Consider the following 57,671-nt stretch of genomic DNA (forward strand, 5'->3'; position numbering starts at 1 on the left):
GGCGTTGTCGGCTGATCTGGAACTGTCGGTTGATCCGGCGGTGTTGTCGGCTGGTCCGGTATCGTCGGTTGATCCGGCGGTGTTGTCGGCTGATCCGGAACTGTCGGTTGATCCGGTGGCGTTGTTGGCTGATCCGGAACTGTCGGTTGATCCGGTGGCGTCGTTGGCTGCCCTGGTGTTGTCGGCGGATTAGGGTGAATATCCCATCGATGGGTTTCCCCGCCTGTTATATTGACGGTATCGGCTACAATATTGCCATCAATATTGACGCCAGCTTGAATAGTAGCTTCAGGGGCTAGAATACTACCCATAAACCGACCGCTAACAAAGTTAAAGGTCTGATCTTCAATTCCGAGGTTCCACAAAACATGATTAGGCTCACTATGTGAATTACTATTATTCAAACTACTAGTAGAGCTGCCATACTCCAGCTGAACTTGAGTCGAAATATTTTGAGTCCCATCAGGAATATCAGTTACGTTAATCACAATGGTTGGTCCGTTAGTATCACTACTAATTCCCTTAATGGAAATAGGATTAGCGGCATTAAGGACACTAAACGGAACATTAACATAAATAATATTATCCGTTGGCGTCGCATTGGTCACGTCAACATACCGATTATTTTGATCGGAAAAGTCTTTTTTAACCCCTGCAGAATCAGATTGGCTTGAGAACTGAGTGGAATTTTGAATCAGTTCATCAAAAACTTTTTCAAAATCAATATAGGTACTTCCATCAGCATCTTGGTAAACATCTTCTGGCTTTAAATTTTCAATAAGAACGCCATTAACTAAGACCCGATTATCCTCATCAGTGGTTATTTTGACATCTTTACCAAAGACAACGTGATTAAACGTCGTATTCCTAAAAGCGTTACCTTGTAAATTATCGGCTAATTGCTGAATATAATCTATGTCTCCCTCAGTTAAATTATCCGATTCCTCAAGGGTGCCAAAATCATTGGAGTGATGCAAAACGCCAACTGCCAAATTACCATTTGTATCCGCGTTTAGACTGGCATCATTAGCAAAAATGTGGAACAAAGACGCCAATTTCAAAACGCTATTCGCATTTAAACTATCAACATCAATGCCAAGACTTTTCAAAAAGGTATCATCATCAATTGACGTTACCGTCTGTACGGCTTGACTGTCTTTATCTGTAAGATTACTGACCGCGCCTTTAGCAGTCGCTGTCTCGTCAGTTGCATCATTACTAATTGATTTGCTAGCCGCTTTGAATGTCATCTTCGAAGCTGTGGAAACCGCGGAACTATTAGAAGTATCTGCCACTGAAGCAGTTGCTTTTGTCTCTTTTAAACTACTCTGTTGAGTTTCAGCACTCTTTTGAGCCCCAGCGGAACTAGCCGTAACAGCCGGTTCTGTCGACGGCTTACTTGCTGTAACCGCTTCAGTTTTTTCAGTATCCGTATCGTTACTTGTTGGTTGAGTGCCATCCTGCGTTGACGTATCGTTTACCGAATCACTCGCCGTATTGGCCGTAGCTGTCTGTGCTGCTGGGACAGTATCAGCCGGGGCCGATTGCGCACTAGCATTTATCATGCTCAGTGTAAATCCTGTCATCAGCGTTATTGTGGTAAGTCCGACATTTAGCCAGCATTTCTCGTTGTTGCACTCAAATTGGCGCAGTTGTTTCTTAGTCATACTATTCACTCTAACAGGTGTTTTCATATGCTGAAGGTCCCTTCGTTGTATTAGAAAATGTTTATGTATAACTCGATATACCATTTCTTACTGATTACTTGATAAATCAGTTTTTATTTTAAATTAGTTTATTTGATAAATCAACCTAATTTTGAAATTTAATTTACTTTAATTACTTTATCCTTATCAATTGGGTAATTGTTAACCTATATAACAAAACAGTCACTAGCAAATCTTCGCTAATAACTGTCTCTTATAGTACTATATTGATTTAAAAATTAACCTATTCCAATTTTACAAGATGAGGTTTACCATAAAAGTAACCTTGACGATAAGGTAAGTTTAAATCATCAAGTAACTGATCTTCCTTAGCGGTTTCGGTTCCTTCAACAACCAACCTAATATGGTACTGATTGGCAATCTTTTTCCAGAATCGGAGCTGTTCAACAATTTTAAATTCTAGGTTTGCATTGCGAAAATTCTGCATTGCAAACTTAATTTCATTAGCATATGGGAGCAGGAGCTTAATGTGTTCATAGGTGTTACAACCACTGCCAACATCATCTAAGCTGAGTTGCACCCCACTTGCTGTGTAGCGTTTAGCACTCATGAGCAACTTATCTTCGGGAACAAGTTGGTCGCTTTCTTCTTCAGTAACCTCTATAATCAGTTTAACTGGAAAAATTTCGCGTTGAACGTCAATTAAAGCTTCTTCCATATGTGGATCAATGAATTGACGCCGATTTAGGTTAAACGAAATCGAACCGACTTTTAAACCGATCCGATGGGCAGTCTTCTTGAGTAACCCGATTTGCTCATCTACCGGAATCGCAGCAAAATTTTGTGGTAGTCGCCAATGTTCGTCATCGTACTTACGAATTAACATTTCGTAGCCAACCAGTGAATTGGTAAATTTATTCAATTGTGGCTGGATAAAGTACCTGTACAAGAACATTTCCTCCCCTAACATTAATTTCAAACTTGATTATATCATTTATATGATACTTTTTTATCGATTCGCAAAAATTCTGATTGTATTCACTAATTTGTATACGAAATGAGGGTTTGTACGTATGAAAGTCATTATTATTGGTTGTACACATGCTGGCACGGTCGCAGCAACAGAGATTTTAAAAAATCACCCGGAAACTGATCTCACAATTTACGAACGTACTGATAATTTCTCCTTCCTATCTTGTGGGATTTCTCTCTACCTTGAAGGTAAGGTTAAGAAACTTGAAGATATGTTCTATTCTTCACCTCAAGAACTGCGGGACATGGGCGCTACCGTACACGACAAGCATGATGTTCTTAAAGTCGACGCCAACACACACACGATTCAAGTTGCCAACATGGAAACTGGCGAGGTCTTTAACGATACTTATGACAAATTAATTATGACAACTGGCTCATCCGTTAAAGTACCCCCTCTGTACGGTATCGATAACACTCGGGTATTACTGTGTAAAAACTACCAGCAGGCACAAACAATTTACAAAGCTGCTAAAAAGTACCATAATATCGCCATTATTGGTGCTGGCTATGCGGGTGTTGAATTTGCGGAAGCCCTTTCTGAGACAGGACATCAAGTATCCTTATTTCAAGCCCGTTCGCAGGTATTGAATAATTACGTAGACGGTACCATGTCTAACTGGGCAGTACAACAACTGCAAGATCACCATGTGGCTGTTCACTTGGAAACTGAAGTCAGCGCGTTTACCAGCACTAAAGCTAGTGACCAAATTACAATTGAGACCAATCAAGGCGACTTTAAGACCGATATTGCGTTGGTCAGCACCGGATTCACTCCCAATACGTCTCTCCTATCGAGTCAAGTTGACGTTGAGCGTCACGGTTCGTTTTTAACCAACCGCTATCTGCAAACATCCAATCCAGATATTTACGCTGCGGGTGATTGCTGCATGGTCCGTTTTAATCCAACGGGGACGCCAGCGTATACACCACTCGCCAGTGTTGCTATTCGCCAGGGAATGTTGGTTGCACACAACATCTTCGGTCATACTCACCCTTACATTGGCACCCAGGCCAGTTCCGCATTGAGTCTCTACGACCACGCCCTAGCAACTACCGGCCTGACGCTGACACATGCACTCAAACGTGGTATCGATGCTGACAGCGTTACCTTTGATGGTACGTGGCGTCCAGGCTATATGCCGTCTACTGATCCACTGACCATTGTGCTGGTTTACGATAAAGGAAGCCGCCGCATTTTAGGTGCTCAATTGCTCAGCAAGCACGATATTACGCAATCCGCAAATGCCGTTTCAGTTGCCATCCAAAACAACAATACAATTGATGATCTCGCATTTGTCGATATGCTGTTCCAACCAAATTTTGACTACCCATTTAACTACCTAAACCAAGTTGCACAGTTGGCAATCAACAAAGAAGCCGATGCGGGTCGTACTGAACCTCGTTTTACAGCGCCAGGTTATAGTAAGCCCAGTCAAAAATCATAATCCATTAAAAAATCACGTCCAGGAGATTAAGTCACCTGAACGTGATTTTTCTTTACTTTCAGTAGTAGTTATTTCAACATCAACCCAACACTATAGTGAATAATCATCGTGAGAATGCCCACAATAATATTACGAATAATAGCTGTTTTAACTAAACCATTACCTAGCTTAGCGCTAAGAAACCCGGTAATACCGACCGAAACACAGACCGCTAAAATAGTGACTGGCCATTGAATCGAAACCGGTGATAATGTCATCGCTAACAGTGGAAAAACACCACCCGCTGCTGCAGAAAATAGAGATGAAAACGCGGCGTTCCACGGACTCATATAGTGGTTTAGCGTTAGATCATACTTCACATTAACCACCGTTTCCAACGGTTTTTTAGCCATTAATTCATTGGCAATCTTAGTCGCCGTTTCCTCAGTCACACCACGATCAGTATAGTGATTGATCACCGCCTGAAGTTCGGCTTGGTAGTCCGTCTTCAGTAACCGTTTTTCCGTTCGAACCGTCGATTCTTCAGTATCCTTTTGAGTACTAACTGAAGCATATTCGCCAGACGCCATGGAAAAAGCACAGGCTAGCAAGTCTGACAGACCCGCGATAAAGATAGTGAATTGATTAGGGGTTGCTACGGCAACACTAAACAGCACACCAACCACGGTAAGGATACCATCATTAGAACCAAGCACACCCGCACGTAAGGTGTTTAACTTTTCATCCATCGTTTGGGTGGGCTTTTTCTTTTTTTGTTTAATCAGTACTTCACTCATTTAAAAGTCCTCCCTAGATATGACCAATTAGCGTACCGATTGCGTAGGTAACAATCATCGTCAGCACACCTGAAACAATGTTTCTGACCATCCCATTACCCCTCTTAGCATTGCCCAAAGTGGCCGCACTAAAACCGGTTATAGCTAATGCGATAATGACCGCCAAAAAAGTACCCCAAATTCTGACAGCTGACGGTAACATCGTAATTGCTAAGAGTGGTAAGATAGAACCAATAGGAAACGAAATCATTGAGGCAATCGCTGCTGCATATGGGCTCGTGTATTCACCAACGTCAAAGCCATAACGTTCACGCACGGTTGTCACTAATGAATCCTGACTCATCATTTCATGAGTCGCCTGTTCAGCGAGTTCTGGTGTAATGCCATCATCAACGTACTTTTGCTTGACAAAATCGAACTCGTCGTCGTAATTATCTGCCAATGCTTTCTTCTGATTCATGACTGCTCGCCGCTGCGCATCCTTTTGCGTATTGACTGAGACATATTCGCCCATCGCCATAGACACCGTACCGGCCAGCATTCCTGAAATACCAGAAATAAAGATAGCAAAGTTGCTGGTGGTTGCACCGGCGACACCAATAACGATACCGGCAACTGACACGATACCATCATTAGCACCCATTACGGCTGCACGCATGATATTAATACGTTGCGCAAGAGTTTGCTTCTTTTTCATGTGTATCAACCTTCTTTCCTCTTTAGAATTATTCTTATCTACAACAATCATTCTAAACTCTCTTTAAGCAAAAGTAAAATACTTTTGCGGTTTTTTTACTGTCTTTTTTGTAAAACGGAGGTCTTTTTTATGAACGAACAAGTGGCAAAATACCGACAACTATATGATGCAACGCGTGACGCAATCCTTACCGATCCACTTTCAAAATCACAAATTTCAGCCTTTCAGACACAATTAAACGAATTAAAACCAGTTGCATTGAGCGGCTTAAATCAAAAACTTGCACAAGCTTATCTAGATTTGATCGGTGAAAACCTCACTTACGCTTCGCACCAACTACTCTTTGTCTTAAATTTAAACCATGATCACTCAACTATCCCGTTGCCTATTTCGGTTGACCAACTGCGATCTTGGCAAAAAACTCATGCAGCTGAGTACTCACTTTTTACACGAAACCCCTTTCTATACAACGGCTTATCCGTTGACGAAACAGCTGCATCAGCACTTTTGTAACATTTCCTTAATATTTCATACACGATATTAACAAAAATACCGATCTTTTCTAATCCAGAGAAGACCGGTATTTTCACGTATTATTTCACTAACTTCCCACTTTTATACTAAAAACAGAGGCGCTGTTATCCTCATTTTTTAATTTATTTATTAATTGGCCGTAACATTTACGTTACATGGCGCTTTCATGTTTCAGTTTATTACGTGAATATGACAAAATTTCAAATACATGACCCTTTTCGAATTTAATGTAGTAATTCTGTTACTGAAAAGCAGATTTAGCATGTTATAGTAATACTCGTGGCAAGGATAAATAATTCTTAGCTTATAGTTTCATTAATTTAATCCCTATGCTTAAAAGCATAACATCGAAAGGTTGGTCATACATTTTATGTTACCAAAATCAATAGTTTCACGTAGTTTAGTCATGTTCGGTACTTTAATCGGTCTCGGTTTTGCTACTATCTCTGCTTCCGCTAAAGAATACACTGTTAAATCAGGCGATAGCCTTTGGAGCATCGCTAAGAACAACAACACCACTACTAAGGCGATTGTTGACGCTAACTCACTCAGTTCCGCAAAAGCTGTGATTTTACCAAATCAAAAGTTAACCCTTCCTTCAGCTGTAAAAGCTGATAAGAGTTCACGGATCAAGCCGCTGACGGAAAATACTTCAAACACCAACAGTAAACCAAAACAAACGGCAACTAAAACTGCTACTAGTGGTTGGACAACCATGGTTGCCACCGCTTATGATCCACAAGTTGCAGCTGGTGGCCAAGGGACTTCTATTCCTACTGGTACTGGTGTAGCTGCTGCTTTAGACCGTTATCCTAAGGGAACTCAGCTTGAAATCAAGTTCCAAGACGGTCATACCGAAAACCGGGTGGTTAACGATACGGGTACTTTTACTTACAGCAACCCTAATCAATTAGACATTTCAATGACTAATTCCGAAGCCATGCAATTTGGGCGTCAATCCGTTCAAGTTCGTGTCATCGGCTAAAAAAGAGTGCGAAACAACTCGGTAGATTCCAGAATTTAACGTAAAATAATGCGTATTTTGTCGAACTTTGGCGGAATACGCATTATTTTGTGTTAAATGGCCGGAATCTGAGTTGTGGAACCAATTTAGGCTAGATTACAGTATTGAATAAAAGTAAACTTTTATTCATGTTTCAGTTAGGAAACCAGTGAAAATTTTTGTCAATATAGGCTTAAATCATAGCCCTTCTTGTTGTCCGTTAATCTAACCAACACCGTCTTTAGGGTTCCTGTGATACAATAATCTTAAATGACATCTGGAGGTTATTTTAATGGGAAAATACATCGTACATTCAACTCTAAGGCCAGCGGGTACACAAGTCATGAATCAAACTGGCGGCCACACCTACTTGGCTGATGAGCCATTAGTTGCCAAGGGCACCGACGCTGCACCAAATCCTGTTCAATATTTATTGGGCGCTGTTGGTAGTTGCATGAGTGTGACAGCACGTGACATTGAGAATTCAGAAGACAATTTAACCATTAAAAAGTTCAAAGTTGATGTCAGTGGTGAAACCACCACATATAGCGACGGCAGTTCTAAAGTGACGCACATGACGATTAAAATCACCGCGGAAACCAACTTGTCACCTTCTGACCACCAGTTCTTCTTAAATGAAGTTGTTAGAAAATGCACCGTGCACGAATCATTAATCGGTGCAATTCCAATGGATATTACGTTTCAATAGTAGGTATAACTCAACTCGGTAGATTCCAGAATATAACACTTAAAAACGTCATTCCGACGGTTCGTTCTTGTCGGGATGGCGTTTTTAGGTTTATGAACCAAAGTAAATTTTAGAATGTATTTTGGCTAAAAGATTAATTCAAATACTTACCAATATGACCTCATGACCCAGCCTGTTTTCACTTACTCATTCTTCGGATGCGCTTTAGTATACATCTTGTCAGTCACATATGGATAAGTCCATTTGACCATGATCGACATAGTAATTGGTAACAAAATCACGAGGATAATCAGACCAATAATAACGGTCATAGCAACTTGAATCAGTGTCAATACGTTAGATGGTATTAGTGCCGCAAAGGTGCCACCTAAGATAATCGCGGCTGAGATGACCACCGTTCCAATAATGGCCGATGCGTTCAAAATTCGGCGACGAACATCCGGAATTTTGGCTGCATCGTCACGATATCGCATCATCAGGAAAATACTATAATCCACACCCAGTGCGGTAATCATAATGAAGCTAAAGAACGGTGTATTCCACGTTAGCAGATTTTGAGCCAATAACGCTTTTGATAATAATCGTGTCAGCGTTAACGCGCTCACGTACGTGGTTACTAACGTTGCAATAATCGTTAATGGCTGAATCAATGACCGAGTCACGAATATCAGGGCAATCCCGATTCCAATCAACATGATGACTACTGTCCGGATAAAATCACCGTTAGACAATCTTTGTAGATCAGCGGTCCGTGAAGACTCGCCACCAATAGCTACCTTATCGTTTTTCAAAGCACCGTGTTTCAGACTAGCCTTGGTGTCGCTGGAAATCGTGCGAATCTGATTAGCCGCCTTGGTCGTGCTTGGATCACTATTTAGGATAATGGTAATTTTGGCAATCTTACGGTTACTTGACATAAACGCATCTAGCGACGGCTTAAAGGTTGAACTGCCTAAGGTTGACTTAGGAATGTAGAAATCATTGCCAACGTAAGAACTTTGCAGTCCCTTCAGATAACTGCTGGCAGTGGTCGTACCCTGACTGATTTTTCCAAGTGCGGTATTTGCGGACGCTAGGCCTTGCTGCAGTGCTCTGGTTTTAGCTTGCAACTGACCCACTTGAGTCGCCAACTGTTGTACCCCGGCATTGACCTGAGTGCTACCATTAGCCACGGATTTCGCACCTACATTCAATGCATTACCCTGTTGAGCTAACTGACTAGCACCGCTGTTAAGCTGGTTGACGCCAGTAGCAAATGGTGAAGTCTGACTGTTCAGTTGACCCAAACCATTAGAAAGCTGAGCCGAACCGGTAGCTAATTGACCGGTACCCGCCTGAATCATCGGTAGCTGGCGAGTTTGTGCCTGCATTTGATTCAGTCCTTGAGTTAATTGTTGACTGCCACTGGATAACTGACCGATGCTGCTTGTCAGTGCCGTAGTACTGCCACTAAGTCGACTAGCACCATTGCTTAATTGACCAACGCCTGCTGTATACGCAGCAATGCCTTGATTAAGCTGTTGCGCACCACTCTGCAGCTGACCTGTCCCGCTTATGAGTTGTTTCAACTGAGCAGTATTACTACTGCTATTAGCCGCTGCCAGTTGCTGATCAGCTGATTTTAGTCCGGCTTGAACTTTGGTTAACCCTTGATTAGCTTGGTTAAGCCCAGTAACTAATTGGCCTAACTGGTCTTTCAGGTACAATTGCTTAATTTTAGTACCTCCTGGCTGGGTTACTGAACTGACTTGTTTAACCCCTGGTTCAGCCTTGAGATAGTTCGTTAAATTATCGATTGCGGCCAAATCTTTCTGGTTGTTCAATGAATGACTGCTTTCAATGTAAAAAGTTGACGGACCTGACATGCCAGCAGGAAAATGCTTGTTGATCAGATTATAGCCCGCCTTTGATTCGATGCTGTTAGATAGTTCGTCGGCGCTGTTAAAGTTGAGTTTTTGATTACCAACTAGTAACAGGGGCACAATAACAACTGCCATAATGACCACGGTAATGGCGGTATGATTCAAAGCTGACTTGGACAAAAAGTGCCAAAACGGATTCTTGCCGTGTGCCGTTAAGTCCTTGCTTGGCCAAAACATGGTTTTTCCTAACGTTGCCATGAAGAACATGTTCAACGTCAGCAAAACCGGCAACAATACCAGAACCCCAACGGCCACGCCGACTGCTGAACGGTAGAACGAAAACTTGGCTAGTGCCAGAACTAAGAATCCAATAAAGACGGATGACCCGCTGTACAAAATGGTTCGTCCAGCATGCTTACGGGCAACTGTAGCCGCCTCATCCGCACCTAAACCGTTAGCCAGTTCTTCTTTAAAACGGTTATACAGTAAAATATTATAATCAGTTCCAATCCCAAACAGCACTACAACCATGAAGATTTGGGTGAAATTAGAAAGTGGAAAATTGAATTTATCCGCTAAGTTCATGACGATTCCACTAGAAACCAGGTAGGAAACGCCAACTGTCAGTAATGAAATAAACGGTATGATGATCGATCTGAAAACCAGAATCAGCACTATAAAAATGAAAACCGCCGCGATAATCTCCGTTTTCTTCAAACCAGCTTGTGTGGTAGTTGAAAAGTCATCATTTAGTAAATCGGCCCCGGTGACGTAAGTTCGTAAACCGTGGATTTTCAGATGACTACGTAATTGTTTGGCTTGGGTCGACACTTTCTCATGGTCAGAGACACTGACCATCGCAAGTTGGGTCGTCCCATCTTTGGACGCCAACTGCTTTTTAGCCTGCGCATTATCACTGGCACTGGTCATATCAAGAATCTTCAAATTTGAATCACTCTTGATATTTGAAATGGCCTGATTGATCTGCTGATTATTTTGGGCGTTAAGTTGACCATCTTTCTTATTAAAAACAACGATCAGTGAACGCACACTGCGGTTATTTTCTGATTTACGGTCAATGGTTTTAGCAACTTCGCTTTGGACCGAAGATGGTAATGCAACGGAACTGTGTTTTTTGACAAGTTGCGTCACATTTGGCATAGTCAACGTGGCAACCAGTACTACTACGATCCACACGATCAATGCCAAACCGTGCTTTTTGAAAAACTGCTGCATCAATCTCTCCCCCCTTTTAGACTATTGGCTATACTTAGACACTTGTACAACCTTTACGCATTATGATAAAGTCAGCTTAAAGGGAGTTCAATAAACAAAAATGGACTTTCGCTTAAATTTAGACAGAATAGATAAAATGCAAAGATTAGAGGCTTATCATGAAATACGATTTAACTAAAAAGCGGACTCGTGGCGCTCAGCGCACCCTTCGCGCATTCTCGCAGACCATGTTACGACTGCTAGCCAAGAAACCCTTTGAAGAAATTAACGTCAACGAAATCTGTGAGTTCTGTGATTTTCCGCGAGCGACTTTCTATAATTACTTTGACGATAAATATGACCTTGTGAACTATTGTTGGTACGTGCTGGCCGAAAAAGTTCGCATTGACGAAGCAAAAGAACTTAATCCTAGTGAAATTGTCATCACCTATTTTGACCGCCTCTACGATTTATTCGAAAATAATAGCGAGTTAGTTTCAGGAATTTTGCATCATAATCAGCTTTCAGGCAGTCTGGTTAATAGTTTTACTAACTATCTGCGTAATTTGGCACACCAGATTTTTCTGGAGGTCTTTGGAGACCTTAAATTTGATATTCCAGTTGAGCTAATCGTAGATCAATGCAGCGCAACCATTTTAATTTTGATTGAATGGATTTTTCTGAAGGAAAAACCTACCACCCGTGAACAAGCACATCATTACTTAGCCGTTTTACTAGGCGACGAGAGTACCTTTTCCATGTCTGATTCCAGTCAGTCAAAATCATAGTAACCATTAAATACAAACAAGTCCTCTCCCGATTTTATCGAGAAAGGACTTGTTTGTGTTTCACTATATTACTCTGTTAAAGTGCCATCTTCAAGGTTTCCAAAACTCCGTTATGATTGTTATCCAATTCTGTCACGTGAGCAGCTGCCTGCTGAATCTTATCCGCAGCGTTTTTCATGGCAAAACTATGCGGTGTCATAGTCAGCATGCTCAAGTCATTTTCGTTATCGCCAAAAGTCATTAACTCATCGTCAGCAACTTGGTAATGATCCTGTAAGATCCGAATACCTGACCGTTTATTAGCATTGGCAGATCCCACTAGATCCGTGTTAAAACCTGACGTTTCATTGGTGAGTTTTGCCGGTAAAATTTTAGCCAACTTAGCCGAAGCTGAATCAAAGTTAGTGCCTGGCGCGAAACTAATTGCAAGTTTGGTAAATTGATCCTTCACCTTTTTACCCGCAATCGTAGCCAGATTATCAACGCCAATCACTGGTCGATAGTAATACTTCACGATCTTTAAAATCTCCGGATCCAGGTCGCGATTAACATAGGTGCCGTGCAAACCAGAAACGACTTCTTGAACGATCAGTCCAGGCTTAAATGCCTTCTTTAACAGTTGAATCACGCCATGGACCTGTTCATCACTAATGGCTTCGATGTGCTGAAGCGCGTTGCCACTGTGAACGATAGCACCATTCTGCGAAATGTAGTCCATTTGATCAGCAACTTCAGCAAACTCATGCCGTAACCGTTGATACTGTGACCCGCTAGCAGCAACAAAATGAATATGACGAGCTTTCATTTGTTTGAATACTGACAAAAATAACTGTTTATCATACTTACGCTCGTCGTTTAAAAAAGTGCCATCCATGTCGACTGCTACCATCTTGATCATTTCATTACCCCGCTTTTTAAATTTTCCATACCGATTATCATAACGGAAAATGGTGAAAACTGCATGTTAAATTTTACTTTTTCGGCAAAAATTTTACAGCGACTTCATGTACCAAGTATCACAGGCACTATGTTCCGATTGAGAAAGCGGCTGAGACAACGGTTTGAAGCCGACTTTTTGATACAGCTGATTCGCGGGTTTCATGGCAGCAAAAGTTTCCAAATACAACGCTTGATAATGGGCCTTGGCATAGTCAAAACAAACCGGTAATAATTGACTAGCCGTTCCATGATGCCGGTAGTCTGGATCCACGTAAAGTTTCTGTAACTCAGCAATCCCCTGTTCAGGCGCAATGGGGCCCACACCGCAGCCGCCAACCACTCGGTCTGTATCCGCCACTGCCACGAAGTATTTAGCAGCGGGTGTTTGCTGATACCATTCACTTAAACGATCAACGAAGGGGTCAAAGTAAGCTGTCCCAGGTAAATTCAAATGCAATTGTTCTAACGACGTCCGCAGAATTTTGGCCATTTGAGCATCATCTGCTGGTTTAATTTCTCGAATCTTCATATGTATATCACATCTTCCCTTATGTTTGTTTAGCATTATACCAATTAAGAGAAGATGAGAAAAGTCTAGGCCGTCACTTGCCACCTCTGTTGATCCATGGCCATTTGCCAAAATGCCAGTTCATAGGCACTGCTGCGTACAAATGACGTTTTCATTTTATCTCTGGTAGTCTCATCCGACTGTGCGGCAACTTGATTGGTTAAATCAATCATCTGGTCCACACTATCGGTATAATCATCGCTATCATAAGTTTCAATCCACCGTTGATACAGTTCAACTGGCGATCCCTTGGCAACGAGCTGCTGGCCAATCTGATTATAGAGCCAATAGCACGGCAGCAAACCAGCAATAGCCTGTTGAGGCGTGCCACGATAAAGTTCCGCATACATATGATTGACGTAGTTATAAGCCGTTGGCGCAATGGGCGTGCTGGCAATTTCCGCTGGCGTAATTCCCAGTTGTTCAAAGAAGCCCTCGCGAACGGCAATTTCGCCGTCTTTCAACCCCTGAGCACCCTCTAATAAGAACTGTTTACCATGAGCATCATCAACTTGATCCGCCACTAACTCGTGCAGTTTGCCAAATTCACTCAGATAATACCGATCTTGAATGAGGTAATACCGAAAAACGTCTTTGGGTAAAGTACCGTCCTGTAATTCATGAATAAAGGGATGTTCAAAGCTCTTTTGCCAAAACGGTGCCGCTGCTTGATGAATTTGATCCGTAAACAATATAAGCCCTCCTCAAGCGACGAAAACTGCTGAATCGAAAAAGCCGGCCAGAGAAACCCTGGCCGGCAGTTTTATCGCAAAATACGCGTTAACTTTCCTTCGCGAGGGTTAGCTCACAGGTTCAAAGGGTTCGGTCCGCGGCCGTCTCAGCAATTTGCGCCCCTAGTTAATATACGTTGAGTATAGCATGTTTTACACCTTATTCTGCCAAAAAAGGCCAAAATTCCTTTTTTATTCACTTAACTCATGTTACTATTAATTAAACTTTTCAAATTATTTTTTAATGTCCTTTTAACGATTACTGAGATGCTGAAATTTTCATGAAAACACGGACTATCCTTCCCAGATTTCAGTCCGACTTCCTAAATGTAACTTGCTTTCATCAATTTTCCGGTAGATCAGACCTTCCTAAAGATTAATTCAGCTGTTTCCGTGAATTAATTTTACATTGAAAACTATTTCTAATTTTCGCTTAATGCCCTGTAATTTTCATCATTAGCACATTGATTCAGTTTGATGATTGAAGAAGCCTATTTTGGCGAGCTTTCAAGCAAATCAATTTTGATGAAAATCCTGTTGAAATAGTCCGATATTTTAGCTATACCATTTAGTTTATCATAGTTGACATATCAGACTAGTTACCGTATATTTCATAGGCATAGGAGCGTGATTAATTTGCAAAATAACAACCTAGACCAAAAATCAATCAACGCACTTCGATTCTTAAGTGTTGATATGATAGAAAAGGCCAATTCTGGCCATCCTGGATTACCCCTTGGTGTCGCACCAATGGCGTACACTCTATGGACTAAACATTTAAACATTAACCCAACTGATTCGCACTGGCTCAATCGCGACCGGTTTATTTTATCTGCTGGTCACGGTTCTTCTTTGCTGTACAGTTTATTACACCTTTCAGGTTTCAACTTAACGATTGAAGATTTAAAACAATTCCGTCAACTTAACAGCAAAACGCCCGGTCACCCTGAATATGGCGTGACGGATGGCGTCGAAGCAACCACTGGTCCATTAGGCCAAGGCTTAGGCATGGCTGTGGGAATGGCAATGGCTGAATCTCACCTTGCCGCTCAGTACAATAAACCCGGGTTTAACATTATGGATCACTACACTTACGCGATTGCTGGCGATGGTGACCTCATGGAAGGCATCTCTCACGAATCAGCCAGTCTTGCCGGCCATCTTAAGCTGGGTAAACTGATTGTCTTATATGATGATAACAGCGTTTCGCTAGATGGTCCTACTGACATGGCGTTCACTGACGATACTCCTAAGCGCTTTGAAGCGTACAACTGGCAGGTTCTTCACGTGGCGAATGGTAATGATCCTGCAGAAATCAATGCAGCAATCGAAACCGCTAAGCAAACCGCTGACCAGCCTACCTTGATCGACGTGAAAACCACCATCGGTTTCGGTGCACCAAACGCTGGTACCAACAGCGTGCATGGTAAACCCCTTGGCGACGAAAACATGGCAGCTACTCGTGAAAAACTCGGTTGGGACTACAAACCATTCGACATTCCTGATGACGTGCGCCAGAACTTTGATACGACTGTTAAACAACGCGGCATTGTCAGCGAAGCGCAATGGCAAACACTATTTGATGATTATTCAGGTGAGTATCCTGAACTTGCAGCTCAGTTTTTACAAAGTTTCAAACCAGTTTCATGTGATTTGAAGATTCCCATTAGCCACGTTGGTGAATCAGAATCTGGTCGAAATACCAGCCAGCGAATCATTGGCGAAATTTCTGAACAATTACCTAGTTTCTGGGGGGGCAGTGCCGATTTATTCTCCTCAAACAAAACTAACGTCAAAACGGCTAACGCCTATGAACCGGCTGACCGACTCGGTAAAAACGTTTGGTTCGGTGTGCGTGAATTTGCGGAAGCTGCAGCTGTTAACGGCATGACTTTGCATGGCGGCGTTCATGCTTACGCCAGCACTTTCTTCGTTTTCTCAGATTACATGCGGGCTGCCATTCGGTTGGCTGCCATTCAAAAAATTCCGTCAACGTTTGTATTCACTCATGATTCAATCGCTGTCGGTGAAGATGGCCCCACTCACGAACCAATTGAACAGTTAATGAGTTTCCGGGCAATGCCAAACGTCAACGTGATTCGGCCAGCAGACACCAATGAAGCAATCGCCGCTTGGAAGATTGCACTTGCTGCGTCTGAAACACCAACGATGCTAGTGCTTACTCGACAAAATCTACCGACGTTACCGCGTACGGAAGAACTCGCTGCTCAAGGCGTACAACGTGGCGGTTACGTCCTCTCACCTGCTAAAGGGTCAACACCAGAAGGTATCTTGATTGCTACTGGCTCTGAAGTCCAACTAGCTATAGCGGCTCAAAAACAGCTTCAAGAAGCCGGCCACGACGTTTCAGTTGTCTCGCTGCCATCATTTGAACTATTCGATGCACAGCCAGCTAAATACCGTGAACAAGTGCTGCCAAGTAACGTCACCCGCAGAGTGGCCGTTGAAATGGGCACCTCCTACGGCTGGGAACATTACGTTGGTTTGCAAGGTAAAATCGTCGGTATCAATAACCGTTATGGTGAATCAGGCAACCCAGATGCTATCATGAAACAGTTCGGTTTTACTGCTGATAATGTGGCAGCAACTTATTTAAAAACGGTCAGCAACCAGCCTGCCAATGCTTAATCTTATGAGGAGAAATGAACATGAAGAATCTAACGTTTAAAACAAAGATTTACTCTGATGGTGCAGATTTAGAAGATATGAAAGCCATCAATCAAAACGACTTTGTCACTGGGTTTACAACCAACCCTAGCCTGTTAAAAAAGGCGGGTGTAACGGATTACCTCACCTTCGCTAAAGAAGCAGTCGCGACTTTTCCTGACGAAGCCATTTCATTCGAAGTGTTTAGTAACGACTATGACACCATGCTCAAGGAAGCCAAGATGCTCCATGACCTTGGTCCTCACGTTTACGTGAAAATTCCAATTCGCACGACTGCCGGTGAACCAACTACTGACTTAATCCATGATTTAACGGCTGATGGCGTTAAAGTGAACGTCACTGCTATCGCTACCGCTGACCAAGTTAAGGAAAGTGTCGATGCTATCGTACCAGGAACACCAAGCATCGTGTCAATCTTCGTTGGCCGAGTAGCTGATGCCGGGATTGACCCAATTCCATTTGTTGAAAAAAGTGTTGCATTAACCAAGGATCGTAGTGACGTGGAATTACTCTGGGCAAGTACCCGAGAAGTCTACAGCATTATGCAGGCTGAACAGTTCGGCGTTGATATCATTACCGTACCGCCGACCATTATTGACAAATTAGTTGCTAAAGCTGGGCAAACTGGCGATGACATCACTATGAATACCGTTAAAGGGTTCGCGGCTGATATTGAAGCAACGGGTCTTAAAATCTTAGGATAGTCATCAACATACGATTGCAAACAGCCTATCTATCAGTCGAAATCGACTAATAGATAGGCTGTTTTTCTCTTAACTAGTGGTATCCTAGTGACTGGAGCATTTTCCGACTACAGCACCTACAGGAGGAAACGAAAATGAAATTCATACTTGCACCCGACTCTTTCAAAGGTGGCATGACTGCTAAAGAAGCAGCCGATGCCATGAAGATGGGGCTTAAAAAGATTTTTCCAGAGGCCATTTTTGAAGAAATCCCCATGGCTGATGGCGGTGAAGGTACCGTTCAATCATTGGTTGACGCCACTCACGGCCACTTCATTGAAAAACAAGTGACGGGACCACTAAACTCCCCTGTCCAAGCAAGGTATGGTATCTTGGGTGATCGACAGACAGCTGTGATTGAAATGGCATCTGCTAGTGGTATTCAATTCGTGAATAGCCAGACACACAATCCCCTGATCACCACAACTTATGGTACGGGTGAACTGATCATTGACGCTGCGACTCATGGTATCAAGCAAATCATCTTGGGTATTGGCGGTAGCGCTACTAATGATGGTGGTGCTGGCATGGCACAGGCCTTAGGTGTTCATCTATTAGATCAAAATAATCGTGAACTCGATTTTGGCGGTGGTCAGCTTGACCGCTTAAACCGAATTGATATTTCACAAATCAATCCTGCCGTTAAAGCCACTAAAATCATGATTGCGTCAGACGTCACCAATCCCTTAGTCGGTCCTAATGGGGCATCCGCTGTCTTTGGTCCCCAGAAGGGTGCAACCCCCGAGATGGTCAAAACCTTGGACGCTAACTTGGAACATTACGCCGAGATCATTAAACGTGACTTGCACCTCGACTTAGCTCACCACCCAGGAGCTGGTGCAGCGGGTGGTCTCGGTACTGGGTTGCTGGCCTTCACCGACTCGGAAATGCAAAAGGGAATTGATATTGTTATTGAATATTCACATTTAAAACAACGTGCTCAAAACGCTGACTTTGTCTTTACTGGCGAAGGTGGCATCGATTTTCAAACTAAATTCGGCAAAACACCATACGGCGTCGCTCAAGCTACCAAAACGGTTGCCCCAAACGCACCCGTTATTGTGTTGGCGGGAAACGTCGGTGCCGGCATCGATAGTCTGTATGATAAAAGCGCTATTGATGCCATTTTCCCAATCACACCAGGAGTCATCACTCTGGATAAAGCTATTGCTGAAGGACCTCAAAATTTAGCCATTCTTGCCGAAAACGTTGGCCGGTTGATCAAGAGTCTCCACTGTTAATTAACTGAGATATCATCTGCGGCGCAAGTGTGTTATTCTATATTAATAGTAATTATTATCATTTAGCTTAGGAGGCACCAGCAGACATTATGATGCTAAAACGCTATATCCGACCGTTCGGCACATTGCTGACCCTTGTACTGGTAGCAGTGATGCTAGTCGGCTGCACGTCAAAAGCAACCGCCCCACAACATTCGCACCAAATCCACGTGGTTGCATCGCTTGATTTCTACGGTGAAACTGCGAAAGCCGTCCTTGGTAAAAAAGGAACGGTAACTTCCATCATCGATAAACCCAGCATGGAACCGCACGAATTTGAACCAACGACCAAAACAGCGAAGCAAGTCAGCAAGGCCGATGTCATTATTTATAACGGTCTCGGCTATGATACCTGGATGAACCGGTTATCCGCGGATAATACGGGGACTACAAAGGTGAACGTTGCTCAAGGCATTATGAATAAGCATGATGGTGACAACGAGCATATCTGGTACGACATGAAAACCATGCCTAAATTAGCCAACGAACTGGCTAACCAGTTTGCGAAGCGTCAACCGCAAAATAAGGCTTACTTTAAGCGCAACGCACAGCGTTATATCCGTTCGTTGAAACCACTTGATCAAAAAGTGGCACAGCTTCGGCAGAACAGTCATCAAGCTCGGGTAAACGTTAGCGAACCCGTTTTCGATTACTCATTAACTGAAATGGGCTATCGCCAAAATAACAATCACTACGCGCAGGCCGTTCAAAACGACACTGATCCGTCACCTAAGGATATCCGACAAATGCAAGCTGATATTCGTCACCATAAAATTGCCTTTTTCGTTGTGAATACGCAAGAAATCAGTAAAATGACCACTAATTTACTCGCACTTGCGAAAAATAGCGGCGTCCCAATCGTTCGCGTGACTGAATCACAGCCATCTAACACAACGTATAAAACCTGGATGATGCAACAGTTTAATGACGTTCAACGAGCACAGGAAGCAACACGATAACGATATAAAGAAGCACTATTCCGACACAAACATCGAAATAGTGCTTTTTTATTGTCCAGTGTTTACTTAAGAAACGCCTTCACCATCTTCTGAGTATCTTCATTAGTCAGCGCATTATCTAAAACGTGATCGACTAGTTCGGCACACTTGGTGGTATCCAGTGATTTCATCATGCTGCGGGTTCTGAGGATCGAGCTGGAACTCATAGAATACTCATCAAGCCCCATCCCCATCAATAGTGGTAACGCCACCGCATCACCGGCCATTTCACCGCACATGGCGGCAATTTTACCCTCTTGATGAGCAGCATCAATGACGTGTTTAATCAGTTTTAGTAACCCAGGATTATATGGCTGATAGAGATAAGAAACACATTCGTTCCCTCTGTCTGCCGCGAAGGTATACTGAATCAGGTCGTTGGTTCCAATACTGAAGAAGTCCACTTCCTTAGCAAAGGCTTCCGCAAAAATAGCAGCCGCTGGTACTTCGATCATGATGCCTAGCTTGATGTCATCACCAATCCCTGGATCATCCGCCTGCAGCTTTTGCCTCTCTTCATTAAAAATGGTCTTCGCCTGCCTAAATTCTTCCAGTGTCGCAATCATCGGAAACATGATGCGTAGCTGACCGAACTTAGACGCACGGATCAGCGCACGTAATTGTGTTCGGAATATCTCCTGCCGCTGCAGCGAAATTCGAATCGCCCGGTAGCCTAGAAACGGGTTCATTTCCTCTGGTAAATGTAGATAACTCAACTGTTTATCGCCACCAATGTCCATGGTTCGAATGACGACTGGTTTACCTTTCATCACCTTCACCACCCGCTTATAAGCATCAAACTGCTCATCTTCAGTGGGTAATTGACTATCATCCATGTACAGAAATTCAGAACGAAACAGACCTACTGCATCCGCGCCAACTTTTAAAACGTCCGCCATATCAGTAGGTGTCCCAATGTTTGAAGCAATTTCAAATTTTCTGCCATCCGCTGAAACAGATGGTGCGTCAACTAGCTTAGCCCATTCTTGGCGTTGAAGCTCAAAGTGCTGAGCTTGCTGTTGATAGTCCTGGAGTTCGGTTTCGTTTGGATTGCTAATCGCTTCACCAGTTTCACCATCTAAAATGAGCATTTCACCGTTTTGAATTTTTTTAGTGGCATCAGTAGCCCCAACCACGGCAGGTATTTCCAGCGTTCGTGACATGATAGCCGAGTGACTCGTTCGCCCACCCAAGTCAGTAATGATTCCTTTAACGTACTTTTTATCCATCTGTGAGGTATCAGAAGGCGTCACTTCATGGGCAACCAAAACTACTGGGCAATTAATCCCAGCCAGATCAGGTAGCGCCTTACCTAATAAATGACTCAATATTCGTTTAGTGACATCTCTGACATCGGTTGCCCGTTCCTGCATATACCGATTTTCAGTCATGGCTTCCAAAGTATTGATGAAGTCATCAGTAACCTGTTTCAATGCTTGTTCGGCATTGATTTTTTGGGTTTGAATCAACTGTTCAATTTGTTTGATCATTTCCGGATCAGTCAATAACGCGATGTGCGAATCGAAAATGGTTAGCACTTCTGTATCTAAATGGCCTTCAGCACGGTCTTTAATCGTCTTTAACTCTTCAACTGAGGTATCCAGTGCCTGATGCAAGCGATCAATTTCAGCATCAGGATCAGTGATAGTCACCTTATCAAAACTTAGGTCTGGCATCACTAATAGGTACGCTTTCGCAATCCCAATCCCATCACTCGCTGCAATTCCCTTAATTTTTGTCGACAAATCAGCTACCTCTATTCCTTAAAATTTCGGCTTAGAATCTAATTATATAACACACGGTCTACGATTTAATTTTCATCACCATCAGCGGATTTCTTTGAATGATTCTTAACCGTTACAATATGACTGGCAATCAAAACGCAAATAACAAAAACGATAATCCCAGTCACGATGCCTGCTTGACCAAAGCTTCCCAGATTTCCTAACAAGATGCCAGGAATTAGATAGTCAGTATCAGCAAACGTCGAAGCGGACAGTTTCAGCGTACCTAGAACGGGTAGGATGAACAGCGGTAACCAGCTGATCAGCAGGCTATTCACCGTAGCACCAATAACAGCACCACGCCTACCACCAGTAGAATTACCGTAGATTCCAGCAGCAGCACCGCAGAAGAAGTGCCCCACAACCCCTGGAATAATCACGGTGGTTCCGAGCGCCACCATCACAAACATGGAAAGCGTCCCAACAATAAAACTCACAAAGAAGCCTAATAACACAGCGTTCGGTGCGTAAGGAAAGATAATTGGTACATCCAAGGCAGGCTTGGAATCAGGGACCAGTTTCTGCGCGATTCCCTGAAAGGCAGGTACGATTTCAGCTAAAATCATCCGTACCCCTTGCAGAACAACGACGAAACCAGCTGCGAAGGTTCCTGCTTGAACTAATGCATAAATAATATAATTGGTGCCAGCACTAAGATTTTTCTCAACAAATCCAGGACCAGCAATAATAGCTAATACAATATAAACAATGCCCATCAGTAAGGTGATTGAAACCGTTGAATCACGTAAAAAGCCGAGACTCTTAGGAATATTTAAGTCTTCCGTACTCTTCTTTGGATCACCAAACCACTTACCCATTAACCCGGCCGTGGCGTAGCCGATGTTACCGGTATGCCCCATGGCCACTTCATCGCCGCCAGTAATTCGCCGCATAAATGGTTGTGTTAACGCCGGCGTAATTGTGAGCAGCGTTCCTTCAAAGATGCCGCCTAATACAATCGTCGTTAACCCCGTACCCAAGTGTGCGCTAACCAAAATAACAGCAGTCATGCAAGATACATACAGCATGGCTTGACCCGTTAAGAAGATGTACTTAAAGGCCGTTAATCGCGCCAATAAAACGTTTACAATCATGCCCATTAACATAATCAACGCAGTGGTACTGCCGTATTTTACCAGTGCCATAGCCACCACAGCTTCATTGCTGGGAACCACCCCTTGAACATGCAGGGCAAACTTAAACATTTTGGCAAATGGTAACAGGGAGTTACTTAAGATGCCCGCGCCACCCGTTAAGACTAAGAAACCAGCGAAGGTTTTAATGGTTCCCTGAATCACTTCAGTGGCCTTCTTCTTTTGAAGAAAAAGGCCAAGCATCGCAATCAGCGCGACTAAAATAGCTGGCTGTGAAGCAATACTAACAAATAAATTTAAGATAGCTTTCATCGCATCATGTCCTCCGTTCAGAGACGATTACTCAGCAGTATACGAAATTCCTTCTTTGTCCAGAATGTCGTTAACATGCTGCTTTGTTTCCTGCTTATCGATCAAGGTCTTTAACAGGACGACCCGATCTTTTGGTAAACTGCCGACCGCGCTAGCTAAAGTTGATTCAATGAAGAAATAGTCCGCTGCATCAGGAGTGGCACTACCCACATCAGTATGATTCACCTGAATGTTACTTGTATCCACCTTTTCCGCTTTTAAAATCGCCTGAATATTCATTTGAACCATAAAGCTGGTACCCAACCCACTCTGACACACTGCAAGAATTTTCATGCTTTTTCCTCCTATATAAATAATCGCAATACCGCAAAATTAAGAATCAAGTTTCTGGAGAATCGTTAAAATCTGACCAACTGAAAGAGCTTCTAGCACTTTTTGAACAGCCACTTTGTCAGTTAAAAGTGTCATCAACTGTTGAATCACACCAAGATGGCTTTGACTGTCCGTAGCGGTTAAGACAAACCATAGCTTTACCGGATGTTTCGCATCCACAAAATCAACAGCGGAATTCGTTTTTAAGAGCGATAAACCAACCCCGTGAACGGAACTATCAGGACGCGCATGGGCTAAAACAATCTGGGGACCAATGTTCATATAGGGTCCCTTTTCTTTAACAACACTAATGATTGAATCAACGTAGGCTGGATCAATAATATTCGTATCTACTAAAGGTTGAGCAGCAATAGTGATAGCTTCTTCCCAGCTCAGATTCGATCCGTCTGCAACTTGCAATGTTTGTGCATTCAATAAATCAAGCAATATTACACCTCCTGTCTTTACCGCCAACATGCTTTATGACTTGATTATATCGACTCGGGAATTATTTCACAACTACAATAGTACGAGAGTGTGATGTAACTCGGTAGCTCCCAGAACCTAAAATAGATAAGCGCCGTTCCAATGGGCTTTATCGGGACGGTGCTTATCTATTTTAAAATGACTTAATCATCCGCGTGCCAGTGCAGTTTCATTTGACACTGTACTAACTGACCATTTTGATAACGATAGGGTTCAACATCCGTTTGACCATCATCATGATGATACTTAATATTCCAGTAGTTACCCTTATGATAGACTACTTCCCAGGTACCGCTTAAATCATTATCGTTGGTATCTTCCCCTTCGTATGTCCCGTCATCGTTGAACTCCCATGTGCCGGCGTTACTACGCCAATCACCAATGAGAATATCATCATCAGTATTGTCGTTACGAAGTGAAATATCGTATGAATAATCGGTTGAACCGTTACTGTCATCGTTGCTATCACTGGACTGATCACTGTTATTGGTTTGTGGTGCTGGCGCCTGAGCAGCAGTTGTCTGAGGGGCTTTAGCTTTTAGACTGACCGTGTTATCTAACTGCTTGTAAATATCAATCGCCGGCAAAACCTTTGTCACACTTTGACTGCTGCCTGATACGTTCCCAGCAACTTGCAGATTATACCGGCCTGGAAATAGATCATCGACCGTGTAACCGCCACTAACTGCCTTTGCTGAAACGGAGTCCCCATTATTGGTGACTGTCGCATCTTTAACGTTAGTTTTGACCGTTAAACGAAACGATTTCGCCTGAAGCATATAGCGCGTAAATAGGAAGTGATGCCCATCTTTAACCAGTTCAAACGGCATCTGACTGCTATCCATGGTTTTAACCGCCTGTTTAATGGTATCTCTCGCACTAGAATTACTTTCGTAAAGTGCCTGAAGTGGCTTAACCGCATCATCGTCTACTGCCTGACCGTTATCATCGACTACGGCGTCCGCAATGTCATCGTCATCCGTTGAGGTAACTTCAGTCGCCAACCGCTCTGCTTGATTGCTCTTACTGTAATACCAAGACCCACCGATAAAACAAACGAGCAACAGAACAACGATACCGCCAAGAACCCAAGGCCAGCGTTTTCGCGGTTTGCGTCCCGTTGTTCGTTTCGCTTTAACAGTCGCTCTTGGTTGTGAAACACTTGTTGCTTCAGATTTAACCACCGTTGCTTCTGGCTGTATTTGACCAGTCCGAAAGGCTTTTAAGTTAAACCCGCATTTTCCACAAAATTCATCCGTAGCGGCAACTTCTTCGCCACAGTTTGGACAGTATTTAAGTTCCTCTGCCATTTCCCGCATCCCCTAAGAATTATCTTATCATTCAAGAATTATTTGATACTAATAATGTACCATAGAATTCCCTCTAATGACCGTTCAAAATGGGGTTAGTCCACATTCGGTGAAATTTACGATCACTCTTCCCGATAATGAGTCATTTCCCGAGATATGCTGATTGTAATTCCTGGTCTATGAAGGTATGATAAGTTGGTAACTTTACATATGGATTTTGAAAGGAGTAAAAAATAATCATGACTTCAGATGATATTAAGACCTCATTAACAACTGCCCTCAATGAATACTTTGAACAAGTGACTTTGCCAGAAAACGGCTTGTTTGTCCTTGGCTTTAGTTCTAGCGAGGTAATGGGCTCTTGGATGGGGCAAAACTCCAATCAAGACGTTGGCGATACGGTGATCAATACGTTACTGCCAATCCTAACAGCACACCACCTTAACTTGGCTGTTCAAGGTTGCCAGCACATTAACCGCGCCCTATTGATTGAGCGGGAAGTGGCTGACCGACGCGGCTATGAAATTGTCTCCGTTATTCCTCAGCTTCACGCTGGCGGTGCTGGCCAAGTGGCTGCTTATAAAGCCTTCAAAGACCCCGTTGAAGTAGAACGTATCGTGGCGGATGGCGGTATGGACATTGGTGATACTCAAATCGGGATGCACGTCCGCTGGGTACAAATCCCAGTTAAAACTTCGGTCAAAGAAATTGGCGCGGCACATACAACGTTCTTAACGTCACGGCCAAAACTGATTGGCGGTCCACGGGCGATCTATGGTATGCCGGCGGGGCAACGATAATAATAGAGTGTGAAAACAAGCGTTTAAAGAGTTGCATATAAGGGCTCAAAACGAAAATCCCCTGAACCTTTGGGGATTTTTGTTTTGAGCCCTTATATGCAACTCTTTGCTTGTTTGAGCACGTTTGGGAGAGTGCGTGGCAAAACTCGGTAGATTCCAGAATTTAACACAAAATAATGCGTATTTCGTCGAACTTTGGCGGAATACGCATTATTTTGTGTTAAATGGCCGGAATCTGAGTTGTGGAACCAATTTAGGCTAGATAAAAGCATTGAGCAAAAACAAAATCTGAGTTGTATTTCAGTCAAGAAAACAGATAGACCCCCTACCAATAGAAGCTCACACCGCACTCAATTTAAGCTTGATTTAAGATTTAAATGAGCATAATAATATGTTTAATTACTTTTTATGCACCGGATAACTCACCTGATAGGATTCAATGCCGTGTTCTTCAAACGCAGCTTCTAAAATATGGGCAAACTCGTTAATATCTACCGATTGAGGCAAGTGAATCACCACGTCATTTTTATCTGTCATTATCAGGCACCCCTTCACGTTTATTTATGCCCATTATACGAACATATGTTCACGGTTGCAACCATAAATAACTGGCATTTAATATCCGTCAAAATGTAAATTGTTTTTGCGTGTTTTTTTGTCAAATAGGTGTACAATTATTCGTTGCACATGTTTGTTTTACACACACGAAAGGAGATTCTGCAATGCTAAAAGTTGCCAAGGGTCGTGTCTCCTATCTAGCCGTTCTCGGTGCGATTATATTCATGACCATTCAGGTGATTGCTAACCTGAACCTGCCTAGTTTGACCTCTGACATTGTTAACAACGGGGTCGCGACAGGTAATATCAGCTATATCTGGAAAGTCGGTATGAAGATGGTTGGGTTTTCATTACTCAGTATCGCTGCCGCTATTTGTAACGTTTTTCTAGCTGCTACAACGTCACAAAAGCTTGGGCAAAACCTGAGAAGTGATATCTACCGTAAAGTGATGGGCCTCTCTACTGACGAGTACGATCAAATTGAAACTTCTTCATTAATTACACGAACTACTAACGATGTGGTTCAAATTCAAAACGTCGCCATTATGATGTTAAGAATGATGATTATGGCGCCTATCATGCTGATTGGGGCTAGTTTCTTAGCCTACAGCAAAGACCATACGCTAACCTTAGTGTTTGTTGTCTCATTGCCACTACTGGCAATCTTTATGGGTATCATGCTGCGTTTTGCCATGCCAATGTTTCAAGCCATGCAAACCAAAACCGACCGCATCAACCGAATCTTCCGTGAAGGTTTGACTGGTGTCCGGGTTATTCGGGCGTTCCGTCAAGATCAGTTCGAACAGGACCGCTTTGAAGATGCCAACGTTGATTATACTCAAAACGCCATTAACGTTAACACACTACTGTCACTTGCTCTACCTGTCATGACACTGATCATGAGTGGCACAAACGTCGCCATTATTTTATTTGGTGCCCATTTGATCGGTAATCAGGCAATGCAAGTTGGTAATTTAATTGCCTTCATGACATATGCGATGCAGATTTTAATGAGCTTTATGATGCTTTCAATGGTACTGATCTTTATCCCACGTGCCCAAGCATCTGCTAAGCGTATTCAGCAGGTCTTTGACTTAAAATCTACCATGAAGGTAGCGGACAAGCCAAAGGAATTGCCCGCTGAAGCTGAACATAGTCTGGAATTCGACCACGTTTCTTACCGTTACTTTGGCGCTGAAAAATCTGCTTTGACGGACATTGATTTTAGCGCTAAGAGTGGCCAAACGGTGGCCATCATTGGTGGTACCGGTTCGGGTAAATCGACCTTGATCAACCTGATTCCCCGCTTTTATGACCTTGAAAAGGGTCAGATTAAATTAGACGGTATCGATATTACTCAGCTTGCGCCTGAAAAACTCCGCGATGCTGTTTCTTTAGTACCACAAAAAGCAACCCTATTTACTGGTTCATTAAGAGAAAACATGAAATACGGGAAACCAGACGCTACCGATGACGAAATTTGGCACGCCCTAGACATTGCCCGTGCCCGCGATTTCGTTGAAGAAGATCCTGATGGCCTTGATATGTACGTTGAACAAGGTGGCGGCAACTTCTCCGGTGGTCAACGACAACGGTTGGCAATTGCTCGTGCCTTGGTTAAGCAATCTGCCATCTACGTCTTCGATGACTCCTTCTCCGCATTGGACTTTAAGACTGATGCTGACCTCCGTGCTGAATTGCGCCAAGATAAGCATATTCAACAGAGTATCACCGTCATCGTTGCACAACGAATCGCAACGGTGGCCGACGCCGATTTGATCTTAGTTCTCGATAATGGTCAATTAGTCGGTAAAGGTACCCATGATGAATTGAGAAAGACTAACGAAGTCTATCAAGAAATTATTAAGTCACAGATCAGAGAGGGGGAGGCTGAATAATGGCTGATTCTAAATCGAAACAACCCACCCGTCCCGTCCATGTTGGTGGACCAGGCCGAGGTCGTGGTCATGGCCTAGTTGAAAAGCCAAAGAACTTCTGGGGAACGACTCGTCGACTCTTAAGTTACATGTCTGATCGAATTGTCGGATTGGTTTTGGTCTTGATTTTCGCCATTACCAGTGTCGTCTTTCAAATTCGAACCCCTAAAATTTTGGGTAAAGCGACGACTGAAATTTTTACTGGCGTTATGAAGGGTCAATCCCAGCAAAAAGCTGGCTTTAACTTGACTCACCTCCCAATTAACTACGATAAAATCATTCAGATCATTATCATTGTTGGTCTCATGTATCTAGCTTCTGCTGTTTTCAGTTTTCTGCAGCAATGGATCATGACCCGGATTTCCCAAAAGACAGTCTACAAACTTCGTCGTCGGATGAAGGAAAAAATGCGTGTCGTGCCAATTCACTATTACGACACCCATAGCAACGGCGACATTATGAGTCGTGCGGTTAACGATATGGATAACATCGCTAACACGTTGCAACAAAGTTTGACCCAAGCGGTCACTTCAACTGTTACCTTTATCGGCACTTTATGGATGATGCTCACCATCAGCTGGAAGTTAACGCTGATTGCGCTGATCACGATTCCACTAAGTTTGATCATCGTTGGTATCGTGGCACCGAAGTCACAGCGATTCTTTGCCACCCAACAAAAGAGCTTAGGTCTCATGAACGACCAAGTTGAAGAGAACTACTCTGGTCAGCAGGTTTTGAAGAGCTTCAATAAGGAAAAAGACACCATTGATTCCTTTGAGAAACAAAACAAGGTCTACTATCAATCCGCTTGGAAGGCTCAATTCATTTCTGGTATCATCATGCCTTTGATGATGTTCCTGAATAACATTGGTTACGTTTTTGTTGCCATCATTGGTGGTATTTCAGTTGCTAATGGTAATATCACCCTTGGGAACGTTCAGGCCTTCCTGCAATATACCAACCAATTCTCACAACCAATTTCACAGTTAGCCAACCTAATGAACACGATTCAATCCACCATTGCTTCAGCAGAACGGGTTTTTGATGTTCTGGATCAAGAAGAAATGAAGGATACTTCCACTGACACACCGGTTAAACAAACCGATAATCTATTGGAAATGGACCACGTGAAGTTTGGCTACGATGACAACGAGCTCTTGATGAAAGACTACAATTTAGCCGTCAAGCCAGGACAACAAGTCGCCATCGTTGGGCCAACTGGTGCCGGTAAAACAACCATCATTAACTTGTTGGAGCGCTTCTACGATGTTAAGGGTGGAGCTATTCTATTGAATGGTCAAGATACCCGGAACATGGACCGTGAAGATCTCCGTTCCCACTTTGCTATGGTGCTTCAAGATACCTGGCTCTTCACTGGCAGTATTTTTGATAACATTAAGTACGGCCGTGAAGATGCAACTGAAGAACAAGTGATCAACGCTGCTAAAGCAGCCCACGTGGACGAATTCGTTCGCAGGTTACCAGATGGCTATGACACTGTCCTGAATGAGGATGCGTCCAACATTTCTCAAGGTCAACGTCAATTGGTCACCATTGCCAGAGCCTTTGTTGCTGATCCTGAAATTCTTATCTTGGATGAAGCAACTAGTTCCGTCGATACCAGAACCGAAGTCCAGATTCAGCATGCCATGGGACTCCTGCTTAAGGATCGGACCAGCTTCGTGGTTGCTCACCGGCTGTCAACGATTCAAAATGCCGATAACATCATCGTCATGAACCATGGCTCAATCGTTGAAACAGGTACCCATGAGGCGCTGCTCAAAAAGAACGGCTTCTATGCAAATCTGTATAACAGTCAATTCACTGATGGCATTTCATTTGATTAGGAGGACGCGTTATGAGAAAAATTAGTTTGATTTTATCAGCCGCCCTACTTAGCTTAACGCTGGCAGCGTGTGGCAAACCCTCACTATCGGTCGACCATAAGAGTTATGCTCCTAGCGGGATGACCGCCGTAATTAAGGGCAATAGTAATCAGAAAACAGTTAAGTACCGGATTAACAACGGCTCCACCAAAAACCAGTCAGTATTGAATGGCAGTTACGCCATTACACTGCCTGCTAAACCATACCAGCAAACCGTTAAACTGACTGCTGGTGGTCGCAACGCTTCAACCGTTGTTAAGAAGAGCCCGGCCATCATGAGCTACAGTAAGTTTAAAACGGCTTATAACCAAGCTTTGATGGCCACTGCCCTTTCTAAAAAGGATCAGGCAACGGCTATGCAGCTGCAAAAACAAGGCGCTCAGTTGCAGCAGCAAAGTGCCAAGCTGCAAGCTGAATCAAAAACTGCTCAGGCTAAATTAAAGTCTGGCGACACCTCGGCTCAAGCAACTTTGGCTTCATTAGCTAAGCAGGGTCAACAGCTTCAAGCGCAAGGTGCTAAGTTGAAACAAACTCAGGCATCATTAGCACCAGCATTGGCTAAGGCCAAAAAACAGGTTGCTGACGATACCATTACTGCCAAGGCACGGACTGGGGTCTACAACCTGAAAAAGACTGACAACGCAACCGTTCGCGGAAATGTTGACAATGGTCAACTCATCGGTGCAACGCTGATGGTGCCAACGTCATCGCTCAAATCAAAGGCAGCTGCTAAAACGTTCATGACAGAGCTTGCCGTATTAACGGGCAGTACCGGTGCTAACACTCAAAAGGTATTGAAAGGCTTCGAAAATAAAGCCAATAAGAAAAATAGCAGTCAAACAACGACCAGTACGATTCATTCGAAAGGCATTGATTTTGACTTAGGTTATTCGAAATCGACACTTTATATTTACGTTACTCATCATTAATTGAATAGTGTTATTGAAAGGTGTCATCCTGATTTTATCGTCAGGATGGCGCCTTTTTTAGTAATTTCCTTAGGAATATTTAATAATTACAAATTTGATAATTTATCTATAATAGTTGCTTAATCAACGTTCACCATATTACACGGTTGTCATTATATTTGCTGATATAACAGCAATTATAGAGAGTATCTATTAATAAACTATAATATTCCAAAATGAATAAAACGACTAATTCCCCAAAAAAGTAAATATTTATTTAGTTCTAAGTATTGTCAGATTGTCAAAATTAGAATATCATTAGAATAATTCGCACCACATAGTTGACTCTCCTTTCGTTTTTAAAAGTAGGTGACAGTTTTTGAAAACTCTGAATCACGATCATCATTTAATGTACGATCCTCAATTTGAACACGCTGCCTGTGGGATGGGCTTTATCACTCAAATTGACGGTCACGCAGACCACCAATTAGTTGAAAAAGCCCTCACAATGCTGGAGCGTATGAATCACCGCGGCGGTACCGGTGCTGAACCTGATACTGGTGATGGTGCTGGTATTCTTATGGCAATGCCGGATAAGTTCTTCCGTCAGCAAATGGCTAATGCCAAGCTGACGCTACCTGAAAAAGGCGACTACGCTGTGGCACAGCTGTTCTTGCCCCACGAAGTTCAAAAACGCGATGCTATGTTGTCGGCGGTGACAGCACAAATCGATCAAGCTGGCTTCCCGGTATTATGGACCCGACTTGTTCCCTTTGTTTACGAAAACTGTGGTCCTGGCGCTCAAAAATCTATGCCAGGATTTGTTCAGATCATCATGCAACGACCAGCTGATATCGCCACCGGTCGTCCTTTTGAAGACCAACTTTACACCCTTAGACGACAGTTGGAACACGTTTTCGAACATCAGTCATTAGCCATTTGTTCACTTTCCAGCCAAACCATCGTCTACAAAGGTATGTTGCATGCCTTTCAAGTTGGACGCTTCTATCCAGACCTGCATGACCCTGCCATGGAAAGTGCCATTTGCCTCATTCATTCACGTTTCTCAACCAACACCTTTCCAAGCTGGGCACGTGCTCAACCCTTCCGCTTCTTAGCTCATAACGGGGAAATTAATACCTTAAAGGGCGCCGAAAATTGGATGACCAGCCACGGGATTGATATTTACGACGAAGAGGATTCTGACTCCGCTAAACTAGAAAACTGCATGGAATACCTTTACCGTCAGGGACGCTCGATTCCAAAAGCACTCATGATGATGGTGCCAGAAGCTTGGGGTACCGGTGTTCAGATGCCGAAACAGCAACGCGCATTTGACGAATATAACGCCACTTTCATGGCCCCTTGGGATGGTCCAGCAGCGCTGTGCTTCACCGATGGCATTCAAGTGGGTGCTTTCCTTGATCGTAACGGACTGCGGCCATCGCGTTATACCTTAACCAAGGACCGCGTATTAGTCGTTGCTTCTGAATCCGGTGTGGTGGACGTCAAGCCAACTGATATCGTTAAAAAAGGGATTCTAGGCCCAGCCCAAATGATCTTAGTGGATACCAGCTTAGGTAAAATTTACCAATCAGATGAACTCAAGCAAACTTTTGCTAACGAACATCCCTACCAGCAATGGCTGACTGCTAACCGAATTTCGCTGAAAAACTTACCAGAAGTCAAAACAGAAACAGCCATTTCAGACACTGAATTAAAACGGCTCTGGCTACAGAATGGCTACACTCACGAAGTCATCGAAACCGCGTTGATTCCAATGGCTGAAAATGGTGGTGAACCCGTGGTCGCTATGGGCTTTGATTCACCACTGGCGGTTCTCTCGCATAAATCTGAAAATCTCTTCACCTATTTTAAACAGGCTTTCGCACAGGTGACCAACCCACCGATTGATCCCCTCCGTGAAAAAATCGTCATCAGTACGACCCTCTATCTCGGTCGTGATGCTGATATCACCACTGATACAGCGGCAAACTGTCACAAAGTCCGCATCGAAAGTCCCATTTTAAGCGATCAGGATTACGCCAAAATTGAAGCGCTGGATCTACCAGACCTCAAAGTAGCTAAATTGGGACTATCATATGATCTCACGGATCGGCCTAACCGCTTATTTCATGCCTTGGATGATCTATTCAAACGAGCTGAAAACGCCATTGATCAGGGTGCATCTATTCTGATTCTCTCGGACCGTTCTACTCAGCAACACCAGCTGACCATTCCCGTCTTGCTGGCAGTTTCTGGACTGCACAACTATCTGGTTCAACAGGGTAAAAGTACCGACGCATCCATCGTGGTGGATACGGCAGAAGCCTGCGAACTGCATCATTTTGCCTGTCTCGTTGGCTATGGTGCCACGGCTATTCATCCTTATGGCGCTTACGCCACACTGGTCTCGCGTGGATATGAAGCCAAATTAGGCAACTATCGACTGGCCGCTACCAACGGCATTATCAAGATCATGAGCCGAATGGGAATTTCAACCATTGCCGGTTATCAAGGTGCCCAGTTGTTCGAAGCCGTTGGACTATCAAGCGAAGTGGTGGATCAGTATTTCACTGGTACCCCCAGTCGAATCGGTGGTCTAACCCTCAACCAAATTGAAGACGAATACATGGCTAAATATCGCGCAGCCTATGATGCTCATAATATTGACGATTTGCCATCCGGTGGCAGTTTCCAGTTCAAATCAGATGGTGAACATCACCTTTACAACCCAGAATCAATCTACCAGTTCCAAAAGGCAGTGCGTTCTGGCAGTTACGAGGAATACCAAAAATACGCACAACAAATGAACCAAGAAGCCATTAGTAACCCCGTCACCCTACGTTCCATGTGGGAAATTCAAGCAAAGGGTCGGACAAGCGTTCCCATCAACGAAGTGGAGCCAGTCAGTTCCATCGTCAAACGGTTCAAGTCCGGCGCCATGAGTTTCGGGGCCCTTTCAGAAGAAGCCCACGAAACGATTGCCATTGCCATGAACAAGTTAGGTGCTCGCAGCAACTCTGGTGAAGGCGGTGAAAACCGGAACCGATTCAAAGTTGGTGCTGATGGGTTAAACCGTAATAGCCGCATCAAGCAGGTCTCCACTGCCCGGTTCGGTGTCAACGCTGAATACCTCGAAAGTGCTGATGAGATTCAAATCAAAATGGCGCAGGGCGCTAAACCCGGTGAAGGTGGTCAATTGCCAGCTGGTAAAGCCTATCCTTGGGTGGCTAGTATCCGAGGTTCCATTGCCGGTGTGCAATTAATCTCACCGCCGCCTCACCACGATATCTATTCGATTGAAGATCTCGCCCAGTTAATCTACGACCTGAAGCAAGTTAACCCCTACGCGATTATCAACGTTAAGCTAGTCTCTTCAACCGGCGTTGGCACCATTGCAGCCGGCGTGGTTAAGGCTGGCGCAGACACAGTGGTGGTTGCTGGTTACGACGGTGGTACCGGTGCAGCTCCAAGAAACTCTACTCGTGACTGCGGGCTGCCGTGGGAAATGGGCTTAGCGGATGCACACCAAACATTGGCGCTTAATCATCTCCGTCAGCGAACCACTCTTGAAGTAGATGGCAAACTGCTCACTGGCCGCGATATTGCGGTTGCCATCATGCTGGGTGCCGAAGAATTTAGCTTTGCCACCCTGACCATGGTTGCTATCGGCTGTATCATGATGCGGAAATGCAACCTTAATACCTGTCCCATTGGCATTACGACCCAAGATCCACAATTACGGCGTTTATTTGCCGGTAAACCGGAATACATTATCAACATGATGCATTTTTTGGCACAGGATCTGCGGGAACAAATGGCCCAATTAGGCTATCGAACCGTGGATGAAATGGTCGGTCATGGTGAACATCTGACTCCCCGTTACATTCCAGCTGGCAAAGCCAAATCGCTTAACTATGATAGGATGATTGGTAAAACCATCACCATTCAGCGTAAGGCTAAGGATCCCTTCCGTGCTAAATACAACTGGCCTGACCTCAACGCGATTACTGAAGCCAGTCTGAAAAACGGGACTACAACATCAATCAATCAGCCTATCAACAATACCGACCGAGCAACAGGAACCCGCCTCGGTGGCTGGATTGCTGCTCGTTTTGGCAACCAGGGACTCAAACCAGGCGCCTTACAACTAAACTATACTGGAACTGCTGGTCAAAGTTTCGGTGCCTTTATCACCCAGGGACTGGAACTCAAGCTACGTGGAGAAGCTAATGATTACGTGGGGAAAGGCCTTTCTGGTGGTCGACTAATCGTTGCCTCACCAGAGGGTGCCGAAGACATCTACGCCCACGCTCCGATTATCGGTAACGTTGCCTGTTTTGGTGCCACCAGTGGTGAAGCCTTCTTTAACGGCCGTGCTGGTGAACGTTTCTGTGTTCGTAATTCCGGTGCCAACGTTGTGGTGGAAGGCATTGGTAATAACGGCTGCGAATATATGACCGGTGGCGTCGCTGTCATTTTAGGTCAAACTGGCCGGAACTTTGCTGCGGGTATGTCTGGTGGTATCGCCTACGTTTATGATTGGAAACACAACTTTAAACAACGGTGTAATACTGAACTGGTCGATCTGTATGATTTAGATGAATCAGGCGATGACAGCATCCTTAAAACCTTGATTGAAAAGCACTATTACTATACTCAATCTTCACAGGCAAAGAAAATTCTCGATAACTGGGAAGAAGCAAAACAGTTATTCGTGAAAGTCTATCCAACTGATTATCATCGGATGCAAGACTTGATTCATAAGTTTGAACAAGCAGGTGTCCCTGAAAATCAAGTGATTCAAAAAGCCTTCGACGTCGCCACTCAAACGGGAAAGGAGTGATCGGTATGGGAGATCCAAGAGGATTTATCAAACACGATCGAAAGAGCAACCCCATGCGGCCGATTCCAGCACGCATCAAGGACTTTAACATTATGGAAATCGACCTGGGTGATGCTGATCGCCGAATTCAAGCCAGTCGCTGTATGAACTGTGGTATTCCCTTCTGTCACCATGGTGTCTTTTACGGCGGTAAACGTGGCGTTAGTGGCTGTCCAAACGATAACTTAATTCCAGAATGGAACGATTTGGTTTATAAGCAGCGAGATAAAGCGGCCTTTGAGCGCTTAACACGAACCAATTATCTACCAGATATGACTGGACGGGTCTGCCCCGCTCCATGCGAAGTTGCCTGCGTTAACGCCTTAAATGGTCCCGGAATCACCATTCGTAACAATGAAAAATTTATTATTGAACAAGCTTTTAAAAACGGCTGGGTGGTTGATTCAGGTAAACCCGCTCACCGAACCGGTAAAAAAATTGCGGTTATTGGTAGCGGTCCTGCTGGTATTTCCGCCGCTTGGCGCTTGAACCAACTGGGACACACCGTCACTGTTTATGAGCGAGCTGACCGCTTTGGTGGTTTACTGATGTACGGCATTCCTAATATGAAACTACCTAAAGAAATCGTTGAACGGCGAATTCAAGCCATGCGAGACGTGGGCATTAAATTAATTGCTAATACTGAAGTGGGTCGAGACATCGACGTTGAAACATTAAGGGCTGAGTACGATCGTATTGTGATTTGTACAGGCGCTCGTGAAGCCCGTGATTTAGACGTTCCCGGCCGGCAGCTTAAAGGCGTTATGAAAGCCGTTGACTTTCTAACTGACGCAACTAAGTCAGTAATCAAAAATGGCACTGAAGCAACCGACGCGTTAAAGGGCAAGCACGTGGTAGTCCTCGGTGGTGGCGATACGGGTAACGACTGTATCGGGACCGCCATTCGTCAGGGTTGCGCTGGCATCACTCAGTTGGAAATCAATCCAGAATTGCCAAAGGAACGCACGTTAGATAATCAATGGCCAGAGTGGCCGATGGTGCTGAAGGACGGCTACGGCCAGCTGGAAGCCCAACGGTTATTCGGAGAGATTACAACGTATACGGCAACTGCCACCGGTTTCTTCGGTGAAAACGGTCAGCTGTCCGAAGTTGAAGTTAGTCGCACCGACCACTACAAGCCAATCGCTGGCAGTCAAAAACGCATCGAGGCTGATTTAGTTCTACTGGCTATGGGCTTTACTGGTGCGGAACAATGGCTGTTCGATGCCTTTGGAATTACTAAGGTAAACGCTAATTACAGCACTAACGATAGTCAGGTATTCGTGGCCGGTGATAGTCTCCGCGGTCAAAGTCTGGTTATCTGGGCGATTTACGAGGGACGGATGTGTGCCGAAAAGATCAATGCTTCGTTCGAAGTATTGTCGGCCAAAGTCTGAATAATAATGACATAAAAAGCGGACAATTTTTTAAAAGATTGCCCGTTTTTTGATTTTTTAAATTTAAACAACAAAAATAGCGCTGATGATCGCTCATCAACGCTATTTTCAGTGACGTGAAAGACTAGTTATTTATCGTCTTCACGTTTCTTTTGTTTCGTGAAACCTAATAGACTCAACATACTCATGAGACCAAGGCCAAGCAATGCCCAAACACTGGTATTCTGTTCGTTGGTTTGTGGCAAGCTTCCGGCTTTGTTAGCTGTAGCACCAGAATTGTTAGCACTAGAGTTACTTGTCTGTTGCGGTTGAATAGCTGCAGCCTGACTGCTCTGGTGTACGAGTCCAGATTGAGTAGCACCAGCATTACTATCAGTGCCACTTAAACTGGTTGGCTGACCAACCGTCTTTTGACCATTATCAGTAGAAATCACATTATTATCGGTCTTTCCACCGGTAGTTGTATTGTTGTCTGTCTCATCGCCACCAGGCACCGTATTGTTGTCGGAACCATCAGTAGTTGTATCAGGGCCATCCGTTGGTGTACCAGTACCATTATCAGTTGAACTACCGCCTGGTACATCCGTTGTACCACCATTATCTGAAGGATTTGCAGGTACCGTGACACTGACGGTAATTGGTTTCGATGGATCTTGGTTGTTCGGAACCTCAACGTCGCCATCCGTGCCGTTTAAGACATAGCCGTTTGGCACGTTACCAGAAACATTAAAATGATTACCTGGGTTACCTACGACAGTTGCCGTACCAACTACATCACCACTTGGTGTGACGAAGTTAATCGTGTATTGGTGGGCTGACGGCACATTATCCGTTGGCACTTCATCCTCATTCCAAACTTGGATTGGGTCAGTATCCTTGCCAGCAGGCGTCGTAATATTGACCGTAATCGGTGTCTTAGGATCCGCCCCCTTTGGAATATTAACGAGAATCTTGTCATTTCCTGGCGTTGGCACATAACCAGCAGGAATGTCTGGTGTGATATCAACAGTATTGTCCACACCTGGGTTAGCTGGCACCGTGACTTTACCAACTACATCGCCGTTTGGCGTGACAAAGTTAACCGTGTACTGGTTGGCGTATGGAACGTTGTCCGTTGGCACCTTATCCAGTTCAACACCTTCGACGTGGCTTAGTTCCACAACATAGGTTGGAACTTTGCCGTACTGGGTAAAGGTCTTAGTAGCACTAACTAAACCGTTATTGTCACCCTTGCTCAAGGTGTAACCTTGGTTGAGCAGGTCTTGTTCTTTAGCAAAGACTCCGCTGTAATCAACCGTTTCATCTGAGTGTCCGTTAATTGTAACAGCGCCCAAATCGGCCCCTTTATCATCAACGAATTGAACCTTAACGCTTTGTGGATCAGCCGTGTAGTTGACGTAGTTCTTGTCACCTGGCTTGCTATCCGGTCCATCAACGGTAATGGTGCCATCTGGATTAACAGTCGCTGGCACCGTAGTCTTGTCCGGTGTGTAGCCTGGAATCGTTGGCACATCAACCGTGACGTGATCGCCAGTCTTGCCAGTCACATTCGGCACGGTCTGAGACCCCTTATTACTTGGAATATCGACGGTACCAGTAACCGTGTTTGGTGTGTAAACCACGTCAACTTCGCCGTTCTTCGGTGGAATTGTGGTCGTATCAGTTGTTGGCGTATAGCCTGGAATACTTGGATTAGTAATGACGGTACCAGGATAATTATTGACAGTTGTCACTTGACTACCTGGAACCGGATCGCCATTTGGCAATTTCGGTGTTAAGTCGGATGTCACTTTAACATTGTTGACCTTAGTCAAGACTACTTCGTAAGTTGGGGTGACATCATCATCGCGATCATAGGTCTTCGTTGCACTATCTAGACCGTTATTGTTCCCCTTCTTCAACGTGTAACCTTGATTCAGCAAATCTTGTTGCGCTTGGAAAGCTGGATTGTAATCAACATTAGCATCGGAAACACCGGTCAAAGTAGTTGTCCCTAAATCGTTACCCTTGTCATCAACAAAGTGAACGTTGATTGTCTGACTATTAGGCACATAAACTACCGAGACATCCCCATTCGTCTTCGGAATAGTGGTCAGCGCATTGGTTGGTGTATAACCTGGAACATTTGGTGTAATCACATTGGTACCTGGATAATCATGTACCGTAGTTGGCGTGGTGTTTGGAACTAATTTACCATCTGAACCAAATGGGACTAGGTTGACCGTCACTTTAACGTTGTTGATTTTAGTCAACTGAACGTTAAAGGTCTGTGAGTGATTTGCAAATGTTGCCGGAAGACCAGCTAAACCATTATTTAAACCAACCTTTGGTGTGTAGTTACCCAAACTAATAATGCTTTGTTCTGCAGCAATGGCTGAATCAAGAACAACTTTGCCATCCGTCTTGCCATGAATAACTGTAGTGCCTAATACCGCACCAGTCTTGTCATCAAGGAAGTTAACTGTAATATCTTGAGCGTTAGCAATGTACTTAACTTTAACAGTATTATCCTTACCAGCTGGGACAGGAACGTTTGGTGTTGTCGCTGTATAACCTGGAATTTCTGGAACAGCCACATTAGTACCAGGATAGTCATGAACCGTTGTTGAAGTGGTGTTTGGAATTGGTGTTTTACCATCCTCACCAACCGGAACTAAGGTAGCCGTGACTTTAACGTTGTTGATCTTAGTTAAGACAACCACGTAAGTTGGAGTAACGTTGTCATCACGATCATAAGTCTTAGATGCACTAACCAGACCGTTATTGTTCCCCTTTTTCAGGGTGTAACCTTGGTTCAGCAAAGCTTGTTGAGCTTGGAAAGCTGGACTGTAATCAACATCGCCATCAGAAACACCGGTCAAAGTAGTCACATTACCGAGCTGATTGCCAGCTTGGTCAACAAATTGAACCTTAATGGATTGAGCATCTGGAGTGTATTCAACGTTCACCGTGTTACCACGCTTGTCAGGAGTAGTAACGTTATCTTTATTGGGTTCAGGTGTTGGTACCGTGATGGTATTACCATTCTTTGGTGTGTAACCAGAAATGGTAGGTACATTAACCGTCTTACCAGGGACATCCGTAACAACGGTTGGTGTAGCCCCTTTAATTGGATTACCGTTCTCATCAACCGGAACTAAAGTAGTGTCAGCTGAGATCGGGGTAATCTTAGTTAACTGAATTGTAAAGGTCTGAGACTTGTCAGTGAAGTTAGCTGGAATACCAGTTAAACCATTACTTAGACCCTTCTTTGGTGTATAACCTTGATTGATAAGACTTTGTTCTTTGGTAATCACAGCACTAGTATCAACTGCACCATCGGTCTGACCGGTAAGTTTTTCGGAACCTAAATCATTACCTTTTTCATCAGTAAAGTTAATCGTGATGGTTTGCGGCTTAGCGATATAAATAATTTTAAGAGTCGTCCCCCGCTTATCAGGCGTGGTTACCTTGCCACCAGTAACGTTGTCTTTACTAAGCACTGGAGTGGGAATGGTAACTGTCGTTTCGGTAGTTGTATAGCCAGGAATTGAAGGCACAGTGATGGTCTTTCCAGGAACGCCAGTAACCGTAGTTGGTGTGGTATTCGGAATTGGATCGCCGTTTACATCACTTGGAACTAACGTTAAGTTGGCAGCCGTATCACTAATCTTGGTCAACTGAACAGTGTAAGTTGGAACCTTACCATAAGCGGTAAAGGCCTTCACGACGCTATCCAAACCATTCTGGTTGCCTTTAACTGGCGTGTACCCAGTATTAATGAGGCTCTGTTCTACTTTAATAGCTGGCGTTAAATCAACATCGCTATCAGAAACACCGGTCAAGGTAGTCACATCACCGAGCTGATTGCCATCTTGGTCAACAAATTGAACCTTGATGGATTGAGCATCTGGGGTATATTCAACATTAACCGTGTTACCACGCTTATCAGGAGTAGTTACCTTGCCATTAGTAACGTTGTCTTTGTTAGGTTCAGGAGTAGGAATAGTAACCGTAGTGTTAGTTGCCGTATAACCAGGGACTGAAGGCACAGTGACCGTCTTACCAGGAACCTCCGTAACAACAGTTGGCGTAGTCCCTTTAATTGGATTACCGTTCTTATCAACTGGAACTAATGTAGTATCAGCTGAAATTGGCGTAATCTTAGCTAATGTAACGGTAACTGTTGGCGTGTTCTTGTCATCGTGATCGAAGACTTTCGATGCGGTAGCAAAACCAGTCTTATCACCATTGATTGGAAGATACCCTTGGCTAATTAAAATCTTTTGAGTATTCAATGCTGGCGTGTAATCGATATTGCTATCGGATCTGCCCGTTAAATCAGTGGCATCAGCTAACTTATTACCATTTTGATCAACGAATTGAACCTTAACTGTTTGAGTATTAGGAACATAGGTTACATTGACGGTCGTGCCGCGTTTGTCAGGCGTAGTGGCTTTGCCACCGGTAACGTTGTTTTTATTAGGTACTGGTGTAGGAATGGTAACTGTCTTATCAGTAGAGATAACGGTGTAACCAGGTACATCAGGAGTAGTGACATCAGTGCCAGGAACGCCAGTAACCGTGGTTGGTGTGGTATTCGGAATTGGATTGCCGTTTACATCACTCGGAACTAACGTTAAGTTGGCATTCGTATCACTGATCTTGGTCAACTGAACGATGTAAGTCGGAACCTTACCATAATCAGTAAACGCCTTCGTAATGCTATCCAAACCGTTCTGGTTGCCCTTAACAGGCGTGTAACCAGTGTTAATGAGGCTCTGTTCTGTTTTGATAGCTGGCGTTAAATCAACATTGCTGTCGGAAACACCAGTCAAGGTAGTTACATCACCGAGCTGATTGCCATCTTGGTCAACAAATTGAACCTTAATGGATTGAGCATCTGGGGTATATTCAACGTCAACCGTGTTCCCACGTTTGTCAGGAGTGGTGGTTACCTTACCATTGGTAACATTATCTTTATTAGGTACTGGTGTAGGAACGGTAATGGTATTACCATTCTTTGGTGTGTAGCCAGGAATGGTGGGTACATTAATCGTCTTACCAGGGACATCCGTAACAACAGTTGGCGTAGTCCCTTTAATTGGATCACCATTTTGATCAACTGGAACTAAAGTGGTATCAGCTGAAATTGGCGTAATCTTGGTTAATTTAACCGTAATTGTTGGTGTAGCTGTGTCATCGTGGTCAAAGACTTTCGGTGCGGTAGCAAAACCAGTCTTATCACCATTAATTGGGAGATACCCTTGGCTAATTAAAGTCTTTTGAGTATTCAACGCAGGAGTGTAATCGATATTGCTATCGGACCCGCCCGTTAAATCAGTGGCATCACCTAATTTATTACCATCTTGATCAACGAATTGAACCTTAACTGTTTGAGTATTAGGAACATAGGTTACATTGACAGTCGTGCCACGTTTGTCAGGCGTAGTGACCTTGCCATTAGTAACATTGTCTTTATTAGGCACTGGAGTAGGAATGGTAACTGTCTTATCAGTATCAGTGACAGTGTAACCAGGTACATCGGGAGCAGTAACATCAGTGCCGGGAAGACCCGTTACCGTAGTTGGGGTAGTGTTCTTGATTGGGTTACCATTTGGATCAACAGGAACTAAGGTAGCATCCGCTGGCACCTGATCATTAAACTTACTCAACTTAACGGTTATTGTTGGAGTAGCCTTGTCATCGTGGTCAAAGACTTTCGGTGCGGTGGCAAAACCAGTCTTGTCACCATTGATTGGGAAATACCCTTGACTTACTAAAGTCTTTTGAATATTCAACGCTTTGGTGTAGTCGATATTGCTATCGGATCCACCCGTTAAATCGATGGCATCACCTAATTTATTACCATCTTGATCGACGAATTGAACCTTAACTGTTTGAGTATTTGGCGTGTAAGTGACTTTGACAGTAAAATCAGGGCCATTTGGAATAGTTACATTTGACGTAGTTGCAGTGTATCCTGGAACATTAGGAACTGAAACACTGTTACCTGGAAAATCATTAACCGTTGTTGGCGTAGTGTTCGGAATTGGGTTACCGTCTCCATCGCTTGGAACTAAAGTTGCTGTCACCTTTTGGTTGTAAACAACATCGATACCAGTTAAGGCAGCCATTGTACCCGCCTGAGCCGTGGTAATCTGTGGTGTAACGTTAAATCCTATTCCAGAACCCATACTACCATCGTTTAATTGCAGGGCTAAACCAGTTCCGGCATCAGCCCCACCAAGTTCATCTTGGGTCATAGTGGCAACGGATTGTGGCTTAGTCCCATAATACGTGGTCGTCACGGTAATCGTTCCAGCAGTCTTATCAGCAACTAAAGTAGCTGATTTGACACCGGTCGTATTATTATCATTCTGAGCGTAGTTGAAGGTAACTGACTTCAATTGAGCTGTTGGATAGCCATCAACACCTGCATCGGCACCAGTACCAGCATCATTAACGCCAAGTTGAATATCAGGAACATTCTCCTTCAATGTAGTACCAGCTGTATCTTTTACTGTAACCGGAACCTTAATTGGATTAACGGTTAATGTTCCTACTCCGTTAATGGTGTTATCGAATAGATAATCTGGATTGACAGCTGCCAATTTAGTTAAGCCTTGTTTCGAGAGCGTCACGTCATAAGGACCTGCTGGAGATTGAACAGCGGATAAGTCCAAATCACCATCTGCTGTATTAACAGTATAGGTGTTGCCAGTACCAGCAGTCTTCGTCCAACCATCAGGCGCTTTCAGGCTATCTGGTAAAGTAACCGTCATGGTTGACGGCGTAGCAGACTTCCATGTCATTTGACTATTGGCTATCTTAACTTGGTCCTGAGTCGTATCAATGACTTTTTTGTATATCGCTGTATAGTTGATACCAGTGGCTAGCGTAGCCTCTGGCTTCAACCCAACTGTAGCATCCTTCTTAAAAGTACTTTCATCTGGCACACTGGTTCGGTCCAAAATGTACTGTGTACCATCAGTCGCAGTTATTTTTTCAGGGATTACTGTCAGTGGATCATAAGCGTCTCCAACCATACCAGAAGTTTTCACAGCACTTGCAATTATATTACCAGCAGCATCTTTTAAGTTGTATGTGGTTTGAACTGGAATGTGCTTGATTGTATAGGAACCAGCCCACATTCCGTTATCATAAGTATCACTAATAGTTTCAGTATTAGTTAACCCGAGGCCATTTGCTACCACAGGAATGTTAGGATAAGCACCACCGGTATTAATGGTATATGCACCGTCCGTATAAGCATTGTCGTCAGTAGCATATAAAATAGCAGCATCATTTTCTACTGTCCGGTCACCAAAGTTCCCAGTTGCTACATTAGTAATATCTGGATCAACGACTACGTTAAGCGGAACCGAAGCCTTATCACCACTTTCGGTGACAGTCCCAAGTTTAAAGTAAAACGCTTGGCGTCCCTTATAATCAGGCAACTGGCCAACGGTTAAATCGGTATATGAGGTATTCGTAGTCGCAAGTGTTTGTGTAATATTATTTTTAATTACATCTACTGGGTCATCGGCTTTGGTGTAACTAGTAATTTTAGTCGGATCAGTTGAATCAGTTGTTACATTGGCCACAGCTAACCCGGCTGGAATAATGATAACATCCGTAAAGTTAGTAATTGTTGCTGTAGACGATCCAAAAATACCTAATTTTAAGGTAGCTCCGTCACCATCACTAAGAATTCTTCCACCTAAATTACCACCGCCACCACCAAAATTAGACAGATTTCGCACAGGAGTGTTCACCGATCCATCAGCAATAATAATTCTACCAGGCTGGATATTAATTGATTTAATTGGTGTGTTTGGGTTAGCGGCATTTAAATTATTTAAAGCAGTTGTTGTTAAATTAAGCGGATAGCTGGTAACCGTTGTTTTATTTACGTTACTGGTATCAAAATAGCTAATTGGCACTTTATAAACAATATCTTCTTGGCCGGTATTGTCATAACCAACCTTCCAATCAGTCGGTACCGTTTCATGACGAGAAACGCTGACGGTAACTGTCGCTGGTAGGCCTGTATCGGTAGTCTTCATTCGAACGGTACCAATGCTTAATTTAGTGTTGTTTTGAATTTGAAAATTACCGACAGTAACATTGCTAGCGACCGTATTATAGTTAGAATTGGCTGCATTCAATTTTTGTAGCCCACTAGCTGTCAGATTAACTGTATAGGTTCCTGGTTCCTGACTATCAATGTTGGCTTGAATATCACCAGAAGCAATGGTAACAGTGTAACTACCATCAGCATTAACCGTCCAGTCGGTTGGGGCTTTTAATTCAGAACTAACAGTAACCTTAAAGCTGGTCGGATCCGTTGTTGCATCATTATCGTAGAGCTTAGAAGTATTTTCAATTGCTACTGAACCCGTTACAACCGATGCTTTTTTAATCGTCAATTTACCAGCAGTAACTGCACTAACGACTAAGTTCTTTGTCTGATTAGCTTGAACAGCATTAAGCCGAGCTAAACCAGCATCACTCAAGGTAATATCGTAAGAACCAACGTTTTGATTGACTTTAGATAAATCGATATCACCAGAGGATGCAGAAACTTTATATTCGTTCTCATTTCCTGTGAAGAACCAGCCAGTAGGTGCAGTCAAATTATCTGATAATTTAACATTGAACGTTGCTGGCGTATCACTTTGATTGTCATACGTCTTAGATGCATCTTCCACCGTTGCACTTACGGCTTGCACCGGATCAGCAGCGGTTGTCGAATTCCCTTGAACACCAGAAATCGCTGTTACTTGTTGCGGTGTTCCAGTCTGGGCATAAGTTTTTGCAGCTGCCGTCTTCGCTTGTTCAATGGTGCTTTCATCTGTAACGTCACCCAAATTAGTGGTTTGGACGTTAGCTGTTGCTGCTTGAGCTTGTGTATCACTTGTTGCAGGTGTCTTCACATTAGTTGAAGACTGTGCATCTGCGTTTTGAGCTGCTGTTTTCTGAGTTGCTGTGTTTTGAGTTTCAGGTTCTGTTGTCGTTTGAGTTGTATCTGCAGCCGCTTTCATTTCGGGTGCAGAATCTTGTGATTGGGTCTTATCGCCAATCACAACTTTTTTTGCTTGTAAATTAGTCTGTGTTGCAGTCGACTGAGATGTTTCTGGGTCAGTTTCAGTAGTCGCTGCATGAACATCTGGATGGTCACCCATCACGATGCTTGCGCCTAGCGAAATCGTGAATAGACCGGCGAAGAGCCATGTCTTCCCAACCTTATACATCTTAAAGTGTTCTTTGACCTGAGCACTATCCCGTAGTACCCGTTCGTGCTGCTTTTGTAGATCTTGCTTATTCATTTTATTGCCCCCCAGCAAAATTTAAACCTAGCTCCAACTTTTAGTATCCCTATTCATAGGATGCCGATATACCTAGTTAACGCTATTAAATATCCTCCAACGATACATAACAATTAACTAACCTTTGTTTGCCCATAGTATAACAATTTATTATCAAAAAAACCAGTAACAGAACGGAATTTACTGATTTTAATTTAAGTTGACTTTGCAAGTATCGTTGACATGTTTTTAAAGTACAAAACAACATACGAAGTTCTTCCAATTTCCATCGAATGGGTCTCACCTTTCCGACCATACAAAAACTCCTCCATGGATAGGCATTTGCTTATCCATGAAGGAGTATCACCTGACTCTTCAACACCATCTTTATCAATTAACTTTACAATGCTTAATCATTTTCACGTTTCTGCCGCTTAACTAATCCAAGCAAGCTCATGATACTCATCAAACCAAGTCCTAACGAAGTCCAAATGCGAGTGTTCTGTTCATTAGTTTGCGGTAACTCAGATGTTGCTTTGCCTGTGTTATTAGACGTCTGCTGACTAAATACTGGTTGAGCATGCTCACCAGCCTCGGTTAACCCAGGTTGCTCCGCTTGACCAGCCAAACCCGTTCGACTTTCACCGCCATTCGAATCACTACCTTCTTGAGTTGGCACCTGTCCGTTATCAGTTGTCTCACTCACTGGCTCATTTGGTACTGTATCACCATCAGTAATAAGCGTCGTTTCTGGTGTAGTTGGTGGTGTCTCGGGCGTAGTTGGCGGCGTTACATCATTATCTGGCGCATCCGGCGTAGCAACGTAGTAAACCGTTACTGCCATATTCCCAGCACTCTTGCCTATCACAACACCTGGATATTCATTATCAACACTTGTTTGGTCAGGTGTATAGCCTGAAACAACTGGCGAATTCACTGCAGGATAACCGCCCTCAGGAACTGCCACAGTAGCACCCATGACTTTATCCGTCGTAATGTGCCAAGTCAATGGCTGTACTTCTGACGCATGAACTGGCATTGTCGTCCCTTGAACGAAGTAATTAATCGTCCGGGTTGTAATCGTGGTGGTATGCCCGATTTGATGCGATAAGTGAATGGCAATCGTACCATTATCAGGTGTAAACGTGTAATTAACCTTATCGCTTTGACCTTTACTCAACTCATAGTTATTTGGTGTCACAACGTTAAACGTACCTGTTTGGTCAACAAATCCGTCTAATGATGTGCCTTCAACTACCTTACCGTTTTCGATATCATCGATGTAGGTGACAGCAATCTTGGTGGGATTGGGATTGTACGTCACGGTAACCGGCTTCAATGTTTCGTTACCAGTTAAAGTTGTCACGTCAACAGTACCAGCACTAACTGACGCTTGATCAGGTGTGTAACCGGTAATCTTAGTTGGTGTTACCATCTTGAGACCTTCATCCGTTCCAATAGTTAGTGTCCATGCACTGTACGTGAGCTTACCTGTCACCTCATCGATTGTCCCAGTCCGAGTGTAATCTTGGTGTTGGTCTACTGAATCGACCACTTTATCACCCTTTTGATGATCAACTGTACTGTTACCGTAAACATAGTTGATGGTCCGAGTCACCGTTGCCCTCAACTCGTCGTTGTAGGGATCAGTTACAGGCGTAATCGTTCTTGTTGCATGTTTAACGTAGACATTGTAGCTTTGATCAACCTGACTATCATTATCAAACGTCCCACTGGATGCACCATCATCGGTCCCAACCTGAACGAAATTATCCGGCAACGCGATCGTGTTCGTGTAGGTTCCAGCCGATTTCCCAGTCAATGTCTGTACTGCCGTTGACACTTCTGTACCATCCGCTGCCGTCCAGTCTGACGTCTTGGGTGAGTCGTTCACATCAATGTAGTGCACCGTAACTTTTTGTTTGTCTGGATGATACGTAACTGTTTCTACCACTGGCTGATCATTGACCGTTAAACTACTCGTTACCACAGCGACAACCGTATCCTTATCCGGTGTATAACCAGTCAGCTCAGTATCACTGGCCCCAGTTGGTGAGTCAACTGCTACAAACCCTTCACCAACACTGGTTACAGCCGTCCACGTACTGTAATTCACATCGTTAGTGACTAAATCGACTATCCCTGTGCGCGTAAAGTCCTGTTTCTGAACCACTGCTGGTGCTGCAGTCGTTCCCCGCTTACCCGCAACCGCATCATCCCCATACACGTAGTTAATGGTGCGCGTAATTGTGGTTTTTAGCTGATCGTTTTGGGGATCAGTTGTCGGCGTTATCGTCTTTGTAGCATGTTTGACGTAGACGTTATAGTTCTGATTGATCTTATCATCAGTGTCGAAAAAGCCACTGGCAGAACCCGCGTCTTGAGTCACTTTAACATAGTTTGTCGGCAAGATAATGGGGTTTGTATAAACATCATCCGTGGTGCCATTCAACGTTTGCAACGCCGAAGTCAGTTCAACGCCATCCATCGCTGTCCAGCCAAATTCCTTATTTGAACCTGTAACATCGATATAGTGAATCTGAATTTTTTGAGCATCCGGATGATAAGTTACTGTTTCTGACTTTAATGTCGTCTCACCCGTCTTCAGTCCAGTCAAATCAACGTTTCCTGCAGCTATTAAAAGTTGATTTGGCATATAACCGGTGATGGCAGTCGATGGCACTGCTATAAGTCCGCCATCATCCTGACTAATTGGCGTCCAAGGACTGTAGTAAATCACATCACCAGTGACCTCATCAACGATTCCAGTCCGTGTGAAGTCTTGCTGCTGATTAACTGGTGCGATTACCTGATCGCCTTTGCGATGCGCCACAGTATCATTTCCATAAACATAGTTAATCGTTCGAATTACCGTTGCATTTAATTCATCATTTTGGGGATCAGTTGTCGGTGTTATCGTCTTTGTAGCATGTTTGACGTACACATTATAGCTCTGATCAGTCTGGTCATCTTTATCAAATATTCCGCTGGATGCACCATCATCGGCTGCAACCTGAACGTAATTATCTGGTAATGTGATCATGTTCGTGTAAGTCTCATCCGTAGTTCCGTACAGTGTTTGTTCAGCTGGTAGCACCTCGATACCATCTGCTGCAGTCCAGTCCGAAGTCTTGTTTGAATCATTCACATCAATATAATGTACTATGACCGTTTGCGGATTACCGATGTACGTAACGTTGACTGTTGTATCTGTTGGTTTTATACCAGTAATCATATCGCCGTTAATTGGTACAATGCCAATATTAGGCGCGTAACCGTCTACCGGTGGACTAGTTACTGCTGTAAGCCAGCCCATTGGCGTATAGGTAACCTCCCCAGTAACTTTATTTTGGACAGCAGTATAGGTTAAGTTCTGGACGTTATCAGTAATACCAGTTACAGGCGTACCGTCAGCCATCTGATAATGGATCGTCTGTTTAACCGTGACTGGCTCTAGCACCTCTGTTTCAGCGGCAACAACAATAGTGGCCTGTTGATCTTGACCATCATCGTGATCAAACGTGCTGTCCATCGTAATTCTTGGGGTAGTAATTCCCGTAGATGGGTCCGTATCTGTCACGATTTCGTAACCGTCCAGAACTCCGGCAGTAACCATATCAGCTGTAAGTTCGGTATCAGAAGCGCCAGTTACATCATATCTAGAGATAGGATTAGCGTCAGTATCTTCAACGGTTACGTGGACGACTTGCCAACGTGGCGTATAGACTACGGGGACTAGAATGTCACCTGGCACTAAAGTTGATTTCTGATTGATAATGGCATCTTTGGTGTTATAAATGGTCAAATCAACACCTTGCTGTACTAACGTATCGCCCACGTTTACAGGTATAAATCCATCTAGCTGACTACTACTGGAATATTGAGCGTAATTATTCAAATAAGCCGCATTAATTTTGCCATTATTAATTACCACCTGTTTGTTATATCTTTGAATATATTGCCAATTCCAAACACCAGGAACAGGTTGCTTAAAAGCCAAAGCCATAGCGCCCATGTCATAACCGGGTTTATTTAAGTCTAAACCATTAGGAATATTAACTTTGGTGTCAGTTAAGGTATAAGTCGCCGTCTTTGAAACTAGATCTAAATCTACCGACCATGTCAACTGAACATTACCACCATCGGCATAATCGGTACCCAAATTAGTACGATTGGGATCAGTTCCTTTTTCCCAATTTGGATAAATCCGAACTTGAATATGAGACGTCATTGTATTGGTAATATGATCCGTACTGGGGTTATCTGCTGTTTCTTGAGTACCAGCTACCGCCGTTATCTCTTGCGGCGTACCTGTTTCAGCGTAAGTTGCCGATGCAGCACGTTTAGCCTGTGCAATGGTATTTTCGTCAGTTACATCACCTAGATTGGTTGTTTGTACAGTTTGCGGTTCAGTGGCTTTAGGCACAGCGTCCCCAGCTGTTGATGCTGCCGGCGTTATAGTCTCCTGACCATTATCATCCACTGGTGGTGTATGCGTTTTCAAATCACTGGTGACATTTGGCACCGTTTGTCCATTATCCCTGAGCGCTATTTGCGATGCTTGTGAAGCCGGTTGTTCGTTAATCGCCGCTTGCGTCGTTTCTGATTCAGATTCTGTATCTGCATGCGCATCCTGATGTCCGCCAAAAACGAAGCTGGTACCCAGTGAAATCGTGAATAGACTGGCAAAAATCCACATTTTGCCACTTTTATACATCTTAAAATGTTCATTAATTTGACCACTATCTTGCAGTATCCGCCTGTGCTGCTTTTGTATCTTTTGCTTATTCATTTTATTGCCCTCCAGCAAAATTTAATAACCTGCTAACATCTCCACCTAAAAATATCGTTAAATAGTTAATACCGTTAACTATATATCAACTCAATACCCCAAATAACTTAATTAAGTTTGCTGTTAGTATAGCAACTTATTGGTTAAATAACTAGTAGTTGTTTCTTATTTTCATTACTTTCTCTAAAAAATAGACTCCAAGAAGTCACCGCATCAACTGCTGTGTTCTTGGAGCCTATTTTTACCTTACTTCGTCACAACACCGATTTCAAAATCCGCTGTGATGTGTGTCAAACCTTGCTTTAAAATACTGTCTTTGCGGTCAGCTGCCCGCCAAGTCAACGGCGTCATTTCAAACAGCGCTCTGAATAATGCTGGTGTTAGGTCAAACTGATAGTGAACTGGTGTGAAGGCAACGTTACCGTAGTGTTCAACAAAGTGATCCTTAACCGGTGAATTATCGTAGGTGGCATGTTCACCTTCCGGATAAATCAGCGCACGCAACTCTTTGAGATACTGACTATTGGGAATCACCTTGATCAACTTGCCGCCCGGTTGCAATACCCGGTCAAATTCCTGATAATTGGCCGGTGACAGGATATTGACGATTGTAGTCACCTGCTGATCACCAAAGGGCAACTTCGCCAAATCGCCCACCATAAATAATGGCTGCGGCTCGTTGACTGCACCGGAACCGGCAATATTAATGGCTGGTTTGGAAATATCTAAGCCAACGTAAGCGTCATTTTGATTTTGCTGCGCCAACCATTTGGTAGTGGTTCCTTCACCGCAGCCGGCATCTAACACTAAACCACCGTGTTTAATCTGAGCCGATACTGCCGTCAACATAGGCTCGAAAAAGCCCGCGGTTAACATCTGCTGCCGATAACGTAACATCTCATCCGTATACTCGGTTTTAACTGGCGCGTTGATCATAAATAACGTGCCTTTTTTGGAAATATCAAAACTATGTTCATTTTCACATTGAACCGTTTGGCCGATCACCGATGCAATTTCGCCACCGCATACTGGGCACTGAAACTGTGACCGATGCTGGCTCACAAACTGACTTGCTAATTCTGCTTTTTTCACATTGAGCCTCCGTTACGCTAAATGATGTGGTTTAATTTTAACAGCAAACGCCATTAAATACGAGACGGCGAGGAAACCGGCAACGACGATGTATGGGTAATGCGTGTTCATATCCAATAATGCCCCAGACATCAGCGGTCCAATCACGTTACCCACGCTGGTCAACGACATATTCAATCCGTTGATCAAACCCTGATTCTTGGCGCTGAGTTTCGTCAGTAACGTGGTGATTGCCGGCCGTAAAAGGTCAAACGCCGTAAAGACCAGCAACGTTGCAATAATGACTTCAATCTTGCTATGAGCAAAGATAATCCAGACGGTTCCGATAAGTGCAAAGAAGAAACAGATGCGGATCAGCCGAGTTTCCTTGAACCGAATCACTAACCGGTCAAACAGCATTACTTGGAAGAATAGCGAAATCAATCCGTTTAACGTCAAAACTAACGCAATGTTAGCAATGCTAAAATGAAAGACTTGGTTTACGAACAAACTATAGATACTCTCGAACCCTTGCAGACCAAAAGAAGATACCAGAATCAGAATAAACAGTAAGATCACCGGTTTAACCAGTAAATCGTGCCAATCCCCGTTCATGAGATTAGCTGATTTCTGGTCCTGGTTGGTAATTTGATCCGGTTTTTCAATTTCAGAATCTTTAGGCAATAAAATTAATAGTGCAATGGTACTAAGCAACCCTAAGGCGCCCGCAAACCAAAATGGCGTTTTGTAGCTAATACCAGCCAGAATGCCGCCGATTCCGGGGCCCAGTATCAAGCCACCACTAAACGCCGCGGACAGCCAGCCGATGACCTTCGCCCGTTGCCGCTTGGTCGTAATATCTGCAGCCAGCGCCATCCCAGTAGGCGTCACCATGGCAGCTGAGATACCGCCGATTACCCGGGCAATATCGAACATGCCCAGTAAATTAGTCAGCGCAAATAAGATTTCTGAAACAGCATAAAGTGCCAGTCCAATGGCAATAATCGGCTTTCTTCCCACTCGATCGGAAATTTTACCAATAATTGGTGAGGTGATAAATTGGGCAAAAGAAAACAAGGCCGTCATGACCCCCATATCAAAAGCCGACAAATGAAGCTGGTTACGAAGAAATGGCATTACTGGAATGACCAGGCCAATCCCTAGGCAAACCAAGAATTCACTTAAAATTAAAATCAAGATGGCACGTTTTACTTTTCCCAACATACTATCCCCTCCACGAATTTTAGTCACAAGTAGTGTAGTATATCAGGTTTTCCGTTATAACTCTACTGATATTATTCAATAGACCTAATCGGCAAAAAATCAGCGGTCAATCCGCAATTGGATTGACCGCTGATTTCAGTTATTTAATATTAAGGTTACTTCGTGCTTTCTGCAAACTTAGTCTTGATATAATCTGCTGAAATCTGAAGCTTCTTTAATTCGTCTTCCGTTAATTCCAGTTGTAACTGTTCCTGCACACCATCACGGCCAACAATGGCTGGGTATGATAGGTAAGTGCCATATTCTTCACGGTAATTAGAAACTGGCATTTCGGTTTCAGCACCGCTTAAAATCGTGTTAGCTAAGTGAACCGCTGCAGTAGCGACACCATAGTTAGTGTATTTCTTACCATGAAACACTGTATGACCGCCGACCTTGGCTTGGTGATCGAGTTCATCCAAATCGAGGTTTCGTTCCTTAGCGATTTCAGTGATTGGTTTCCCTAATACTCGAACAGTTGACCAAGCAGTAAATTGAGAGTTACCGTGTTCGCCTAAGTTGTAGCCAACCACTGAGCGTGAATCGATGTTCAGCTTAGCAGCCACAGCTCGCTTCATCCGTGCTGAATCCAGTAAAGTCCCTGTTCCAACAACGTGGTTCTTAGGTAAGCCGGTCACTTGTTGATAGATAGACGTAATCACATCAACGGGGTTAGTGATGACCACCATCTTGCCATGGAAGCCAGAAGCTTTAATTTGAGCACCGACTTTTTTAGCTGCTTCACTGGTAAATGGTAGCTCAGCAAACCGGTCATCAGTTGGATTATCCTGTAACTTAATGTTCCCAACCGCTGAAATAATGACATCAGCATCCTTTAATGCAGAATAGTCATTCACTGTAATATTAGTATGTACGGGTAAATTTGGCATTGCATCTTCAAAATCCAACGCATCGGCCTTTACCTTGGCCTCACGAATATCGATTAAAACTAAATCATCAGCAAAACCATTGGCCACAATATAATGGGCAGCAGTTGCACCAACATTACCCATTCCAATGACACCAATTTTTCGAGTCATGTTACGCACCTCTATTTTAATAATTTCCTAATCGGATTGTTATTATCTTACCATTTTATTAGGGACGTGGCGACTGGAAATTGAAGTTGGTGGATTTTGGGGAGGTATTTCTCTGGGTGAAAAGGCTGATATTCTAGGTACGTAGGTTAATAAGATTAAGTTCTTCTAAAAAATGTGCTTATCTAGCCCTTAACGTGCGAAAAGGCTCTGATTCCTGCCGTATAAGCAAATAAGGCAAAGTCTCCCAAAACCAGGGAAACTTGTTGCCCCTTATATTGCTGAAACGCGCAAAAAGGCTCAGGCTCCAGAATATAAGCAAACAAAAGCGGTTTTCCCCAAAAGACCTGGGGGAAACCGCTTTTGTTTGCTTATATTCTGGAGCCTACCCGAGCTTTTTTACGCTCTGCACTCTACATCTTTCTCAACCTCTCAATTCTCTCCTCCATCGGGGGATGGGTATCAAACAGGTGAGTGACCGATTTTTTCTTTTTCATTGGATCAGAAATATACAGCGCCGCACTACTCGGATCCGCCTCTTTCATCGGTTCCGAAGTAGAAATCTTTTGTAGTGCTGAAATCAATCCCTGTGGGTTCCTTGTCAATTCGACACTACCCGCATCCGCCAAGTATTCCCGGTTCCTTGATAACGCCATTTGAGCCAAGGTGGCCGCGATGGGACCTAAAATAATCAACAGGATCGATACGATCAGCATGACAATTTGGATCACGTTACCGCCATTATCATCGTCATCATCCTGGCGACGACTACCGCCGCCCCACCAGAAATAGTTACCCGCTAAGTTAACCATTCCAGTAATGGCAGCTGCCAGCGCCAAAGCCACTGTCTGCAGCCGAATATCATAGTTGCGCACATGGGTCATTTCATGTCCCATAACACCTTCTAATTCTTCACGGTTTAAGCGTTCAAGAATGCCAGAAGTGGCCGCCACTGCGGCATGCTGCGGGTTATTCCCCGTAGCAAACGCGTTTGGACTCGGATCATCGATGATAAACACCCGTGCCACCAGTGCCATATCTTCAACAATGTGCCACAGTTCGGGGGCCTGTTCTGCTTTGGTGATCTCGTGGGCATGGTTCATGGACATCACAATATTGGTCGAATTACCGATCATAATTGCGGCGTAGACCCCTGCGAATACCAATGCCAACACTAGGCCAGCAACATAACTATTAAAGAAAACGTACCCAATCGCTGCCCCAATAGCCAGTACTAAGATGACGAACCCCGTCAGGACATAAATCGTGCGCCTTTTATTCCGGGCAATTTGTTCGTATAACATCTACCGTCATCCTCGCTTATTTATCAAAAGAAACTTTTGGCGCTGCCTTTTCTTCTTCTGGTACCTGTAAGTATTCACTGATCTTGAAGTGGTGAATTGAAGCCACAATGTTACTTGGGAACGACTGAATTTTCAGGTTAAAGCTGGCCACGCTTGAATTATACAATTGCCGTGAGTAGGCAATTTTGTTTTCAGTGTTAGTCAATTCTTCCATTAACTTGGTGTATTCTTGGTCGGCCTTCAAATCTGGATACGCTTCAGCTACCGCAAAAATACTTTTCAACGAATTACTCAATTGATCAGAAACGGCCATGGTTTTTTGATGATCTTCACCTGAGCTGTTTACCAACTGATTTCTCAAACCAACGACTTTTTCCAAAGTGCTTTGTTCGTAGTGACTGTACCCCTTTACCGTTTCAATCAGATTAGGAATCAAATCGTTCCGACGCTTCAATTGAACGTCAATTTGACTCCATGATTCCTGAACGTAAGTCCGGCCCTTGATCAACCCGTTATACGCGCTGACATAGGCAATGATTAAAATAACGACTACCACTGCGATAACGATCCCTGCAATCATGTTTATTCCTCCATTTCACTGCTACCTTAAAGTTACCTCTATTTTACCAGTTCCTCATCTAATCACCTAATCGTAAAAGGCATCTGAAGGGTTTCTTAACGTTGCCGTAAAAAAAGAAGCTACCGCGTTTTACGGTAACTCCTCTGTTATTTCTATCAAGCTATGCTTGGCTATTCTTTGCCTGTTTCCGGAAGTTAATTAAAATCAATATCAACGTCACGATAGCAAGTAATGCCAGCAAACTAAAATCATGATCACCGCCGCGAGCTGAGAGCACAGCCTGTGACAAATGCGGATCACTGTGCTGACTGCTGGTCAGGATAGCGGCCATAATAGCAGTTCCGATTGAACCTGCGTACTGTTGACTGGTGTTAAACGCAGCGTTGGCATCCTGCTGTAATTTAACATCTACTTGTCCAATCCCATTGGTCATGACGTTGCCAAAACTAAAGCCAAAACCTAAACCGAAGATTAAGTAGAAGAAGATAATCATTGGAATGTTCAAATGCAGGCCGAAGATGGCAAACAAGATCATCGAGATCACGATTAGGACACTCCCGATTCGAATCGGGTAACCCGCACCATGTGAATCCAACAGCCGGCCACTCATTGGTTGAACGATTCCTGAAACTAAACTACCTAACAGGATAGCTGAACCGGCGACCAGTGAATTTGCGCCAAACACTAACTGACTGTAGTTGGGCAGTAAATATGAAATCCCAATGTTCATCAATTGAATCAAGAAATACGACAGAATGCTCAAAACAAAGGTCGGTGATTTAAAAATATTGAGATCTAGTAAATCGCGGTCAGAGTGAAACGAGTGGTAAATAAACAATCCTAGAACCACAAGTCCTGCTGCTAAGAAGCCCCAGAACTGAATACTGAGCCAGCCAAAGTCACCGGCTTCAGTAAAACCTTCCG

The 57,671-nt window shown here is 43.8% G+C and carries 37 protein-coding genes and 1 riboswitch (1 of these 38 cut by a window edge); of the genes, 15 read left to right on the forward strand and 22 right to left on the reverse strand.

All coding sequences use genetic code 11. From position 1 onward, the window contains the following. Together CES82_RS00155 and CES82_RS00160 are read right to left on the reverse strand one after the other, a co-directional pair. A partial coding sequence (locus CES82_RS00155) for a collagen-binding domain-containing protein (RefSeq protein WP_180245611.1) occupies positions 1 to 1,586 on the reverse strand: 1,586 nt, incomplete at its 3' end. 364 nt (positions 1,587 to 1,950) lie between these two features. Further along, positions 1,951 to 2,622 carry an EAL domain-containing protein gene (locus CES82_RS00160; RefSeq protein WP_225364792.1) on the reverse strand — a complete coding sequence of 224 codons (672 nt, stop codon included), beginning with the start codon at positions 2,620 to 2,622 and terminating at the stop codon, positions 1,951 to 1,953. Between the two features lie 118 nt (positions 2,623 to 2,740). Between CES82_RS00160 and CES82_RS00165 the strand changes: the two genes are divergently transcribed. Continuing rightward, positions 2,741 to 4,147 carry an FAD-dependent oxidoreductase gene (locus CES82_RS00165; RefSeq protein WP_098823301.1) on the forward strand — a complete coding sequence of 469 codons (1,407 nt, stop codon included), beginning with the start codon at positions 2,741 to 2,743 and terminating at the stop codon, positions 4,145 to 4,147. A gap of 68 nt (positions 4,148 to 4,215) precedes the next feature. On the opposite strand, the gene CES82_RS00170 is transcribed toward CES82_RS00165, so the two are convergent. Together CES82_RS00170 and CES82_RS00175 are read right to left on the reverse strand one after the other, a co-directional pair. Continuing rightward, entirely contained in the window at positions 4,216 to 4,923 is a 708-nt protein-coding gene (locus CES82_RS00170; RefSeq protein WP_098823302.1) for a VIT1/CCC1 transporter family protein, read from the reverse strand. Between the two features lie 13 nt (positions 4,924 to 4,936). Next, positions 4,937 to 5,620, reverse strand: coding sequence for a VIT1/CCC1 transporter family protein (locus CES82_RS00175; RefSeq protein ID WP_098823303.1), 684 nt, complete (start codon positions 5,618 to 5,620; stop codon positions 4,937 to 4,939). A 129-nt stretch (positions 5,621 to 5,749) separates the two neighbouring features. Here CES82_RS00175 and CES82_RS00180 point away from each other — a divergent pair, with 129 nt between their 5' ends. The 3 genes from CES82_RS00180 to CES82_RS00190 all read left to right on the forward strand — a co-directional run bounded on the left by CES82_RS00180 (position 5,750) and on the right by CES82_RS00190 (position 7,866). Further along, complete coding sequence (locus CES82_RS00180) at positions 5,750 to 6,133, forward strand: hypothetical protein (protein ID WP_098823304.1); 384 nt, start codon at positions 5,750 to 5,752, stop codon at positions 6,131 to 6,133. A gap of 427 nt (positions 6,134 to 6,560) precedes the next feature. Beyond that, on the forward strand, positions 6,561 to 7,139 hold the full coding sequence (locus CES82_RS00185) for a LysM peptidoglycan-binding domain-containing protein (RefSeq protein WP_180245612.1): 579 nt from the start codon (positions 6,561 to 6,563) through the stop codon (positions 7,137 to 7,139). Between the two features lie 310 nt (positions 7,140 to 7,449). After that, entirely contained in the window at positions 7,450 to 7,866 is a 417-nt protein-coding gene (locus CES82_RS00190; protein ID WP_098823306.1) for an OsmC family protein, read from the forward strand. Between the two features lie 182 nt (positions 7,867 to 8,048). Here CES82_RS00190 and CES82_RS00195 read toward each other — a convergent pair whose 3' ends face one another. Further along, positions 8,049 to 10,964: an MMPL family transporter gene (locus tag CES82_RS00195; RefSeq protein ID WP_098823307.1), complete on the reverse strand. Its 2,916-nt coding sequence runs from the start codon at positions 10,962 to 10,964 to the stop codon at positions 8,049 to 8,051. Positions 10,965 to 11,122: 158 nt separating this feature from the next. On the opposite strand from CES82_RS00195, the gene CES82_RS00200 reads away from it, so the two are divergent. After that, positions 11,123 to 11,731 (forward strand): TetR/AcrR family transcriptional regulator, encoded by a 609-nt coding sequence (locus CES82_RS00200; protein WP_098823308.1) that lies wholly within the window; start codon positions 11,123 to 11,125, stop codon positions 11,729 to 11,731. A gap of 76 nt (positions 11,732 to 11,807) precedes the next feature. On the opposite strand, the gene CES82_RS00205 is transcribed toward CES82_RS00200, so the two are convergent. From CES82_RS00205 to tenA, 3 genes are all read right to left on the reverse strand, one after another. After that, on the reverse strand, positions 11,808 to 12,629 hold the full coding sequence (locus tag CES82_RS00205; RefSeq protein WP_098823309.1) for an HAD-IIB family hydrolase: 822 nt from the start codon (positions 12,627 to 12,629) through the stop codon (positions 11,808 to 11,810). 93 nt (positions 12,630 to 12,722) lie between these two features. Then, on the reverse strand, positions 12,723 to 13,199 hold the full coding sequence (locus tag CES82_RS00210) for a GNAT family N-acetyltransferase (RefSeq protein ID WP_098823310.1): 477 nt from the start codon (positions 13,197 to 13,199) through the stop codon (positions 12,723 to 12,725). Positions 13,200 to 13,264: 65 nt separating this feature from the next. After that, on the reverse strand, positions 13,265 to 13,930 hold the full coding sequence (gene tenA, locus CES82_RS00215) for a thiaminase II (RefSeq protein ID WP_439959029.1): 666 nt from the start codon (positions 13,928 to 13,930) through the stop codon (positions 13,265 to 13,267). Between the two features lie 77 nt (positions 13,931 to 14,007). Beyond that, positions 14,008 to 14,104, reverse strand: a riboswitch (TPP riboswitch). A gap of 501 nt (positions 14,105 to 14,605) precedes the next feature. Between tenA and tkt the strand changes: the two genes are divergently transcribed. From tkt to CES82_RS00235, 4 genes are all read left to right on the forward strand, one after another. After that, positions 14,606 to 16,618 (forward strand): transketolase, encoded by a 2,013-nt coding sequence (gene tkt / locus CES82_RS00220; RefSeq protein ID WP_098823311.1) that lies wholly within the window; start codon positions 14,606 to 14,608, stop codon positions 16,616 to 16,618. 14 nt (positions 16,619 to 16,632) lie between these two features. Then, positions 16,633 to 17,361, forward strand: coding sequence for a transaldolase (locus CES82_RS00225; protein WP_439959030.1), 729 nt, complete (start codon positions 16,633 to 16,635; stop codon positions 17,359 to 17,361). A 134-nt stretch (positions 17,362 to 17,495) separates the two neighbouring features. Then, entirely contained in the window at positions 17,496 to 18,641 is a 1,146-nt protein-coding gene (locus CES82_RS00230) for a glycerate kinase family protein (protein ID WP_098823313.1), read from the forward strand. Positions 18,642 to 18,730: 89 nt separating this feature from the next. Beyond that, positions 18,731 to 19,639 carry a metal ABC transporter solute-binding protein gene (locus tag CES82_RS00235; protein WP_225364793.1) on the forward strand — a complete coding sequence of 303 codons (909 nt, stop codon included), beginning with the start codon at positions 18,731 to 18,733 and terminating at the stop codon, positions 19,637 to 19,639. A 62-nt stretch (positions 19,640 to 19,701) separates the two neighbouring features. On the opposite strand, the gene ptsP is transcribed toward CES82_RS00235, so the two are convergent. The 5 genes from ptsP to CES82_RS00260 all read right to left on the reverse strand — a co-directional run bounded on the left by ptsP (position 19,702) and on the right by CES82_RS00260 (position 25,036). Then, positions 19,702 to 21,423, reverse strand: a complete 1,722-nt coding sequence (gene ptsP / locus CES82_RS00240; RefSeq protein ID WP_098823314.1) for a phosphoenolpyruvate--protein phosphotransferase — start codon at positions 21,421 to 21,423, stop codon at positions 19,702 to 19,704. 65 nt (positions 21,424 to 21,488) lie between these two features. Then, positions 21,489 to 22,868 carry a PTS ascorbate transporter subunit IIC gene (gene ulaA, locus CES82_RS00245; protein ID WP_098823315.1) on the reverse strand — a complete coding sequence of 460 codons (1,380 nt, stop codon included), beginning with the start codon at positions 22,866 to 22,868 and terminating at the stop codon, positions 21,489 to 21,491. Positions 22,869 to 22,895: 27 nt separating this feature from the next. Then, positions 22,896 to 23,201, reverse strand: coding sequence for a PTS sugar transporter subunit IIB (locus CES82_RS00250; protein WP_098823316.1), 306 nt, complete (start codon positions 23,199 to 23,201; stop codon positions 22,896 to 22,898). Positions 23,202 to 23,240: 39 nt separating this feature from the next. Continuing rightward, the gene (locus CES82_RS00255; RefSeq protein WP_369689060.1) at positions 23,241 to 23,687 is read right to left on the reverse strand and encodes a PTS sugar transporter subunit IIA; all 447 of its coding nucleotides are present in this window, start codon (positions 23,685 to 23,687) and stop codon (positions 23,241 to 23,243) included. A gap of 182 nt (positions 23,688 to 23,869) precedes the next feature. Further along, on the reverse strand, positions 23,870 to 25,036 hold the full coding sequence (locus CES82_RS00260) for a zinc-ribbon domain-containing protein (RefSeq protein WP_098823317.1): 1,167 nt from the start codon (positions 25,034 to 25,036) through the stop codon (positions 23,870 to 23,872). Between the two features lie 239 nt (positions 25,037 to 25,275). On the opposite strand from CES82_RS00260, the gene CES82_RS00265 reads away from it, so the two are divergent. Further along, positions 25,276 to 25,836, forward strand: a complete 561-nt coding sequence (locus CES82_RS00265) for a TIGR01440 family protein (protein WP_098823318.1) — start codon at positions 25,276 to 25,278, stop codon at positions 25,834 to 25,836. 399 nt (positions 25,837 to 26,235) lie between these two features. Here the strand turns inward: CES82_RS00265 and CES82_RS12390 are convergent, their stop codons facing one another. Further along, on the reverse strand, positions 26,236 to 26,373 hold the full coding sequence (locus tag CES82_RS12390; RefSeq protein WP_180245613.1) for a hypothetical protein: 138 nt from the start codon (positions 26,371 to 26,373) through the stop codon (positions 26,236 to 26,238). Positions 26,374 to 26,558: 185 nt separating this feature from the next. Between CES82_RS12390 and CES82_RS00270 the strand changes: the two genes are divergently transcribed. The 5 genes from CES82_RS00270 to CES82_RS00290 all read left to right on the forward strand — a co-directional run bounded on the left by CES82_RS00270 (position 26,559) and on the right by CES82_RS00290 (position 37,410). After that, a complete protein-coding gene (locus CES82_RS00270) occupies positions 26,559 to 28,292 on the forward strand; it encodes an ABC transporter ATP-binding protein (protein ID WP_098823319.1) in 1,734 nt (577 codons plus the stop codon). After that, the gene (locus tag CES82_RS00275; protein ID WP_098823320.1) at positions 28,292 to 30,178 is read left to right on the forward strand and encodes an ABC transporter ATP-binding protein; all 1,887 of its coding nucleotides are present in this window, start codon (positions 28,292 to 28,294) and stop codon (positions 30,176 to 30,178) included. The genes CES82_RS00270 and CES82_RS00275 overlap by 1 nt, the downstream gene beginning before the upstream one ends. Positions 30,179 to 30,189: 11 nt before the next feature. Next, positions 30,190 to 31,146 (forward strand): hypothetical protein, encoded by a 957-nt coding sequence (locus CES82_RS00280; RefSeq protein WP_098823321.1) that lies wholly within the window; start codon positions 30,190 to 30,192, stop codon positions 31,144 to 31,146. Positions 31,147 to 31,504: 358 nt separating this feature from the next. Next, complete coding sequence (gene gltB, locus CES82_RS00285) at positions 31,505 to 35,974, forward strand: glutamate synthase large subunit (RefSeq protein ID WP_439959031.1); 4,470 nt, start codon at positions 31,505 to 31,507, stop codon at positions 35,972 to 35,974. Positions 35,975 to 35,979: 5 nt separating this feature from the next. Further along, positions 35,980 to 37,410 carry a glutamate synthase subunit beta gene (locus tag CES82_RS00290; RefSeq protein WP_098823322.1) on the forward strand — a complete coding sequence of 477 codons (1,431 nt, stop codon included), beginning with the start codon at positions 35,980 to 35,982 and terminating at the stop codon, positions 37,408 to 37,410. A 128-nt stretch (positions 37,411 to 37,538) separates the two neighbouring features. Here the strand turns inward: CES82_RS00290 and CES82_RS00295 are convergent, their stop codons facing one another. From CES82_RS00295 to CES82_RS00335, 8 genes are all read right to left on the reverse strand, one after another. After that, entirely contained in the window at positions 37,539 to 46,721 is a 9,183-nt protein-coding gene (locus tag CES82_RS00295; protein ID WP_098823323.1) for a mucin-binding protein, read from the reverse strand. A gap of 388 nt (positions 46,722 to 47,109) precedes the next feature. Then, positions 47,110 to 51,492, reverse strand: a complete 4,383-nt coding sequence (locus CES82_RS00305; RefSeq protein WP_098823325.1) for a mucin-binding protein — start codon at positions 51,490 to 51,492, stop codon at positions 47,110 to 47,112. Between the two features lie 246 nt (positions 51,493 to 51,738). Next, on the reverse strand, positions 51,739 to 52,584 hold the full coding sequence (locus tag CES82_RS00310) for a methyltransferase domain-containing protein (protein ID WP_098823326.1): 846 nt from the start codon (positions 52,582 to 52,584) through the stop codon (positions 51,739 to 51,741). 12 nt (positions 52,585 to 52,596) lie between these two features. Next, positions 52,597 to 53,787 (reverse strand): MFS transporter, encoded by a 1,191-nt coding sequence (locus CES82_RS00315; RefSeq protein ID WP_098823327.1) that lies wholly within the window; start codon positions 53,785 to 53,787, stop codon positions 52,597 to 52,599. 155 nt (positions 53,788 to 53,942) lie between these two features. After that, a complete protein-coding gene (locus CES82_RS00320; protein ID WP_098823328.1) occupies positions 53,943 to 54,866 on the reverse strand; it encodes an L-lactate dehydrogenase in 924 nt (307 codons plus the stop codon). Between the two features lie 410 nt (positions 54,867 to 55,276). Continuing rightward, positions 55,277 to 56,167 carry a zinc metalloprotease HtpX gene (gene htpX, locus CES82_RS00325; RefSeq protein ID WP_098823329.1) on the reverse strand — a complete coding sequence of 297 codons (891 nt, stop codon included), beginning with the start codon at positions 56,165 to 56,167 and terminating at the stop codon, positions 55,277 to 55,279. Between the two features lie 16 nt (positions 56,168 to 56,183). Beyond that, positions 56,184 to 56,747 (reverse strand): LemA family protein, encoded by a 564-nt coding sequence (locus tag CES82_RS00330; RefSeq protein WP_098823330.1) that lies wholly within the window; start codon positions 56,745 to 56,747, stop codon positions 56,184 to 56,186. A 160-nt stretch (positions 56,748 to 56,907) separates the two neighbouring features. Then, positions 56,908 to 57,671, reverse strand: the 3' portion of a protein-coding gene (locus CES82_RS00335) for a DHA2 family efflux MFS transporter permease subunit (protein WP_098823331.1). The gene runs 640 nt beyond the window's last position; 764 of the gene's 1,404 nt are visible here — the last part of the coding sequence; the start codon falls outside the window, past its right edge; its stop codon occupies positions 56,908 to 56,910.

Source organism: Secundilactobacillus silagincola (genome assembly GCF_002583405.1).
Classification (GTDB): domain Bacteria; phylum Bacillota; class Bacilli; order Lactobacillales; family Lactobacillaceae; genus Secundilactobacillus; species Secundilactobacillus silagincola.

What these genes read in the sequence shown, in the direction of transcription:
- CES82_RS00330 (WP_098823330.1), bottom strand. Translation starts at nt 56,747, where the DNA reads ATGATTGCAGGGATCGTTATCGCAGTGGTAGTCGTTATTTTAATCATT.
- CES82_RS00225 (WP_439959030.1), top strand. Translation starts at nt 16,633, where the DNA reads ATGAACATGAAGAATCTAACGTTTAAAACAAAGATTTACTCTGATGGT.
- CES82_RS00175 (WP_098823303.1), bottom strand. Translation starts at nt 5,620, where the DNA reads ATGAAAAAGAAGCAAACTCTTGCGCAACGTATTAATATCATGCGTGCA.
- CES82_RS00265 (WP_098823318.1), top strand. Translation starts at nt 25,276, where the DNA reads ATGACTTCAGATGATATTAAGACCTCATTAACAACTGCCCTCAATGAA.
- CES82_RS00250 (WP_098823316.1), bottom strand. Translation starts at nt 23,201, where the DNA reads ATGAAAATTCTTGCAGTGTGTCAGAGTGGGTTGGGTACCAGCTTTATG.
- CES82_RS00190 (WP_098823306.1), top strand. Translation starts at nt 7,450, where the DNA reads ATGGGAAAATACATCGTACATTCAACTCTAAGGCCAGCGGGTACACAA.
- CES82_RS00260 (WP_098823317.1), bottom strand. Translation starts at nt 25,036, where the DNA reads ATGGCAGAGGAACTTAAATACTGTCCAAACTGTGGCGAAGAAGTTGCC.
- ulaA (WP_098823315.1), bottom strand. Translation starts at nt 22,868, where the DNA reads ATGAAAGCTATCTTAAATTTATTTGTTAGTATTGCTTCACAGCCAGCT.
- CES82_RS00295 (WP_098823323.1), bottom strand. Translation starts at nt 46,721, where the DNA reads ATGAATAAGCAAGATCTACAAAAGCAGCACGAACGGGTACTACGGGAT.
- CES82_RS00280 (WP_098823321.1), top strand. Translation starts at nt 30,190, where the DNA reads ATGAGAAAAATTAGTTTGATTTTATCAGCCGCCCTACTTAGCTTAACG.
- CES82_RS00165 (WP_098823301.1), top strand. Translation starts at nt 2,741, where the DNA reads ATGAAAGTCATTATTATTGGTTGTACACATGCTGGCACGGTCGCAGCA.
- CES82_RS00230 (WP_098823313.1), top strand. Translation starts at nt 17,496, where the DNA reads ATGAAATTCATACTTGCACCCGACTCTTTCAAAGGTGGCATGACTGCT.
- CES82_RS00270 (WP_098823319.1), top strand. Translation starts at nt 26,559, where the DNA reads ATGCTAAAAGTTGCCAAGGGTCGTGTCTCCTATCTAGCCGTTCTCGGT.
- CES82_RS00200 (WP_098823308.1), top strand. Translation starts at nt 11,123, where the DNA reads ATGAAATACGATTTAACTAAAAAGCGGACTCGTGGCGCTCAGCGCACC.
- CES82_RS00205 (WP_098823309.1), bottom strand. Translation starts at nt 12,629, where the DNA reads ATGATCAAGATGGTAGCAGTCGACATGGATGGCACTTTTTTAAACGAC.
- CES82_RS00305 (WP_098823325.1), bottom strand. Translation starts at nt 51,492, where the DNA reads ATGAATAAGCAAAAGATACAAAAGCAGCACAGGCGGATACTGCAAGAT.
- CES82_RS00235 (WP_225364793.1), top strand. Translation starts at nt 18,731, where the DNA reads ATGATGCTAAAACGCTATATCCGACCGTTCGGCACATTGCTGACCCTT.
- CES82_RS00180 (WP_098823304.1), top strand. Translation starts at nt 5,750, where the DNA reads ATGAACGAACAAGTGGCAAAATACCGACAACTATATGATGCAACGCGT.
- CES82_RS00275 (WP_098823320.1), top strand. Translation starts at nt 28,292, where the DNA reads ATGGCTGATTCTAAATCGAAACAACCCACCCGTCCCGTCCATGTTGGT.
- CES82_RS00185 (WP_180245612.1), top strand. Translation starts at nt 6,561, where the DNA reads ATGTTCGGTACTTTAATCGGTCTCGGTTTTGCTACTATCTCTGCTTCC.
- CES82_RS00315 (WP_098823327.1), bottom strand. Translation starts at nt 53,787, where the DNA reads ATGTTGGGAAAAGTAAAACGTGCCATCTTGATTTTAATTTTAAGTGAA.
- CES82_RS00290 (WP_098823322.1), top strand. Translation starts at nt 35,980, where the DNA reads ATGGGAGATCCAAGAGGATTTATCAAACACGATCGAAAGAGCAACCCC.
- CES82_RS00195 (WP_098823307.1), bottom strand. Translation starts at nt 10,964, where the DNA reads ATGCAGCAGTTTTTCAAAAAGCACGGTTTGGCATTGATCGTGTGGATC.
- htpX (WP_098823329.1), bottom strand. Translation starts at nt 56,167, where the DNA reads ATGTTATACGAACAAATTGCCCGGAATAAAAGGCGCACGATTTATGTC.
- CES82_RS12390 (WP_180245613.1), bottom strand. Translation starts at nt 26,373, where the DNA reads ATGACAGATAAAAATGACGTGGTGATTCACTTGCCTCAATCGGTAGAT.
- CES82_RS00170 (WP_098823302.1), bottom strand. Translation starts at nt 4,923, where the DNA reads ATGAGTGAAGTACTGATTAAACAAAAAAAGAAAAAGCCCACCCAAACG.
- CES82_RS00160 (WP_225364792.1), bottom strand. Translation starts at nt 2,622, where the DNA reads ATGTTCTTGTACAGGTACTTTATCCAGCCACAATTGAATAAATTTACC.
- CES82_RS00210 (WP_098823310.1), bottom strand. Translation starts at nt 13,199, where the DNA reads ATGAAGATTCGAGAAATTAAACCAGCAGATGATGCTCAAATGGCCAAA.
- CES82_RS00320 (WP_098823328.1), bottom strand. Translation starts at nt 54,866, where the DNA reads ATGACTCGAAAAATTGGTGTCATTGGAATGGGTAATGTTGGTGCAACT.